This is a genomic window from Aquabacterium sp. (genome assembly GCF_030652515.1).
GTDB lineage: Bacteria > Pseudomonadota > Gammaproteobacteria > Burkholderiales > Burkholderiaceae_C > Aquabacterium.
The window spans coordinates 1-56,596 of the sequence record NZ_JAUSAR010000179.1 but is presented as its reverse complement, the minus strand read 5'-3'; the positions used below and the strand labels follow the sequence as shown (position 1 = coordinate 56,596).

General features: G+C 61.5%; 56 protein-coding genes (1 of these 56 cut by a window edge). 32 read left to right on the top strand and 24 right to left on the bottom strand.

Going from position 1 to position 56,596, the window contains the following annotated elements; genetic code table 11:
• On the top strand, window positions 1-843 hold the 3' end of the coding sequence (locus Q7V20_RS20570) for an ATP-binding protein (RefSeq protein WP_304795431.1). It extends 1,266 nt beyond the left edge of the window; the window shows 843 of its 2,109 coding nt (coding positions 1,267-2,109); its start codon lies beyond the left edge, outside the window; it ends in the stop codon at window positions 841-843.
• A 73-nt stretch (window positions 844-916) separates the two neighbouring features.
• Window positions 917-2,539: a carboxylesterase/lipase family protein gene (locus Q7V20_RS20565; protein WP_304795429.1), complete on the top strand. Its 1,623-nt coding sequence runs from the start codon at window positions 917-919 to the stop codon at window positions 2,537-2,539.
• A 74-nt stretch (window positions 2,540-2,613) separates the two neighbouring features.
• Here Q7V20_RS20565 and aceA read toward each other — a convergent pair whose 3' ends face one another.
• Window positions 2,614-3,930: an isocitrate lyase gene (aceA, locus tag Q7V20_RS20560; RefSeq protein ID WP_304795427.1), complete on the bottom strand. Its 1,317-nt coding sequence runs from the start codon at window positions 3,928-3,930 to the stop codon at window positions 2,614-2,616.
• 204 nt (window positions 3,931-4,134) lie between these two features.
• On the opposite strand from aceA, the gene Q7V20_RS20555 reads away from it, so the two are divergent.
• Window positions 4,135-5,433, top strand: a complete 1,299-nt coding sequence (locus Q7V20_RS20555; protein WP_370652526.1) for an aspartate aminotransferase family protein — start codon at window positions 4,135-4,137, stop codon at window positions 5,431-5,433.
• 76 nt (window positions 5,434-5,509) lie between these two features.
• On the opposite strand, the gene ppa is transcribed toward Q7V20_RS20555, so the two are convergent.
• On the bottom strand, window positions 5,510-6,046 hold the full coding sequence (gene ppa, locus Q7V20_RS20550) for an inorganic diphosphatase (RefSeq protein WP_304795423.1): 537 nt from the start codon (window positions 6,044-6,046) through the stop codon (window positions 5,510-5,512).
• Between the two features lie 232 nt (window positions 6,047-6,278).
• Between ppa and Q7V20_RS20545 the strand changes: the two genes are divergently transcribed.
• The 3 genes from Q7V20_RS20545 (at window position 6,279) to Q7V20_RS20535 (ending at window position 8,555) form a co-directional block, all read left to right on the top strand.
• On the top strand, window positions 6,279-6,833 hold the full coding sequence (locus Q7V20_RS20545) for a phasin family protein (RefSeq protein WP_230182297.1): 555 nt from the start codon (window positions 6,279-6,281) through the stop codon (window positions 6,831-6,833).
• Window positions 6,834-7,038: 205 nt separating this feature from the next.
• Complete coding sequence (aat, locus tag Q7V20_RS20540) at window positions 7,039-7,776, top strand: leucyl/phenylalanyl-tRNA--protein transferase (RefSeq protein WP_304795421.1); 738 nt, start codon at window positions 7,039-7,041, stop codon at window positions 7,774-7,776.
• The gene (locus Q7V20_RS20535) at window positions 7,773-8,555 is read left to right on the top strand and encodes an arginyltransferase (protein ID WP_304795419.1); all 783 of its coding nucleotides are present in this window, start codon (window positions 7,773-7,775) and stop codon (window positions 8,553-8,555) included. Before aat ends, Q7V20_RS20535 begins: the two co-directional genes overlap by 4 nt.
• Here the strand turns inward: Q7V20_RS20535 and Q7V20_RS20530 are convergent.
• Window positions 8,534-9,244: an SIMPL domain-containing protein gene (locus Q7V20_RS20530; RefSeq protein WP_304795417.1), complete on the bottom strand. Its 711-nt coding sequence runs from the start codon at window positions 9,242-9,244 to the stop codon at window positions 8,534-8,536. The two genes, Q7V20_RS20535 and Q7V20_RS20530, sit on opposite strands and share 22 nt — an antisense overlap.
• A 245-nt stretch (window positions 9,245-9,489) precedes the next feature.
• Here Q7V20_RS20530 and ompR point away from each other — a divergent pair, with 245 nt between their 5' ends.
• Both ompR and Q7V20_RS20520 read left to right on the top strand, forming a co-directional pair.
• Window positions 9,490-10,227, top strand: a complete 738-nt coding sequence (gene ompR, locus Q7V20_RS20525; RefSeq protein ID WP_230182293.1) for a two-component system response regulator OmpR — start codon at window positions 9,490-9,492, stop codon at window positions 10,225-10,227.
• A 9-nt stretch (window positions 10,228-10,236) separates the two neighbouring features.
• Window positions 10,237-11,565, top strand: a complete 1,329-nt coding sequence (locus Q7V20_RS20520; protein WP_304795415.1) for a sensor histidine kinase — start codon at window positions 10,237-10,239, stop codon at window positions 11,563-11,565.
• A 6-nt stretch (window positions 11,566-11,571) separates the two neighbouring features.
• On the opposite strand, the gene ispF is transcribed toward Q7V20_RS20520, so the two are convergent.
• Window positions 11,572-12,054 carry a 2-C-methyl-D-erythritol 2,4-cyclodiphosphate synthase gene (gene ispF, locus Q7V20_RS20515; protein WP_304795413.1) on the bottom strand — a complete coding sequence of 161 codons (483 nt, stop codon included), beginning with the start codon at window positions 12,052-12,054 and terminating at the stop codon, window positions 11,572-11,574.
• Window positions 12,055-12,306: 252 nt separating this feature from the next.
• Between ispF and Q7V20_RS20510 the strand changes: the two genes are divergently transcribed.
• From Q7V20_RS20510 to Q7V20_RS20495, 4 genes are all read left to right on the top strand, one after another.
• Window positions 12,307-13,509: an ammonium transporter gene (locus tag Q7V20_RS20510; RefSeq protein WP_304795411.1), complete on the top strand. Its 1,203-nt coding sequence runs from the start codon at window positions 12,307-12,309 to the stop codon at window positions 13,507-13,509.
• Window positions 13,510-13,591: 82 nt separating this feature from the next.
• Complete coding sequence (locus Q7V20_RS20505; RefSeq protein ID WP_304795409.1) at window positions 13,592-14,416, top strand: trypsin-like serine protease; 825 nt, start codon at window positions 13,592-13,594, stop codon at window positions 14,414-14,416.
• A 32-nt stretch (window positions 14,417-14,448) separates the two neighbouring features.
• Window positions 14,449-14,802, top strand: coding sequence for a type II toxin-antitoxin system Phd/YefM family antitoxin (locus Q7V20_RS20500; RefSeq protein WP_304795407.1), 354 nt, complete (start codon window positions 14,449-14,451; stop codon window positions 14,800-14,802).
• A gap of 78 nt (window positions 14,803-14,880) precedes the next feature.
• On the top strand, window positions 14,881-15,627 hold the full coding sequence (locus Q7V20_RS20495; RefSeq protein WP_304795405.1) for a zeta toxin family protein: 747 nt from the start codon (window positions 14,881-14,883) through the stop codon (window positions 15,625-15,627).
• On the opposite strand, the gene ispD is transcribed toward Q7V20_RS20495, so the two are convergent.
• Complete coding sequence (ispD, locus tag Q7V20_RS20490; protein ID WP_370652523.1) at window positions 15,566-16,354, bottom strand: 2-C-methyl-D-erythritol 4-phosphate cytidylyltransferase; 789 nt, start codon at window positions 16,352-16,354, stop codon at window positions 15,566-15,568. The two genes, Q7V20_RS20495 and ispD, sit on opposite strands and share 62 nt — an antisense overlap.
• A 75-nt stretch (window positions 16,355-16,429) precedes the next feature.
• Between ispD and mfd the strand changes: the two genes are divergently transcribed.
• The 3 genes from mfd (at window position 16,430) to serB (ending at window position 21,373) form a co-directional block, all read left to right on the top strand.
• Window positions 16,430-19,915 carry a transcription-repair coupling factor gene (gene mfd, locus Q7V20_RS20485; protein ID WP_304795441.1) on the top strand — a complete coding sequence of 1,162 codons (3,486 nt, stop codon included), beginning with the start codon at window positions 16,430-16,432 and terminating at the stop codon, window positions 19,913-19,915.
• A gap of 129 nt (window positions 19,916-20,044) precedes the next feature.
• Window positions 20,045-20,608: a PEP-CTERM sorting domain-containing protein gene (locus tag Q7V20_RS20480; RefSeq protein WP_304795404.1), complete on the top strand. Its 564-nt coding sequence runs from the start codon at window positions 20,045-20,047 to the stop codon at window positions 20,606-20,608.
• Window positions 20,609-20,671: 63 nt separating this feature from the next.
• On the top strand, window positions 20,672-21,373 hold the full coding sequence (gene serB / locus Q7V20_RS20475; protein ID WP_304795401.1) for a phosphoserine phosphatase SerB: 702 nt from the start codon (window positions 20,672-20,674) through the stop codon (window positions 21,371-21,373).
• Window positions 21,374-21,396: 23 nt separating this feature from the next.
• Here serB and Q7V20_RS20470 read toward each other — a convergent pair whose 3' ends face one another.
• From Q7V20_RS20470 to Q7V20_RS20455, 4 genes are all read right to left on the bottom strand, one after another.
• The gene (locus Q7V20_RS20470) at window positions 21,397-22,797 is read right to left on the bottom strand and encodes an aminotransferase class I/II-fold pyridoxal phosphate-dependent enzyme (protein WP_304795400.1); all 1,401 of its coding nucleotides are present in this window, start codon (window positions 22,795-22,797) and stop codon (window positions 21,397-21,399) included.
• A 95-nt stretch (window positions 22,798-22,892) separates the two neighbouring features.
• Window positions 22,893-23,390: a ribonuclease E activity regulator RraA gene (rraA, locus tag Q7V20_RS20465; protein ID WP_304795398.1), complete on the bottom strand. Its 498-nt coding sequence runs from the start codon at window positions 23,388-23,390 to the stop codon at window positions 22,893-22,895.
• 45 nt (window positions 23,391-23,435) lie between these two features.
• Entirely contained in the window at window positions 23,436-24,527 is a 1,092-nt protein-coding gene (locus Q7V20_RS20460) for a DUF748 domain-containing protein (RefSeq protein WP_304795396.1), read from the bottom strand.
• Window positions 24,528-24,531: 4 nt separating this feature from the next.
• On the bottom strand, window positions 24,532-25,521 hold the full coding sequence (locus Q7V20_RS20455; RefSeq protein WP_370652525.1) for an NAD(P)H-quinone oxidoreductase: 990 nt from the start codon (window positions 25,519-25,521) through the stop codon (window positions 24,532-24,534).
• 376 nt (window positions 25,522-25,897) lie between these two features.
• Here Q7V20_RS20455 and Q7V20_RS20450 point away from each other — a divergent pair, with 376 nt between their 5' ends.
• From Q7V20_RS20450 to Q7V20_RS20430, 5 genes are all read left to right on the top strand, one after another.
• On the top strand, window positions 25,898-26,251 hold the full coding sequence (locus tag Q7V20_RS20450) for a hypothetical protein (protein WP_304795392.1): 354 nt from the start codon (window positions 25,898-25,900) through the stop codon (window positions 26,249-26,251).
• A gap of 141 nt (window positions 26,252-26,392) precedes the next feature.
• The gene (locus Q7V20_RS20445; protein WP_304795391.1) at window positions 26,393-26,632 is read left to right on the top strand and encodes a hypothetical protein; all 240 of its coding nucleotides are present in this window, start codon (window positions 26,393-26,395) and stop codon (window positions 26,630-26,632) included.
• 78 nt (window positions 26,633-26,710) lie between these two features.
• Window positions 26,711-27,253: a GbsR/MarR family transcriptional regulator gene (locus tag Q7V20_RS20440; RefSeq protein WP_304795389.1), complete on the top strand. Its 543-nt coding sequence runs from the start codon at window positions 26,711-26,713 to the stop codon at window positions 27,251-27,253.
• A gap of 64 nt (window positions 27,254-27,317) precedes the next feature.
• A complete protein-coding gene (locus Q7V20_RS20435; protein WP_304795387.1) occupies window positions 27,318-27,791 on the top strand; it encodes a thiol-disulfide oxidoreductase DCC family protein in 474 nt (157 codons plus the stop codon).
• Window positions 27,792-27,826: 35 nt separating this feature from the next.
• On the top strand, window positions 27,827-29,230 hold the full coding sequence (locus tag Q7V20_RS20430) for an SDR family oxidoreductase (protein WP_304795385.1): 1,404 nt from the start codon (window positions 27,827-27,829) through the stop codon (window positions 29,228-29,230).
• On the opposite strand, the gene Q7V20_RS20425 is transcribed toward Q7V20_RS20430, so the two are convergent.
• The 3 genes from Q7V20_RS20425 to Q7V20_RS20415 all read right to left on the bottom strand — a co-directional run bounded on the left by Q7V20_RS20425 (window position 29,122) and on the right by Q7V20_RS20415 (window position 31,346).
• Window positions 29,122-29,895, bottom strand: coding sequence for an alpha/beta fold hydrolase (locus tag Q7V20_RS20425; RefSeq protein WP_304795383.1), 774 nt, complete (start codon window positions 29,893-29,895; stop codon window positions 29,122-29,124). The two genes, Q7V20_RS20430 and Q7V20_RS20425, sit on opposite strands and share 109 nt — an antisense overlap.
• 74 nt (window positions 29,896-29,969) lie before the next feature.
• Window positions 29,970-30,446, bottom strand: a complete 477-nt coding sequence (locus tag Q7V20_RS20420) for a MarR family winged helix-turn-helix transcriptional regulator (RefSeq protein ID WP_304795381.1) — start codon at window positions 30,444-30,446, stop codon at window positions 29,970-29,972.
• A gap of 78 nt (window positions 30,447-30,524) precedes the next feature.
• Entirely contained in the window at window positions 30,525-31,346 is an 822-nt protein-coding gene (locus tag Q7V20_RS20415) for an NAD(P)H-dependent oxidoreductase (protein ID WP_370652521.1), read from the bottom strand.
• A gap of 91 nt (window positions 31,347-31,437) precedes the next feature.
• Here Q7V20_RS20415 and Q7V20_RS20410 point away from each other — a divergent pair, with 91 nt between their 5' ends.
• The 10 genes from Q7V20_RS20410 (at window position 31,438) to Q7V20_RS20365 (ending at window position 42,890) form a co-directional block, all read left to right on the top strand.
• On the top strand, window positions 31,438-31,899 hold the full coding sequence (locus tag Q7V20_RS20410) for a universal stress protein (protein WP_304795379.1): 462 nt from the start codon (window positions 31,438-31,440) through the stop codon (window positions 31,897-31,899).
• 29 nt (window positions 31,900-31,928) lie between these two features.
• Window positions 31,929-32,708 (top strand): polysaccharide deacetylase family protein, encoded by a 780-nt coding sequence (locus Q7V20_RS20405; protein WP_304795378.1) that lies wholly within the window; start codon window positions 31,929-31,931, stop codon window positions 32,706-32,708.
• Window positions 32,705-33,952, top strand: a complete 1,248-nt coding sequence (locus Q7V20_RS20400) for a putative glycoside hydrolase (protein ID WP_304795376.1) — start codon at window positions 32,705-32,707, stop codon at window positions 33,950-33,952. The genes Q7V20_RS20405 and Q7V20_RS20400 overlap by 4 nt, the downstream gene beginning before the upstream one ends.
• On the top strand, window positions 33,949-36,270 hold the full coding sequence (locus Q7V20_RS20395) for an exo-beta-N-acetylmuramidase NamZ domain-containing protein (protein ID WP_304795374.1): 2,322 nt from the start codon (window positions 33,949-33,951) through the stop codon (window positions 36,268-36,270). The genes Q7V20_RS20400 and Q7V20_RS20395 overlap by 4 nt, the downstream gene beginning before the upstream one ends.
• A 121-nt stretch (window positions 36,271-36,391) precedes the next feature.
• Window positions 36,392-37,210: a universal stress protein gene (locus Q7V20_RS20390; RefSeq protein WP_304795372.1), complete on the top strand. Its 819-nt coding sequence runs from the start codon at window positions 36,392-36,394 to the stop codon at window positions 37,208-37,210.
• A 13-nt stretch (window positions 37,211-37,223) separates the two neighbouring features.
• Window positions 37,224-38,627, top strand: a complete 1,404-nt coding sequence (locus tag Q7V20_RS20385) for a phenylacetate--CoA ligase family protein (protein ID WP_304795370.1) — start codon at window positions 37,224-37,226, stop codon at window positions 38,625-38,627.
• Between the two features lie 73 nt (window positions 38,628-38,700).
• Complete coding sequence (locus Q7V20_RS20380) at window positions 38,701-39,078, top strand: Hsp20/alpha crystallin family protein (protein WP_304795368.1); 378 nt, start codon at window positions 38,701-38,703, stop codon at window positions 39,076-39,078.
• 96 nt (window positions 39,079-39,174) lie between these two features.
• Window positions 39,175-41,385 carry a PAS domain S-box protein gene (locus Q7V20_RS20375; RefSeq protein WP_304795366.1) on the top strand — a complete coding sequence of 737 codons (2,211 nt, stop codon included), beginning with the start codon at window positions 39,175-39,177 and terminating at the stop codon, window positions 41,383-41,385.
• A complete protein-coding gene (locus Q7V20_RS20370) occupies window positions 41,382-41,996 on the top strand; it encodes a response regulator transcription factor (protein ID WP_304795364.1) in 615 nt (204 codons plus the stop codon). Before Q7V20_RS20375 ends, Q7V20_RS20370 begins: the two co-directional genes overlap by 4 nt.
• 102 nt (window positions 41,997-42,098) lie before the next feature.
• Complete coding sequence (locus Q7V20_RS20365; RefSeq protein ID WP_304795363.1) at window positions 42,099-42,890, top strand: hypothetical protein; 792 nt, start codon at window positions 42,099-42,101, stop codon at window positions 42,888-42,890.
• A gap of 160 nt (window positions 42,891-43,050) precedes the next feature.
• On the opposite strand, the gene Q7V20_RS20360 is transcribed toward Q7V20_RS20365, so the two are convergent.
• Window positions 43,051-43,338, bottom strand: coding sequence for a YqjD family protein (locus tag Q7V20_RS20360; RefSeq protein WP_304795361.1), 288 nt, complete (start codon window positions 43,336-43,338; stop codon window positions 43,051-43,053).
• Between the two features lie 339 nt (window positions 43,339-43,677).
• On the opposite strand from Q7V20_RS20360, the gene Q7V20_RS20355 reads away from it, so the two are divergent.
• Window positions 43,678-44,310 (top strand): hypothetical protein, encoded by a 633-nt coding sequence (locus Q7V20_RS20355; RefSeq protein WP_304795359.1) that lies wholly within the window; start codon window positions 43,678-43,680, stop codon window positions 44,308-44,310.
• Here Q7V20_RS20355 and Q7V20_RS20350 read toward each other — a convergent pair.
• The 9 genes from Q7V20_RS20350 to Q7V20_RS20310 all read right to left on the bottom strand — a co-directional run bounded on the left by Q7V20_RS20350 (window position 44,307) and on the right by Q7V20_RS20310 (window position 54,211).
• Window positions 44,307-45,899 (bottom strand): bifunctional aminoglycoside phosphotransferase/ATP-binding protein, encoded by a 1,593-nt coding sequence (locus Q7V20_RS20350; protein ID WP_304795437.1) that lies wholly within the window; start codon window positions 45,897-45,899, stop codon window positions 44,307-44,309. The two genes, Q7V20_RS20355 and Q7V20_RS20350, sit on opposite strands and share 4 nt — an antisense overlap.
• A gap of 18 nt (window positions 45,900-45,917) precedes the next feature.
• Window positions 45,918-47,105 (bottom strand): thiolase family protein, encoded by a 1,188-nt coding sequence (locus tag Q7V20_RS20345; RefSeq protein WP_304795357.1) that lies wholly within the window; start codon window positions 47,103-47,105, stop codon window positions 45,918-45,920.
• Between the two features lie 33 nt (window positions 47,106-47,138).
• Complete coding sequence (locus tag Q7V20_RS20340; protein ID WP_304795355.1) at window positions 47,139-47,552, bottom strand: hypothetical protein; 414 nt, start codon at window positions 47,550-47,552, stop codon at window positions 47,139-47,141.
• A gap of 105 nt (window positions 47,553-47,657) precedes the next feature.
• Complete coding sequence (locus Q7V20_RS20335; protein WP_304795353.1) at window positions 47,658-47,861, bottom strand: hypothetical protein; 204 nt, start codon at window positions 47,859-47,861, stop codon at window positions 47,658-47,660.
• A gap of 96 nt (window positions 47,862-47,957) precedes the next feature.
• A complete protein-coding gene (locus Q7V20_RS20330; protein WP_304795351.1) occupies window positions 47,958-49,445 on the bottom strand; it encodes a CHAD domain-containing protein in 1,488 nt (495 codons plus the stop codon).
• Between the two features lie 42 nt (window positions 49,446-49,487).
• A complete protein-coding gene (locus Q7V20_RS20325) occupies window positions 49,488-49,739 on the bottom strand; it encodes a TraR/DksA C4-type zinc finger protein (RefSeq protein ID WP_304795349.1) in 252 nt (83 codons plus the stop codon).
• Window positions 49,740-49,854: 115 nt separating this feature from the next.
• A complete protein-coding gene (locus Q7V20_RS20320; RefSeq protein WP_304795347.1) occupies window positions 49,855-51,063 on the bottom strand; it encodes an efflux RND transporter periplasmic adaptor subunit in 1,209 nt (402 codons plus the stop codon).
• Between the two features lie 3 nt (window positions 51,064-51,066).
• A complete protein-coding gene (locus Q7V20_RS20315) occupies window positions 51,067-53,442 on the bottom strand; it encodes an ABC transporter permease (RefSeq protein ID WP_304795345.1) in 2,376 nt (791 codons plus the stop codon).
• Window positions 53,443-53,476: 34 nt separating this feature from the next.
• Complete coding sequence (locus tag Q7V20_RS20310; protein ID WP_304795344.1) at window positions 53,477-54,211, bottom strand: ABC transporter ATP-binding protein; 735 nt, start codon at window positions 54,209-54,211, stop codon at window positions 53,477-53,479.
• A gap of 430 nt (window positions 54,212-54,641) precedes the next feature.
• Between Q7V20_RS20310 and Q7V20_RS20305 the strand changes: the two genes are divergently transcribed.
• Entirely contained in the window at window positions 54,642-54,998 is a 357-nt protein-coding gene (locus Q7V20_RS20305; RefSeq protein WP_304795342.1) for a carboxymuconolactone decarboxylase family protein, read from the top strand.
• A gap of 313 nt (window positions 54,999-55,311) precedes the next feature.
• Here the strand turns inward: Q7V20_RS20305 and Q7V20_RS20300 are convergent, their stop codons facing one another.
• Complete coding sequence (locus tag Q7V20_RS20300; RefSeq protein ID WP_304795340.1) at window positions 55,312-56,175, bottom strand: universal stress protein; 864 nt, start codon at window positions 56,173-56,175, stop codon at window positions 55,312-55,314.
• A gap of 24 nt (window positions 56,176-56,199) precedes the next feature.
• Window positions 56,200-56,596: STAS domain-containing protein (locus tag Q7V20_RS20295; protein WP_304795338.1), on the bottom strand; the 397-nt coding region annotated here is incomplete at its 5' end.

Below are 56,596 nucleotides of genomic sequence, written 5' to 3'. Positions count from 1 at the left end.
ATCCTGGAGCTCAGCGGCATTCCGCCGCAAGACCAGGCTGACGATCCCGCCTTGCAGCAACTGCAGCCATGGATCGCTCGACAAGCCCCCCTCAGATCGGGTGACAGGGTGCTGCACGCGCGAATGGCCGTCGTGCGCAGCACGCTGGCCAACCCCGGCATCTGCATCAATGCCTTGCAGATCAGAAACTTCCTGATGTGGATGACCGAACCGGCCGTGGCCCTGTTCGCCATCACCAACGTGGATCCCGACCATTGGCGCCCCATGATGAGCCACCTCGACTTCCAGCTGATTCATGGGCCAGGCTTCGAGATGGATGGACAGCGCCACGGCACCTTTGCACACGACTGGCGCGCCGTGCCCCAGGCCGAGTGGCTGGACCGCATGGGCTCCGGCACTTCATCGTCGGGCAAGACAGAAGGTGATGCCGCCAGAACAGCACCCAGCCACCAGACGCTGCCTGAGCAAGCCTTCAAGGCCGCCGTGCATGACGCCCTTCGGCAATGGCAAGACCCGAGCCTGCTAGGCCGCAATCCGCTGCTGTCCAGCCGACTCGTTCAATCCGGCCGACGGCCCCCTGAAGACGCCAAAGACACCTTGCGCCGACTGATCCGGAGCACGGCCGACACTTTGTCGGAGCACCCCAGGCAGATGCGCTTCATGCGAACCATCGAGTTGACTTACTGGCGCCCGGCCGGATCTCAGGAACTGGCGGCCGAGCGCCTGGGCCTGCCCTTTGGCACCTACCGTTACCAACTCAGGATGGCGATCGACAGGCTGGGTAGCGCACTTTGGCTCAGGGAAAACGACGACGCATCGCCCGCCTCAACCACACCGGATTGAACAGCGTTTCGACTGTCAATTCGACAGCCCCCTTGGGCATCCTCGCTGTGTTCATCAACAGGAGGAGACCTCAATGTTCATCTTCAAAAGACGCTGCCACCAGCCACACCTGATCCTGGCCTGGTCACTGGCCACGCTGACCAGCGCTGCGGTTCACGCAGCCCCACAAGCCAGCACCATCAGCGGCATCGTTCAAGGCCACACCGCCGAAGGCGTGAGCCAGTTTCTGGGCATTCCCTACGCCGCCCCACCCACCGGCCCTTTGCGCTGGAAGGCGCCGCTAGCACCCGCAGCATGGCAGGGTGTGCGCCAAGCTACCGCCGTGGGGCCAGCCTGCCCGCAACTGCCGGGCGACTACTCTCGCACGGCCACCCAGGCCCGCAGTGAAGACTGCCTGAACCTGAATGTCTACGCGCCCGAAGCGCCTCGTGCCACGCCACGGCCCGTGCTGGTGTGGCTCCACCCTGGCTCGCTGACCATGGGTTCGGGCAGCGACTACGACAGCAAGGCGCTGGCTCGCCAGGCCGATGCCATCGTCGTGACCATCAACTATCGCCTGGGCGCCTTGGGCTTTTTGAGCACCACGGAGTTGCAACAGGAGGCCCCGGCGGGCAACTACGCCTTGCAAGATCAGCAGCAGGCACTGCGCTGGGTGCAGTCCAACATCGCGGCGTTTGGCGGTGACGCCCATCGCGTGACATTGGCTGGCAACTCGGCCGGCGCTGCCAGCAGTTGCGCTCATTTGCTGTCACCGCCGTCTGCTGGATTGTTCCACCGGGTCATCATGCAAAGCGGCCCCTGCATCCGCTTGGGCAACAAGACCCTGGAGCAGGCCCGCACGCAAGGTGACGAATTTGCTGCCAAAGTGAACTGCCCGAGTGGTGTTGGCCAACTGGCCTGCCTGCGCTCACGCAGTGCATCAGATCTGGTGGCCGCTGCAGGCGATGGCCTGGACGCGCTGCAAAGCGCCAACCCCTGGTCACCGGTGATTGATGGCGTGATCATTCCCCGGAACATGACGGACATGGCCCGCGATGGAGACATCCACAAAGTACCTGTTCTCATGGGCACCACCTCCCAGGAAGGCCGGTTCTTCGTGGCCTACGCCTTCCATGAAAAGCGTGGTCGGACCATGACGGCCGATGACTACAAATCCGCCGCTGAGGTGATGACCGGCAGTGCGTTTTCAGGCAGCACCTCACGCGCCCTGTACACCGCCGCCAGCTACGGCAGCCACGACCTGGCCATGTCCGCCTTGATGACCGACGCGGGCTTTTCATGCCCCATGCTGACGGATGCCAAGCGCCTGTCCCGGCACACCCCGGTGCATGTCTACGAGTTCACCGACACCCGCGCACCAGCGCCGCCAGATGCCTTTGCTTTCGACTGGCAGGCATTCCACACCAGCGAATTGGCCTACCTGTTTGGCGCCCCGGTGTTTGCCACCAACTTGAGCGGCACACCTACCGTGGAACAGCAGGCCTTGGCAGGCAACATCATCAAGTACTGGGCAGCGTTCATCGCGAACGGCGACCCCAATCAAAGTGGCCTGCCCAAGTGGAACAAGTTCAATGAACTGGGCATGTCCATCATGAACCTGGCCCCCGGTCAGGTGGGCCAGCAGGGATGGGGTGCGTTCACCATGGCCCACCGTTGCCTGACCTGGTCGCTGCTGTTTTCGCTGAGCGGCCAATGAAAAAAGCGGCACCCGAGGGTGCCGCTTTTCATGCCTGACTGAGTCATGACAACGGGCCTGGCGGCCCGCGCCGATCAGTGGAACTGTTCTTCTTCGGTCGAGCCGGTCAGGGCCTTCACGGAAGACGAACCACCTTGGATCACGGTGGTCACGTCGTCGAAGTAGCCAGCGCCCACTTCTTGCTGGTGCGACACGAAGGTGTAGCCCTTTTCGCGAGCAGCGAATTCTGGCTCTTGAACCATTTCGGTGTAGTGCTTCATGCCTTCGCCGTTGGCGTAGGAGTGAGCGAACTGGAACGTGTTGTACCAGTTGATGTGAATACCAGCCAGCGTGATGAACTGGTACTTGTAGCCCAGGGCCGACAGGTCCTCTTGGAACGAAGCGATTTGCTTGTCGTTGAGGTTCTTCTTCCAGTTGAACGAAGGCGAGCAGTTGTACGACAGCAGCTTGCCAGGGCAGGCAGCGTGCACAGCTTGCGCGAATTCACGGGCGAAGCCGATGTCAGGCACGCCGGTTTCGCACCACACCAGGTCAGCGTAGGGAGCGTAAGCCACGCCACGGCTGATGGCTTGTTCCAGACCGTTCTTGACGCGGTAGAAGCCTTCTTGAGTGCGTTCGCCAGTGACGAACGGCTTGTCGTTGTCGTCGCAGTCGCTGGTCAGCAGGTTGGCTGCTTCAGCATCGGTGCGAGCCAGAACGATGGTGGACACGCCCATCACGTCAGCAGCGAAACGAGCAGCGATCAGCTTCTCAACGGCTTCACGCGTGGGAACCAGCACCTTGCCGCCCATGTGGCCGCACTTCTTCACGGCAGCCAATTGGTCTTCGAAGTGAACACCAGCAGCGCCCGAAGCGATCATGTTCTTCATCAGTTCGAAAGCGTTCAGAACGCCACCGAAACCGGCTTCAGCGTCAGCGACGATCGGCAGGAAGTAGTCAACAAAACCCTTGTCGCCTGGGTTGATGCCACGGCCCCATTGGATTTCGTCAGCGCGCTTGAACGTGTTGTTGATGCGGCGAACCATGGTGGGCACCGAGTCGTACGCGTACAGCGATTGGTCGGGGTACATGGTTTCCGACGTGTTGCCGTCGGCGGCAACTTGCCAGCCCGACAGGTACACGGCCTCCAGGCCAGCCTTGGCTTGTTGCATGGCTTGGCCGGCGGTGATGGCGCCGAAAGCGTTGACGTAGCCCTTCTTGGCGCCGCCGTTGACCTTGTCCCACAGCTTTTCAGCGCCGTTCTTGGCCAGCGTGTACTCAGGCTGCAGGCTGCCGCGCAGACGCACGACGTCAGCGGCGGAGTAACCGCGCGTGACAAGCTTCCAACGGGGGTTTTCGGCCCAGTCTTTTTCCAGGGCGGCGATCTGTTGTTCGCGGGTGAGTTTCGTCATGACATCTCCGGGGGAGGTTGGTGGGTACGAGGAAAACCCGCGATTCTACAGAGTTCAGCGGAAATTTCAAAGACTTATGTCTTATATAAGACTCAATTTTTTAGACCCTGCGCCATCTTGTCAATTTTTGAGCGTAAAAATGCCCGCACGAACCCAATGCTGTAGGGTGCCTGAAAACACATGGAGCACAACGTGAACCCAAACATGGACGCCTTCTGGATGCCATTCACGGCAAACCGGGAATTCAAACAGTCACCGCGCATGTTGGCCAAGGCCAAGGGCATGCACTACTGGACCCCGGAGGGGCGCGAGATCCTGGATGGCACCTCAGGCCTGTGGTGCGTCAATGCCGGCCATGCCCGGCCCCGCATCGTCGAGGCCATTGCCCACCAAGCGGCGGAAATGGACTACGCCCCCCCCTTCCAGATGGGCCATCCTCTGGCGTTTTCATTGGCAGAACGGCTGGTCAAACTGACGCCCGAAGGCCTCAACAAGGTGTTCTTCACCAATTCGGGCTCGGAAGCCGTGGACACGGCCCTGAAGATCGCCATCGCCTACCACCGCCTGCGCGGCGAAGGCCACCGCACGCGACTGATCGGCCGGGAGCGGGGCTATCACGGTGTCAACTTTGCCGGCACCGCCGTGGGCGGCCTGGGGCCCAACCGCAAACTGTTCGGCAACCTGGTCACCGGCGTTGATCACCTGCGCCACACCCATGACCTGGCCCGCAACGCCTTCACCAAAGGCCAACCTGAGCACGGCTTTGAGCTGGCCGACGACCTGGAACGCCTGGTGACCCTGCACGACGCGTCCACCATCGCTGCCGTCATCGTGGAGCCCATGGCCGGATCGACCGGCGTGCTGCTGCCTCCCAAAGGCTACCTGCAGCGCCTGCGCGACATCTGCGACAAGCACGGCATCCTGCTGATTTTTGACGAGGTGATTTCGGGCTTTGGGCGGCTGGGCTCACCCTTCGCGGCGCAGCACTATGGCGTGACTCCTGACTTGTTGACCGCTGCCAAGGGCATCACCAATGGCGTGATCCCGATGGGCGCGGTGTTCGCCAAGCAAGGCATCCACGACACCTTCATGCAGGGCCCGCCCGCCGCGATCGAGTTGCCACATGGCTACACCTACTCAGCCCACCCCATGGCCTGCGCCGCCGCCCACGGCACGCTGGACACCTATGAAGAAGAAGGCCTGCTGACGCGCGGCGCGCAATTGGAGGGCAAGTTTGAAGCGGCCTTTCACGCTCTCAAAGGCCTGCCCCACGTGGTGGACATCCGCAACACGGGGGCGGTTGTCGCGGTTGAGTTCGCCCCCAGGGCCGGTGCCGCGCCCGGGCGCCGGGCGTTTGAAGCCTTTCTGGGTTGCTGGGAAGAAGGCGTGCTGGTGCGCGCGGCGGGCGACAACATCGCCATCTCGCCACCGCTGATCATCAACGATGGCCAGATTGACCAGATTGCCTCGACCTTGGCCAAGGTGATCAAGCGCCTGGATTAAACAGACATCGCCCAGAAAAAAACCGCCAAGCCTGCAAAGGCTTTGGCGGTTTTTTCATGCAGGCTTGATTGAAAAATCAGGCGTGCTTCTTGGTGTAGTTGGCGATGCCCTGGGTGACTTCCGCCTTCGCATCGTCAATGCCAGCCCAGCCAATGACCTTCACCCACTTGCCGGGCTCCAGGTCCTTGTAGTGCTCGAAGAAATGCTGGATCTGCTTGAGCAATTGCTCGGGCAGGTCGTCTGTCGACTTGATCTTGGAATACATGGGCAAGATCTTTTCGGTGGGAACGGCCACGAGCTTGGAGTCGCCACCAGCTTCGTCATCCATCTTCAGGATGCCGAGGGGACGGCAAGCCACGACCACGCCCGGAGGCAGCGGGAAAGGCGTCACAACCAGCACGTCAACCGGATCGCCGTCATCGGCGAGGGTTTGGGGCACATAGCCGTAATTGCACGGGTAGTGCATCGCGGTGCCCATGAATCGGTCGACAAAAACCGCACCAGTTTCGTGGTCGACTTCGTACTTGACGGGGTCGGAATTGGCCGAGATTTCGATGATGACGTTGAACGCATCGGGTGCCTTGGCACCGGGAGGGACTAGCAGCAGGCTCATGATTAATCGATCAGGAGTGTGAGGATTCGAGGACGCCAAGTGTAGGCCAAGCCGCGCGCCACCCTGCCAGAAGCTCAAAAAACCGAGCTTTTACCCATCTTTTGCTGCACCGCACAAAAAACCACTTGCAATGTGTTTGCAGATCCATATACTTGGAGGCATGTTGCAGCGCAACAAAGCATTTTGGCACCTGGCGCAGCGACTTAACCCATCAATCTTACGGAGATATGACATGCTGACCGCTGAACAACTCATGGCCAACCACAAAGCCAACATTGCCACGCTGCTGGATCTGGGCCAAAAGGCTTTTGAAGGCGTGGAAAAGTTGGTCGAGCTGAACCTGCAAGTGGCCAAGGCCACGCTGGATGAAGTGTCTGAGCACACCAAGGCTGTCCTGTCGGTGAAAGACGCCCAAGAGCTGCTGGCCCTGAACACCAGCCTGCTGCAACCGTCTGCCGAAAAGGCCGCCGCTTACAGCCGTCACCTGTATGACATCGCCTCCAGCACCAGCGCTGAAGTGAGCAAGGTTGCCGAAGGCCAAATGTCCGAAGCCCAGAAAAAGTTCATGTCCGTGGTGGACAACGCTGTGAAGAACGCACCCGCCGGCACTGAAAACGCCGTGGTGTTGGTGAAGTCGGCCGTGGCCGCCGCCAACAACGCATTTGATTCGGTGCACAAGGCTGCCAAGCAAGCCGCCGACGTGGCCGAAGCCAACTTCCAAGCCATCTCCAACACGGCCGTCAAGGCCACCCAAGCTGCCACGGCCAAGCCCCGCAAGGCTGCCTGATCAGTCGCAAGGTGCAGCCCGAAAGCCAATGCCTTGACTTTGGCTTTCGGCACCCGATTTGAGAGAGGCCGTTGCACCACAACGGCGCTCACTGAAAGGTTGTCTCCTCGGTACCTCCTGAAATTCGTTCAAGGTACCCTTAAGCCCGGTGGTTCGCCATCGGGCTTTTTTTCGCCTGTTGATGGATTGCGTATGCTCGGGGACCATGATCACTTGGCTTAACGCGCTCGACCCGTTTCCCCATACCGTCCACGCCTGGAGCGCCGACACCGACGCGCCGGGCCTCTTGGCCGCCGGTGGCGATTTGAGCGTGGCTCGACTGACCGATGCCTACCGCCACGGCATCTTTCCCTGGTTCAGCGAAGGTCAACCCATCCTCTGGTGGACACCCGACCCGCGCATGGTGCTGCCGGTGGGCGAGTTCAAACTGACCCGGTCCTTGCGCAAAACCATTGCCAAGTTTCTGCGCACACCGGGTTGCGAAATCCGCATCGACAGTGCTTTTGACCAGGTCATCGAAGCTTGCGCCAATGCGCCACGCCACGGCCAGAACGGAACGTGGATCGTGCCCGACATGCAGGCCGCCTACAAGCGCTGGCATGCCGCCGGGCAGGTGCATTCTTTCGAAACCTGGGTGGATGGCCAACTGGTGGGCGGTCTGTACGGTATCGGCCTGGGGCAGATGTTCTACGGCGAATCCATGTTCACCCGGCAGCCCGACGCCTCCAAGATCGCGCTGGCCGCGCTGGTTTGCTTTTGCCGTGCCCACGGCATCACTGCCATCGATTGCCAGCAACGCACCAGCCACCTGGCGTCACTGGGCGGACGCACCTGGCCCCGCGCTGAATTTGAAGCCCATCTGAGGGGGGTCGTCGACCTCAAGGGGCCTCCAGTTTGGGCCTATGATGATTCATTCTGGTCCCACCTGGATTTGGCAGCGTGACGCACCTCAAAGACCTCCCCCTGGCCTCCTTGCAGTTTTATGCCACGGCGCCCTACCCCTGCAGCTACCTGGATGGCAAGGTGGCACGGTCGCAGGTCGCCACGCCCAGCCACCTGATCAACGCCGACGTGTATTCAGGCTTGGTGGCAAGCGGTTTTCGGCGCAGCGGCATGTTCACCTACCGCCCTTATTGCGATGGCTGCCAGGCCTGTGTGCCTTTGCGGATCCCGGTGGAGCGCTTTGTGGCCAGCCGCAGCCAGTTGCGGGCCTGGAAGTCGCATCAAGGCCTGGAGGCGCGCGTGCTGCGCCTGTGCTTCACACCCGAGCATTACCAGCTCTACCTGCGTTACCAGGCCGGCCGCCACAAAGGAGGTGGCATGGACCACGACTCGGTCGACCAGTACACCCAGTTCCTGCTGCAAAGCCGGGTCAATTCTCGGTTGGTGGAGTTTCGCGAACCGCCCAAAGAAGGCCAGGCGCAGGGCGCACTCAAGATGGTGTCGATCCTGGACATCCTCAACGATGGCCTGTCAGCGGTCTACACCTTCTACGAGCCCGAAGCCAACACCAGCTACGGCACCTACAGCGTGCTGTGGCAGATCGACCAGGCGCAGCAGTTGAACCTGCCGCACGTCTACCTGGGCTACTGGATCGAGCAGAGCCGCAAGATGGCCTACAAGACGCACTTTCGGCCACACCAGACGCTCAAGGGTGGCCAGTGGCGCGATGAACCCGCGCCCGAGGCCACGCCCGCCCATCACTTGCTCAAGACGACCTGACCCGACACGGTCACAGTGAGCACGCCCTTGCCCGGCTCGACCGGCAAGGCAGCTTCGGCCACATCGGCCCCTTTGGCGCGCATGGACATCATCATCGGGCGGCCTTGAAAGCCAGGCTCGCCAGTCTGGACATTGACCTCACCCAGCGAATAACCCGTGAAGCCAAAGTTCTTGGCCAACTCGCTTGCCCGGCTGCGGAAACGGTTGATGGCATCGGCGGTGAGGGCCGACTCGTGCTGTTCGCGCAAGGCCCGCGACAGGCCGTAGCTCACGTTCACCACATTGAGTTGATTCAGCTTGCCGGCGGTTTGCGAGATGCGCGTGGTGTCGGTGCCTTCCAGCACCAGTTGCGCCGTGCCCTGCCAGCCATTGATGCGGCCGTTGTTGCCGTAGCGTGGGTTGATCGCGAAGTAACCGGTTCGCACCTCCATGGCACCGGCCTGGGCGGAGCGCTTGGCTTCGGTCAAGGCCGCGTCCAAAGCTTGCTTGAGCCCGCTTTGCACCTCGGCAGCCTGAGCGCCCTCACGGTTGGCCTGCAAGGTGACGGCCAGCAGATCCTGCGTGACCTCCTGGGTGGCCGTGGTCTGGAAACTGACCACGTTGGCACGCAAGGGTTCTGCGTGCGCCAGGGAAACACAGGCGGCCAATGCCACCGAACTCAACAACATGGGGACCGAATAACGAGACATGAGGGCTCCTAGCAACATGGTTTTTTTGAATCAGACAACGGACCAGGGTCCGCGGCAAGGGGTCATGCAATCTAACGCGGCAGGGCCCGCCTGCGCTGACCCAGGGCTTTCAAGAACCTGTCAAGACCCCACTTGACGCCCTAGCCCCAAGAGCGCAAGATTTGTAACAAGGGGTCAGAGCACCGGTTTTTGCCCATGCAAAGTGCGCACAATCCCGGCTTGTTACAAATTCCGAGGAGAGACGGATGACCACCACAGCGAACACCCAGCGCCCAGATCGAATTCTGGTGGTGGACGACGACGCCCGCATCCGCGACCTGCTGCGCCGCTACCTGAGCCAGGAGGGTTTCGAAGTCCTGCTGGCCGAAGACGCCAAGGCGCTCAATCGCCTGCTGACCCGCGAAACTGTCGACCTGATCGTGCTGGACCTGATGCTGCCTGGCGAAGATGGCCTGTCCATCTGCCGCCGCCTGCGCGCTGCCAACGACAGCACCCCCATCATCATGCTGACCGCCAAGGTCGAGGACGTGGACCGCATCGTGGGCCTGGAAGTGGGCGCTGACGACTACATGCCCAAGCCGTTCAACCCGCGCGAATTGCTGGCCCGCATCCATGCCGTGCTGCGCCGCCGCCCTGCCCCCGAGGCGCCCGGCGCCCCGGCCAAGGAAGCGCAAACGGTGCAGTTCGGCCCTTTCGAGTTCGATCTGGCCTTGCGCCGCTTGAGCAAGGAAGGCGAGCCCCTGGCCCTGACCACCGGCGAGTTCTCGATGCTCAAGGCGCTGGTGCGCCATCCCCGTCAACCCCTGTCGCGCGACAAGCTGGCGCAGCTGGCCCGTGGCCGCGAATTCGAGCCCTTCGACCGCAGCCTGGACGTGCAGATCTCGCGCCTGCGCAAGATGATCGAGCCCGATCCCTCACAGCCCCGCTACATCCAGACGGTCTGGGGCGTGGGTTATGTGTTCGTGCCGGACGGTGGGGCTTGATGGTGGCGCATGCGTAGAAATCGTTTCGCCCTCAGTCTGTTCTGGCGGACGTTCATCCTCCTGGCCCTGCTGCTGACCTTGGGCATCGTGGCCTGGGTTCAAACCTTCAAGGCCCTGGAGTTCGAGCCGCGCACGGTGCAAGCCGCACAGCAAGTGGCCAGTCTGGTCAACCTGTCTCGCGCAGCCTTGCGCTACGCCGACAGCATCAACCGGGTCACGCTGATCAAGACCATGTCCGAGCAGGAGTCGATCATGCTCAAGGCGCGGGAACCATCGGATCAGTTCGAGCCATTTGAGGTCAACCGCTTCACCAATGCGATCGGCAAGGAGTTGCGCTCACGACTGGGGCCCACCACGGTGGTGGCCAGCAGCGTGAACCGCGTGCCTGGCCTGTGGGTGGGCTTCCAGATCGAGCGGGACAACTACTGGTTGCAAGCCGACACCTCTCGCATCGAGCCGATGACGGGGCGCACCTGGTTCATCTGGGTGGGCATTGCCTTCATCGCCACGATTTTGGGCTCGGCCACGATTGCCCGGCTGATCAACCAGCCACTGAAAGAACTGTCGTTCGCCGCCAGCCGCATCCGCGAGGGTGAATACGATTCGGTGCTCGATGAATCCATGATCACGCGCGAGATCCGCGAGGTGAACCAGGGCTTCAACCGCATGGCGCGTGAACTGGCCAAGGTGGACGAAGACCGCGCGGTGATGCTGGCCGGCATTTCGCACGACCTGCGCACACCGCTGGCCCGCATCCGCCTGGAAGCCGAGATGAGCGTGGTCGATGAAGAGGCCAAGCGCAACATCGCGGCCGACATCGACCAGCTGGACGCCATCATCGACAAGTTCATGGACTACGCACGCCCCGGCGATGTCACGCTGGTGCCGGTGCATGTGTCGTCGGTGGTGGACAAGGCGATCAGTCAGTTCCGCGACACCAAACGTATCCGCATCGGTGCCAAGCTGCCCATCGACACCAAGGTGATGGCGGACGAGACCGAGCTGGGCCGCGTGCTGACCAACCTGTTCGAGAATGCTCGCCGCTATGGGCGCAACACCTACACGGGCGTGGCCAATGTGGAGGTCAGCTACACGCGTTCAGGCTCGTGGGTGCTGTTGACCGTGCGTGACCACGGGCCGGGCGTGGCCGCAGAAAAGCTGGCGCAGTTGACGACGCCATTTTTCCGGGGCGATGCCGCGCGCACGGCGGCCACAGGGGCTGGCTTGGGCCTGGCCATTGTGGAAAAGGCGCTTCAGCGCATGGGCGGCCAACTGGACCTGGGCAATGCGCCCGGCGGTGGTCTGGTGGCCCACATCAGGCTGAAGCGGGCGCCTTGATGTGACTCAAGCCTTCTTCAGCAGAAGGCAGACGGCCCGGGCCTCGATGGCCCGGCCTTCGCCCACCGGGCCCATTTTTTCAGCGGTTTTGGCTTTGACGTTGACCGCATCAACACTCACACCCAGTGCTGCCGCGATCCGCTCGCGCATGGCCGGGATGTGCGGCGCCATCTTGGGCGCCTGGGCCACGATGGTGCTGTCCACATTGCCCACCACCCAACCAGCCTGAGCCACCCGGCGAACGGCCTCCTCCAACAACACGATTGAATCGGCGCCCTTGAATGCGGGGTCGGTGTCGGGGAAGTGCCGGCCAATGTCGCCCAGGCCTGCGGCGCCCAACACGGCGTCGGTGATGGCGTGCAGCAGCGCATCGGCGTCCGAATGGCCCAGCAAGCCATGGGTGTGCTCGATGGTGACGCCACCCAGGATCAGGGGCCGCCCGGTCACCAGCGCGTGCGTGTCCCAACCTTCTCCAACTCGAATCGTCATCTCAGTCCTCTTGGCAAGCCCTTGGATGTCAGGCGGGCTCTATTTTGAGCCCAAGGAAGACTGAAAAATTGCACCGAATTGGTTCCATTAACGCCCCATGTTTGGGCGGCCATGACGCACAACATCGGAACATACGCACACCAGATTGGCCCGTTTTTTGCTTTTATTGGTGCATTACTCGATTCAATCGCCGCACTCAATCCCAAATTGGTGCGGTTTTCTTCTTTCACTCACATCGATTTTGGGCATGTCATGGAATCATTGAAACAAGGCACGGATGCACTGTTCATCCTGCTGGGCGCGGTCATGGTGCTGGCCATGCACGCCGGATTCGCGTTTCTGGAGTTGGGCACCGTGCGCGGCAAGAACCAGGTCAACGCCCTGGTCAAGATCCTGGTGGACTTTTGCGTGTCCACCATCGCGTATTTCTTCGTGGGCTACACCGTGGCTTACGGCGTTGATTTTTACAGCGGCGCCGACGTGCTGGCCCAGAAGAACGGCTATGAGCTGGTCAAGTTCTTCTTCCTGTTGACCTTTGCCGCGGCCATCCCCGCCATCATTTCGGGTGGCATCGCCGAGCGGGCCAAGTTCCACCCGCAGATGCTGGCCACGGCCGTGATCGTGGGCTTGCTGTATCCCTTGTGCGAAGGCGCGGTCTGGGCCAACAAGTTCGGCTTCCAGACCTGGCTTGAAAGCGTCACGGGCGGGCCCATGCACGACTTTGCCGGCTCGGTGGTGGTGCATGCCTTTGGTGGCTGGATCGCCTTGCCCGCCGTGCTGATCCTGGGCGCCCGGCGCAACCGCTACCGCAAGGATGGCGGAATGTCGGCCCACCCGCCCTCCAGCATCCCTTTCCTGGCCTTGGGCTCGTGGATCCTGGCGGTGGGCTGGTTTGGCTTCAATGTGATGAGCGCGCAGACCATCGACAAGATCTCGGGCCTGGTGGCGGTGAACTCGCTGATGGCCCTGGTGGGCGGCACCCTGGTGGCGGCCTTGCTGGGCAAGAACGATCCCGGCTTCGTCTACAACGGCCCCTTGGCTGGGCTGGTGGCCGTGTGCGCCGGGTCGGACGTCATGCACCCTGCGGGCGCCCTGGCCGTGGGGGCGATTGCTGGCGCCATCTTCGTGTTCATGTTCACCCTCACGCAGAACAAATGGAAGATCGACGACGTGCTGGGCGTGTGGCCATTGCACGGGCTGTGCGGCGCGTGGGGAGGCATTGCGGCGGGCATCTTCGGGCAGAAAGCCTTGGGCGGGATCGGCGGTGTTCACCTGGGCGCGCAGGTGCTGGGCACGGTGCTGGTGGTGGGCTTTGCCTTGGTGTCCAGCCTGATCGTGTACGGCGTGCTGAACAAAGTGATGGGTTTGAGGCTGTCGCAGGAAGAAGAATTCGACGGCGCTGACTTGTCGATCCACCGAATCAAGGCCAGCCCGGAGCAAGAGGTCTCCTGGTAGCCCTGTGAGACACGGGATAACGCGCTTCAACCAAAGGCCTGGCTTGAGGAAAATGCGCAGCAATCCCCATCAGAAAGACGCCATGAATCACCGCCGGTCATCCTCCTTCAGCCTCTTGTCATGCGCCTTCACCGTGGCGTTTTGGTGTGCGTCGCCAGCCCATGCCATCGTCAACGGCACCAGCACCAGCAGCTTCAGCGCGGTGGGCGAGCTGGGCAACGCCTCCGGTGTGCTCATCGCCGACAACTGGGTGCTCACCGCCGCCCACGTGGCCAATGCACTGACGGTGGGCACGAGCAGTTTCGCCTCGCTGGGCGGTGCATCGCTGATCGATGCGGTCTACACCTTCTCCAGCGCGGCGTTTCCCAGCAACGACATTGCCTTGGTGCACCTGTCTACGGCGTTGGACACGGCCACACCCATCCTCAATGACCAGGTGATCAAGAACAACCAGGCGGCCTCGCTGGGCACGCTGACCATGGCCACGGCACAGAATCAGGTACCCAACGGGTTCGCCACCACCCTGGCCTCTGGCGCCATCACCACCCACACAGAGGACAACGTCACCTCCACCGTGAACTGGATCATCACCAATGGCCAGGCCTACCTGCAGGGCGGGGACAGCGGCAGCTCGCTCTTCCAAGGGGCGGTGAGTGACAGTGCAGGGTCACTGCTCCTGGGCATTGCCTCGGCCGCCCTGCTCAACGAGACCACCGGGGCATCGGAAGGCTCGGCGTTCGTCCAGGTGGCCAATTACAAAAGCTGGATCAACGGCACCATGGCCAGCTCGGGCCAGCAAGCTGTTTGGGCTTCAAGCGTGCCCGAACCGTCGACCCTGGCGCTGTATGCTTTGGGCGGATTGGCCATTTTGGCCTTCAGGACTGGACATTCTGGACGAAATGGCTAAAATAGACATATCGATCGCATGAGGCGTCCAACATGACCGCACTGACCTTGCGCAACCACCGTGGCGAACAGGTGGAAGTCCCCGAGTTTTCAGCCACCGAGGCTAAAAACAGCTTTGGGCTGGTGCTCGACACGGCTTCCAGCCAAGGCATGGTGGCCATCACCAAGCGTGACCGCCCCACTGCCATCGTGCTGTCGATGGACGCCTACCAGGCCTTGCTGGATGGCCAACACCAGCCGCTGGACAGCCTGACGCAAGAATTCGATCACCTTTTGCAGCGCATGCAAACTTCTGCGTCGCGCGATGCCTTGATGGATGCCTTTGACGCGCCCCCCGATGAACTGGGCCAGGCCGCAGTGGCTTATGCCACTTCGACGCGCCTTTGATGCATCCTGGTTGATGCACCCTCAGCACACGGAACACACCGTGCCGCTGCCTTATAAAAAATTCAGAGAGACTTTGCCGTGGCATCAACTGCCCACGTCCCCCGCATTTTTGTCCTGGCGGGCACCAACGGTGCCGGCAAGAGCAGCATTGGTGGCGCGAACATTCGCCGCCGTGGGGGCCACTATTTCAACCCCGACGAAGCCGCCGCGGCCATTCGCCGTGCGCAGCCACACCTGAGCGCCACGCAAGCCAACAGTGCCGCGTGGCACGAGGGCAAGCGCCTGCTGCAGCAAGCCGTCGCGCAAAAGCTGGACTACAACTTCGAGACCACCCTCGGCGGGCGCAGCTTCACACGCTTGCTGGAAGAAGCCGCCTTGCAGGGCTTTGAAGTGCGACTGTGGTACGTGGGCCTGCTCAGTGCCGACCACCACATTGCCCGCGTCAAGGCCCGGGTGGCCAAAGGTGGACACGACATCCCCGAGGTGGACATCCGCCGTCGCTTTGACCAAAGCCGCTTGCAGTTGATCCAGTTGTTGCCCCACCTGACCGAGCTTCGGGTGTACGACAACACGGTGGAGGCAGATCCTCAGGCTGGTTTGGCGCCGCAGCCCCGACTGGTGCTGCATTGGCAAGGGGCTCAGCGTGGTTTGGGTGAACCAGGGCGCGTGGCGGTCCCTTTGCAGGCAGCCGCCCTGGCGAACACACCCGATTGGGCGAAGCCCATCGTGGCCGCAGCCTTCAAGGAAGCGGCCAACCCCTCCATCAGCGTGCCGGCCGTGTCGCCAAAAGGCGTTCGGCCAGCGCGAAATCGCCCGGCCAAGTGAGCTTGAAGTTCTCGAACGCGCCCAGCACCAGGCGCGGCGAGTGGCCCAAGGCCTCAATGGCGCTGGCTTCGTCGGTGATGGCCCTGGCGGTCTGAGGGTCGCTCAAAGCCGCGATCAAGGCGGGGCGCAACAGCCCCAGGCGGAACATTTGCGGCGTTTGGGCTGACCACTTGGCGGCGCGGTCCACCGTGCCTTGAATACGTGGCTCGCCGCCTGAGCCCATGAGCGAGGCCTTCAACGTGTCGGCCACCGGCAGGGCCAGCAAGCCGCCCAATTCGTCGTCCTGGCACTCATCGATCAAACGGTTGACCCACTCGGGCTGGATCAGGCAGCGGGCCGCGTCGTGAACCAGCACCCAGTCGTGGGGCTGGGCGCCACGGGCCAGCAGTTCCTCTAGGCCATTGGCCACGCTTTCAGCGCGAGACACGCCGCCCACGCGGGCCACCCAGGCACGGTCGCCGTCAAACCCGGGCACATGCCGCTCGAACACGGCATCGTCTGGTGACAGCACCACCAAGGTCGCGTCCAGACGCGTCACCGCCGCCAAAGCCGCCAGGGTGTGCGCCACCACGGACTGGCCTGCCACGGGGTGGTACTGCTTGGGGCCACCGACCCCTGCCCGCTCCCCCACGCCCGCACAAGGCACCAGCGCAAAACAGCGCGGCTGAAAGTCGTGGGCAGAAAAGGTCAAAGGCGTGGGGCTGGGCATGGCTGGATTGTCGCCCACCTACAATCAAGCTTGTTTCAGATCAACGCCCGGCCGCAGTCCGCCGCCGGGCGCTTTGTCATTTTCGCGCCGCCCATGTTGCCCTCGCTCAAGCTCCCCTCCATCGCCATTGGCAAACGCTACACCGTGCCCCGCCCACTGGGCTCTGCCGATGCGCTGTTGATCGCCCAGTTTGCCCAGGCCCGCAAGGCGGAAGGCCACGTGACCGCGCTGATCGCCGCCGACCCGGCCGACACGCAGCGCCTGATGGACGAGATGGCGTTCTTCGCGCCCGACCTGCGCTGCGCCATCTTTCCCGACTGGGAAACGCTGCCCTACGACACCTTCTCGCCCCACCAGGATCTGATCTCGGAACGGCTGGCCACCCTGTGGCGGGTGCAACAAGGTGTCAAAGCCGACACCGGCGTGGACGTGGTCCTGCTGCCCGCCACCACCGCCCTGACGCGTCTGGCCCCGCCCTCTTTCCTGGCGGCCTACACCTTCCACTTCAAGCAAAAGCAAAAGCTCAACGAGGCCGCGCTCAAATCGCAGTTGACCCTGGCGGGCTACACCCACGTCAGCCAGGTCGTCTCGCCCGGTGAATACGCGGTGCGCGGTGGCCTGATCGACCTGTTCCCCATGGGCTCGCTGGTACCTTACCGCGTTGACCTGTTCGGCGACGAGATCGACTCGATCCGCACCTTCGACCCCGACAGCCAGCGCAGCCTCTACCCCGTGCCCGAAGTGCGCCTGCTGCCCGGCCGCGAGTTCCCGATGGACGAGGACGCACGAGCGGCTTTCCGCAAACGCTGGCGTGAAAAGATCGAAGGTGATCCCACCCGGGCCCGCCTGTACAAAGACATCGGCAACGGCATGGTGCCTGGTGGCATCGAGTTCTACCTGCCGCTGTTCTTCGACCAGACGGCCAGCATCTTCGAGCACCTGGGTGAAAAGGCCGTGCTGGTGTTGCATGGCGAGCTGGACGAGACCTTGCGCAAGTTCTGGGTCGAGACCCGCGAGCGCCATCGCTTTCTGCAGCACGACCCCGAGCGTCCCTTGCTTCCACCCGAAGAGCTGTACCTCAAGACCGAGGACTTCTTCACCCTGGCGGGTGCCCACGCGCAGCTGTCCATCCGCGGCAACGATCCGGTTGACTGGGCCCGCCCCCTGCCCGACTTGTCCACCGAACGCAATGCGCAAGAGCCTTTGCGCAAGCTGCAGGCCCACCTGAAAAACGCCACGCAACGCGTGCTGGTCATCGCCGAAAGCAATGGCCGCCGCGAGAGCCTGCTGGAGTTGCTGCGCGACCACCAGATCGACCTGCCCAGTGTTGACTCACTGAAGGCCTTCGAGGCCAGTGACAACCGCATGGCCATGGCCGTGGCGCCCTTTGCCGGCGGCTTCATCTGGCAAGACCTCAGCGGTGACGGAGCACCGACAGGCGCCGGCCTCCAGTTCATCACCGAGACCGAGCTGTTCGACGCCGCGCCCACCACGCGCCGCCGTCGCAAGCAAGAGCAGACCACCGACGTCGACTCGCTCATCAAGGACCTGTCCGAGCTGAACGTGGGTGACCCGGTCGTGCATGCCAACCATGGCATCGGGCGCTATCAAGGCCTGATCAACCTGGACCTGGGCACCGGCCCGTCGGAGTTTTTGCATCTGACCTATGCCGACGCGGCCACCCTGTACGTGCCGGTCTCACAACTGCAACTGATCAGCCGCTACACCGGCGTCAGCGCCGATGAGGCCCCCCTGCACCGCTTGGGTTCGGGCCAATGGGAAAAGGCCAAGCGCAAGGCCGCCGAGCAGGTGCGCGACACCGCCGCAGAGTTGCTCAACCTGTACGCCCGCCGCGCCGCCCGCGAAGGCTTTGCCTTCCGCTTCAGCGCGCAAGACTACGAGGCCTTCGCCGCCAGCTTCGGCTTTGAAGAAACCGCCGACCAGCGCGCCGCCATCCACGCCGTCATCCAGGACATGATCAGCCCCCGCCCCATGGACCGCCTGGTCTGCGGCGACGTGGGCTTCGGCAAGACCGAAGTGGCCTTGCGTGCCGCTTTCGTGGCCGTGACCGGCGGCAAGCAGGTGGCCATCCTCGCGCCAACCACGCTGTTGGCCGAACAGCACTACCAGAACATCTCCGACCGCTTCTCGCAGTGGCCCGTGCGCGTGGCCGAGATGTCGCGCTTCCGCTCCGCCAAGGAGATCAAGGCCGCGATGCAAGGCCTGGAAGACGGCACCATCGATATCGTCATTGGCACCCACAAGCTGCTCAGCGAGTCGGTCAAGTTCAAGCGCCTGGGCCTGCTGGTGATCGACGAAGAACACCGCTTCGGTGTTCGCCACAAAGAGGCCATCAAGGCCATGCGCGCTGACATTGACGTGCTCACGCTCACCGCCACGCCCATCCCGCGCACCTTGGGCATGGCCATGGAAGGCCTGCGCGATTTGAGCGTGATCGCCACAGCACCACAGCGCCGCCTGGCCATCAAAACTTTTGTGCGCAGCGAGTCCAGCGGTGTGATCCGCGAGGCCGTGCTGCGCGAGCTCAAGCGCGGTGGCCAAGTCTACTTCCTGCACAACGAAGTCGACACCATCGAGAACCGCCGCGACAAACTCAGCGAGCTGATCCCCGAGGCCCGCATCGCCATCGCCCACGGCCAGATGCCCGAGCGCGAACTGGAACACGTGATGCGCGACTTCGTGGCTCAGCGCTACAACGTGCTGCTGTGCTCCACCATCATCGAGACGGGCATCGACGTGCCCACCGCCAACACCATCATCATGAGCCGCGCCGACAAATTCGGCCTGGCGCAGTTGCACCAGTTGCGCGGCCGCGTGGGCCGATCTCACCATCAGGCCTATGCCTACTTGCTGGTGCCCGATGTCGAGGGGCTGACCAAGCAGGCCTCGCAGCGGCTGGAGGCGATTCAAAGCATGGAAGAGCTGGGCTCCGGCTTCTACCTGGCCATGCACGACCTGGAGATCCGCGGCGCTGGCGAGGTGCTGGGCGACAACCAGAGCGGCAACATGATGGAGGTGGGCTTCCAGCTCTACAACGAGATGCTGGGCGAAGCCGTGCGCTCACTCAAGGCGGGCAAAGAGCCCGACCTGCTGTCGCCACTGGGCCTGTTCGGCGGCGGCACCGACATCAACCTGCACGCCCCCGCCCTGCTGCCCGACAGCTATTGCGGCGACGTGCATGTGCGCCTGAGCCTGTACAAGCGCGTGGCCACGGCCGACTCCATCGACAAGATCGAAGCCATGATGGAAGAGATCATCGACCGCTTCGGCAAGCTGCCCGCGCAAGCGCAAACGCTGTTCGACACGCACCGCCTGCGCGTGCAGGCCAAGCCCTATGGCGTGCAGAAGGTCGATGCCACGCCGGGCCTGATCAACATCACCTTCCGCGCCAATGCCCCGGTCGAGCCGATGCGCATCATCGAGCTGGTGCAGAAGAACCGGCACATCAAGCTGGCGGGCAACGACAAATTACGTGTCGAAAAGTCATTGAGTGACCCCAAGGACCGGGCGCAATACGTGCGCGATTTGTTGAAATCGCTGGGGCAGCCCATCAAGTAGGGCCCTTCACCCCTAGTTTGAATACTGGCGCCTCCTGTTCTGGATGGCTAGGATGAAAAAGTTGTACCTTGCTCAGGCAGCAGGTGTGGTCTGAGTTTGTCCGTTGGCTTCTTCTAACAGGAGGTGAATGTGAATCAACTGACCTTGTCCAAGCTGTTACCAGCCGCGCTGCTCGTGGGCAGTGTGCTGGTCTCCACGGCACACGCCGCCACCAAACCGGTGAACTTCAATGTGCTGAACGTGGCCGCCGTGCTGCCCACGCCCTTCGCCGCCGGTGACAACCTCCGGCTCAACACCCTGGTGACCGATGAAGTTGGCCCACTCAACCAGTCGATCACCTTCACCGTGGGCCCCGGCATCGGCAGCTTCACGGGCGAAGCCGCCTGGGAAATCTCGACCGCGCTTGGAACCGCCCCCCGCCTGATCGGCGTGAACCTGGATCTGTTCGACGCCAGCAACACGCTCATCGCCAGTGATGCCTTTGCCGGGGTGCTGGGCGGCTTTGCCCACTCAACGCTGGCCGGGGCGATCGGACCGGGCACTTACAAGCTGGTGGCCACCGGCACCGGCGTGCGCGACTCCTCGCTCGATGTCACCCTGAGTTTCATCACCGCCGTGCCTGAGCCCCAGGCCTACTTGCTGATGCTCGCGGGGTTGGGCGTGGCAGGCATCGCGGCACAACGTCGCCGCTGAGAGGGAGGGTGTGCGGCGGGCAGAGGCGATAATCCCGCCAGCCGCACACCCTCCGTCAAATCCATGAGCCTCGCCCCCGAACACGCCCCTGGCCTCGTCCTCCAGCACTTCACCCCGCCTTTGAAGCTCACCGACTTCAAGGCCATTGCCTTTGACATGGACTCCACGCTGATCAGCATCGAGTGCATTGACGAGATCGCCGACGCCGTGGGCAAGAAAGCCGAAGTCGCGGCCATCACCGAGGCCGCCATGCGCGGCGAGATCACCGACTTCAAGGACAGCCTGACGCGCCGCGTGGCGCTGCTGAAAGGCGTGCCCGCCGAAGCCCTGCAAGCCGTCTACGACCAGCGCCTGAAGATCAACCCCGGCGCGCCCGAGTTGATCAACGCCGCCAAGGCCGCAGGCCTGCAGACACTGTTGGTGTCAGGTGGCTTCACTTTCTTTGCCGACCGCGTCAAGGCGCGCCTGGGCATGCACGAAGCCCACTCCAACCTGCTGGAGATCGAAGGCGGCCTGCTCACCGGCCGCGTGCTGGGCGACATCGTGGATGGCGAAGCCAAGAAGCAGCACCTGCTGGCCCTGTGCACCCGCCTTCAATGCGACCCCAAGCTGTCCATTGCCGTGGGTGATGGTGCCAACGACTTGCCCATGATGAGCGTGTCAGGCCTCAGCGTGGCTTACCACGCCAAGCCCAAGGTCCGCGAGCAGGCCATGATTGCCATCAACACTGGCGGGCTGGACCGTGTGCTGGAAGTGCTGATCTAGGCGCCAGCACCCGGTCAGGGCCATCACCCCTGACTGGAAGCAAACGGCGTGGCCTCAGGGGGCGGGGCCACAGGCAGGCCGCCATCGTTCTCGGAGTGCAGCTTGACCAGCATGGCATCGGCTTCCAGCATGGCCAGCGACAGCACCGACACGAATGTGTCGATGTCGGTGGGCGAGTGATCGGCCATGACCTGCAGCCGCAAGCGTGCGGCATCACGCGGCACGGCCGGGTATTCCACGGCGTTGGCAATCGCGCCGCCCGCCAGCAAGAACCGGGAGACCATGCGGCATTGCGATGTGCTGCCCATCAGCACCGGCACCACGGCACTGGGCACCCCCATCACCTCACACCCCAAGGCCGTCAGCTTGGACCGCAAGGCCACCGTGTTGGCATGCAGTCGCCGACGCCGCTCGACGCCCTCTTCCGAACGGACAATCTCCAGCGCCTTGAGCACCACCCGCGCCTGCACCGGTGACATTGCATTCGAGAAGGTGTGCGGCCCGCAACCAAAGCGGATCGCCAGTTTCAGGCCCGGCTCATTGCTGGCCACAAAGCCCCCGTTGGACGCGAAGGTTTTGGAGAAGGTCCCCAGCACCACGTCGATCTTGCCCAGCATGCCTTGCTCTTGGATGGCACCCAGGCCTTCGGGGCCCATGCTGCCCAGGTCATGCGCCACGTCCACCAGCAAAGTGGCCTGATATCGGTGTGCCAATTCCTGGTGCGCCTTCAGGTCAGGCACATCGGAGTCCATGGAAAACAACGACTCGGTGACCACCAGGATGCCCGCGGACGGGTAGCTCTCGCGCACGGCCATCAGTTGGCGCTCCAAGGCCTGGACCGACAGGTGGTCAAAGGTGTGGACATGCTTGGTGGCCGCCCGCGCGCCATCTTGAAGACAGGCGTGGGCCAGGCGGTCGATCACCACATGATCGCGATCACGCACCAAGGCGCGGATGGCGCCATAGCCCGCCGCCCAACCGGTGGGGAACAGCGAGCAATCCTTCAAGTGCAGCCAGTCGGCCAACTCGCATTCAAGCTGCACCGAGGCTTCGCTGTTGCCCATCAAGGCGGCGCTGCCCCCCACGTGCACACCCAGTTGATCAATGGCCTGCACAGCGGCTTGGCGGATCAAGGGGTGGCCGGACAAGGACAGGTAATCCTGGCTGCCAAAGTTGACGCCTTCGGCCAATGGGCGACCACGCCGGTCCTTGGCCTGCGCCCAAGGCAAGACCGCGCCCACGATTTGTTTGGAGAAGGTGTCCAGGCCGTATTCGTCGAGGATGTCCCAGCCCATGGGCAGGATGCTCAAGCGGCCCAGCAAAGACTCTGGCGCTGCAGCGGTTTGACGGTTGGCGACCGTCTTGTCCATGAAGCTGATGTAGTCAGCCAGCGTTCCCTGCAATGCCAGATTCAGTTTGTCCATCCCCCTAATCTATTAGCAATTTCGGAAAAATATCACCATGCGGCATACCCCAGATGAGGGGTAGCGCAAACGGATAACGGCCCTCATCCACTTCATCAGGCCTTGGCCTGGGGCATGACCACGATGCCGTCTTCATCGGCATACAGCCAGTCACCAGGGCGCACCCACACGCCTTGAATCTGCACCGGCACATCAGCTTGGCCCTCCTTGCGCTTCTCGGTGGGCCAAGGCATCAATGCCAGCGCACGGATGCCCACGTCACACTCGGCGAGTTCCGCCGAATCACGCACACAACCATCGACGATCACACCGGCCCAACCGTTTTTGGCCGCCGCCTTGCCCAGGTTGCCGCCCACCAAGGCGCGGCGCAGCGATGCACCGCCATCGACCACCAGCACGCGGCCCAGGCCGGGCGAGTCCACCGCGGCCTTGACCAGGGTGTTGTCCTCGAAGCACTTGACCGTGCTGACCGGGCCGCTGAACTTCAGGCGTTTGCCATAGTCCTTGAACACGGGCGGCAAAACGCGGAAAGCGCCATCGGTGTCGTTCTTGTGGTCGTCGCAAAGATCGCAGGTGGCAAAGTTCGTCGTCATGGCTTCTCCTTGGGTCAACAGCTCAGGTCATTGAAAACCCGATTGTCAACGACCAAACAGGCCTTTGATCACACTGCCCACGCCTTCGACCATGCCGGTCAGGCTGACGCCCAAGGATTCGGCCAAGCCCGCAGCAGCCCGCACAGCCAGTTGCTCGTTGAGCGAAAACTGCGGATCGTCGAGCCGACCATCCAGGGAGAACTTCAGCTCGATGCGGCCCTTCTCGCTCATGGCGGCAATGACCGCCCGGCGCGGCACCCCTGCAAAGGTGCTGAACAAACCGCCACCGCTGTTCAGCTCCAGCCCCGTCAAGGTGATGACACCGGGCGCGCGCAAATGGTTGCTCACCACCGTGGCGTCAAAGCTCAGGTCAAGCGTGCCGGCACGCACGCCCCCTTCGTTCAGCTTCACCAGGTAAGGCTGCAAGGCGATCAGATCGACACCGGCCAGTTGACCTTTGAGCTGCGCATCGTGCGTGGCTGGTGTGAACTCACCCACCACCTTGATGCGGCCATCACGCTGCGAACCTTTGACCACGCCCTGCAGATCGATGTGCATGGCCTGGTCCAAGGCGGGCACTGACAAGTGATCCAGTTCGATGGCCAACTGGTCGATGTGGACCAGGTGGGCAGGTTTGCGAACGCTGGCGTCATAAAACGCCAACTGAGCACCTGCCATCGACACCTGGCCGATGTCAATGTGCGGCGCAGCTCCTTCTTTGCCTGGATGATCGGTGGGCGGCTGATCTCCGGGGGAACCAGCATGCTCGAACAAGGCAGGCAGCACCCGCAGCTTGCCATCGACCGTGCGCAACACGGACAGGTAGGCACCATCCACGGTCACGCTGCGCACGCGCCAGGCATTGCCGAACAAGCTGAGCATGTCGGGCACCACGGTGACTTTGGCCGCGCGCATTTCATCTTCGGCCGGCCAGCCTTTGCCACTGGCCCGAACACGCAGGTCTCGCAACTCCACGCTGGCCCAGCCGACCTTCAAAGCACCAACGCTGGCACCGGGGCCCAGGGCTTTTTCAATGTTGCCGTGCAAGCGGTGCACCGTCACCTGGAACGCCACCAGCGCCAGCAATGCCACCCCGACCGGCACCGCGCCAGCCCACATCCAGAATCGATTTTTCATGCGTTCACGCAGCGCCCACTTGCAACACGATCTTGCCGATGTGGTCGCTGCTTTCCATCAAGCGGTGTGCATCAACCGCCTTGGCCAAGGGGAACACGGCATGCACGAGCGGCGCGCATCGGCCAGCCTCCAGAACCGGCCAGACCTTGGCTTTCAATTCAGCCGCGATGCCCGCCTTCTCCTTGGTGGTCCTTGGCCGCATGGCCGACCCGGTGACGCTCAGGCGTTTGGCCATGATCTGCGCCAGGTTGAACTCCTTGACCGTCGTGCCGCCCAGAAAGGCCAGCAGCAGCAAGCGCCCGTCCTTGGCCAGAGTGGCCAGGTTGCGGCTGAAGTAAACGGCCCCGATGATGTCCAGGATCACATCCACACCACGCCCTTGGGTGTGCTCCAGTATGACTTTCTGGAAATCTTGTTCCCGGTGGTTGATGACCAGCTCGGCGCCCAGCTTCAAGCAGGCCTCGCGCTTCGACTCGCTGCCCACCGTCACAAAAGGATGCGCACCAAACTCGCGGGCCAGCTGCGTCGCAGTGGTGCCAATGCCGCTGCCGCCGCCGTGCAGCAGCACGGTCTCACCGGCCTTCAAATGACCCATTTGAAACAGGTTGGCCCACACGGTGAAAAAGGTTTCGGGCAAAGCCGCCGCCTTGATGGCGTCGTAACCCTTGGGCCAGGGCAAGGCCTGCGTGGCTGGCACGGTGACGTGCGTGGCGTAGCCCCCACCGTTGGTCAGGGCGCACACCTTGTCGCCCACCTTGAAGCCCGTGTCGGCACTGCCCACGGCCAGCACCTCGCCCGCCACCTCCAGCCCCAGGTGCTGGTTGGCGCCTGGCGGCACCGGATAGTGCCCACTGCGCTGCAGAACATCAGGCCGATTGACGCCTGCCGCTTCAACGTGAATGAGCAACTCGCCATGGTTCGGCTCGGGCACCCGGGCCGTGGCCAAGTGCAGCACCTCCGGCCCGCCGGGCGCGGAAAAGGCGATGTGGTTCATCTGACTGGGGATGGGCATGTCAATCTACCTGCGAAGGTCCGGATCTTTTTTCAGTAAGAATTGCGCGGTCAAGACCAACCATTCCACGGCCCGCTCCAGAAAGGACCGCGCGGCTGGCTTGATGAACTGAGTTTGCACCGTTTCCATGGCTGAGCCTTTCGGGCAATTGGGGTGAGGTTAATTCAATGGCAATACACGTGCCAGGGTCCCCCTTCAGCGGGAGTGTCAAACCTCATGGCCATCGATAAGATCCGCACACTTTTCGCGATGCCATTTGTAGGACACGACTCACACAACAAAGTGGTCCCAACCGGCTGGTTTGGCATGGCGCCCCACCCACTATCTTGAAACTCACCAAGACAGCCAGGAGCGCAACATGAAGCCTCACAAACCGGCGAACTCCAGCACAGGCATGCTGGCTTACCTCAGCGGCATTGGCCGGGCCATCTTCCATCATCAAGACCAAGGTGCCCACCAAACAGGCGACCAGTACTGGGCCGTCATGCACATCGACACCAACGGCGTCTTGCAAAACACCACCGTGCGCGTGATCTCGGTTCATCCCGGCTTGCGCAGCGTCACCGTGCGCCGCGAGGCCGATGAGCAAGACATCATTCTGCGCATCAGCCGGATCGTAGAGGCCATCGACATCCGCAGTGGGCGCCGGGTTGACCTGGCGAAATGGTTGGACAACCACCCATCGCCTGGCCGAGGCGAACCAGGCATTTAGGCCCAATGTGTCAGTTCTATCCGACACTTTATTTGACTGTGATCTGACAACGCGCGACAAGGGCAAGGCCTACATTGAAATTGTGTCGGACCCATCTTTGACAGCCCCCGGACGGTGTTCCAAAGCTGTGGAAAGGAAACCATGAAAGCCTTGCGCCAAACCCCAACCGCGCCTTTGAACCACCTGACCGCCGTGCACCTGCTGGGTCGCATCCTTGAACGCGTGGACCAATCCACGACAGGCCCCACTCACCATGCTCGCTATCAAGCCGCCATGCAACGCTTGAGCAAAGCCCTGGACCGGGTTGAGCAAACCTTTGTGGTGCGGCAGGTGCTGGAGGCCTATCAGGCCCCTGTGCGCAACATCTTGCTGGTGAAGTAAGCCGCTTTCTTGCCTCGCTGCGGCGAGCACTTTATTTCTGTATTGACAGAAACAAAAGAAGTACGCGACAATGCAGACATGAACCTGTCACCCACCCTTTCACGGTTCGTCCTGCACTGGGGCGAAATGGGCACACGCTGGGGCGTGAACCGCACGGTCTCGCAAATCCATGCCCTGCTTTACATCAGCGGCCGCCCCCTGCACGCCGAAGAGATCGTGGACACCCTGGGTGTGGCCCGGTCCAACGTCAGCAACAGCCTGCGCGAGTTGCAAAGCTGGAAGCTGGCACGGCTGGTGCATGTGCCCGGCGACCGGCGCGATCACTTCGAAACTTCCACCGACATCTGGGAACTGTTCCGCACCATCGTGCATGAGCGTGAACAGCGCGAACTGGCCCCCACCATGACCGTGCTGCGCGAGCTCCTGTCTGATCCGGCCTTGAGCAAGGAGCCCGCCGAGGTTCGCCTGCGCATCCGGGCCACCCTGGAGTTCCTGGAAATCCTGACCGCCTGGAGCGACGAAATGCTGCGCCTGGATGTGGCCACCTTGACCAAGGTGCTCAAACTGGGTGCCCGCATCAAGAAATTGCTGGGCCGCGAATCTGAAACCACCAAATCCTGACATTTTTTTGACCAATTATTTCTCTCAAGACAGAAATTAAAGAAGCCACTGACTGGAGATTGCCATGTCCACCACCGCCTACCCCCTCACCCTGCTGTACGACGCTTCCTGCCCCGTCTGCCGCCTGGAAATGGACGAGCTGCGCCACCGAAGCGTGGCTGGTCAACTGCTCTTCGTGAACATCAGCGCACCCGACTTCAACCTGGCCGACCATTGGCCCGCTTCGTCAAGCGCACTTCCGCCCACCATGCTGGACATGAACGCAGCCTTGCATGGCATCGGCGCTGATGGCGAGCTCTACACCGGTGTCGAGACCATTCGCCTGGCCTATGCGGCCGTGGGACTGGGCTGGTTGTGGGCGCCCACCGCTTGGCCTGTGCTGAGGCCAATCACCGACATGGGCTACCGCTGGTTTGCCCGCCACCGCTACAGCATCTCCGAGCGCCTGGCACCACTGGTCAACGTGATCGCACAGCGGCGCGCACAGGCCCGACAAAGACGAATGCAGCGCTGCCATGACGACCATTGCGAGATGTAGTCGGCATCGATGAAGGAAGAAGGGAGAGCAACATCATGAGCAGAAGAATCTTGATCCTGGGCGCTTCGGGCTGCATTGGCGGGGCCATTGCTTCAACCCTGCGGGCACATGGCCACACCGTGGTCGAGGGCCGCAGGACCGTGACAGCGGGCAGCAGCCATCTGTACTTCGACTTCGCCGAAGACGTCAGCCCGCAAGCCTGGGCCGAGCGCCTCACATCGGCCGGCGGCTTTGACGTGGTGATCAACGCGGTCGGCATCCTGATGCAGGACGCCCGCAACCGCTTCGAGCGCATCCATGCGCAAGGGCCCGCCGCCTTGTTCCGAGGCGCTGCCTTGGCTGGCGTGCAGCGCGTCATCCAGATCTCAGCGCTGGGCGTGGGCTCACAGCCGCACCACTTGCAAACGCCTTATGCGCTGACCAAGCTGCAGGCCGACGAGGCCTTGCTGGACATGGTTCACCAAGGCTTGCTGGACGGTGTGGTGGTGCGGCCCTCGCTGGTCTACGGCCCTGGCAGCCAAAGCGCCGCCTTGTTTCAGCAGCTGGCTCGCATGCCGGTCGTGGGCCTGCCTGGGTTGGGCCACCAACGGGTGCAACCCATCCATGTGCTGGAGCTGGCCGACGCCGTGGCGCGCATGGCGCAGCATGCATCGCCCTTGGGTTCAGTCGATGACGCCGTGCATGAACTGGCCGGCCCACAAGTGCTGAGCTACCGCGACATGCTTCAACACTATCGGCGGGCGCAAGGCCTGGGCGACCCGGTGTGGGTGCCGGTGCCCATGCCCTTCATGCGGCTGGGCGCGCACCTGGCCCAATGGCTGGACCAGCAAGCCTTCAGCCCCGACACGCTGACCATGCTGGAACATGGCAACACCACCACCGCCAATGCCGCACGTTTCTGGCTGGGCCGCGAGCCCACCGCCATGGAGCAGGCGCTGATCTTGCCCACCTGGGTCGCGCTGCCAAGCTGGATGCGCCATGGCCTGCAAGCCACGCTGGCCTTCATGTGGATCTACACGGCCCTGATCACCGCGATATGGCCGCAGGCTTCGCATGTGCTGGATCTGCTGGCCCGCTGTGGGTTCACTAGCGAGTGGGGCTGGCGCATGATGGCGCTGTCCTGCACACTCAACACGGCCATGGGCCTGGCCTTGTTGCGCAGAAGCCCCGGCGCGTGGACTTACGCTCTACAAGCAGGAGCGATCATGGGCTACACCGCCACCGCCGCGTGGAACATGCCCGAGTTGACCATCGACCACTGCGGCCCCTTGGTCAAGAACGTGCCGGTGCTGGCTGCCGTGATGCTGTTGTGGCTCAGCGTGCCGGTGCGTCACACGGTGCCGTCCAGGATCAGCCGGGCCACCCCCAACGGATCAACCCACATCGGCACATGCCCCCACTTGGCGGGCCGAACCCAGGTGGCACCGGGGGGCAACTGATCGCGGTGCTGGGCACTGCTTGTCAGCAACCAGTCTCGTGTACCGAAGGCCACCGTCAGTGGGCAGGCGATGGACTGCCCCCCTTCAAAAGCCCCTGCGTTGTCGATCGTGGCATCAAAGCCCGGCGCAAAGGCGAACTCGATCGCTGCGCGGAATGCGTCGCTGGCGGGCATGCGCCTGCTGCCGAAAGAGATGGGCACCGACAGCAACAGCTCACGCAACAGCGCCGACTTCATGGCCAGCTTCACCCCGCCCGGCGACAACCGGGTAGAGGCGCGCATGAACCCGAAAAAATGGGGGACCCACGATGCCGGATGGTCTTTCCACAGACCCGCCGGGGAGATGGCCACCACCGACCGTACCTTGCCCTGCTTGGCCAACTCCAGCGCCATCCAACCACCCATGGAGTTGCCGGCCACATCAAAGGGCTCGCGGATGCCTTTGGCCTCCAGCGAATCGAGCAAACCCCTCACCAGGTTGGGCACCGTGGGCGGCACGCCATCAGGCAGTGGCGGGGTCTTGCCAAATCCGGCGGTGTCGAATGCCAGCACGCGCCGCTCCTTGGCCAGCAAATCCATGACGGGAGACCAGGCAAAGCTGGACATGCCGATGCCATGCAGCAAGACCAGCGGGCGCCCTTGACCTCGTTCTTCAAAGTGCCACATGGGGCAATCGTTTGCGTTCAATCCAGCCATGCACGACCCAGCTCCGTCAAATTGTTATCAATCATAACAATTAGTCAGGGACAAGCCAATTTGTCGAGGAGCGTCAGCAATTGCTGGCGCTCCTCGGCCGTCAATCGGTGGGCAGCACGCTGGTCTTGTTCAAGCACGGCTTGCTCGATGCGGCGCAGGTCTTTGCGGCCCAGGGCCGTCAATGCCAAGCCATAAGCCCGCCGGTCGCCAGGCACTTCCAGGCGCTCAACATAGCCCATGTCGCTCAAGGTATCGACCAAGGCCACCACCCCTGAGCGGGCAATGCCCAGCACCTGCGCCAGCTCCGTGAGCTTCAGGCCCTTGTTGTGGTGAATGATCACCATGGCCGAGAAGCGGGGTGGCGTGATGTTCCAGGCCTCAAGCGCGGGCAAAAAATCGTTGTAGATCGCGATTTGCGCGCGGCGCACGCCATAGCCGACCAGCGAATCGAGCACGCCGTAATCAATGCCCACTACATGCGGATTGAAGGAGCCTTCAGAAGATGGGATCTGACGCGTCATAAACCTTCCAAGCAAAGCAAAACGGACCCGAGGACCCGTTTTATCGCCCGCTTCAACTTCGTCGCATGATCACTTCAATCACGCTGCCTTGGCACCCAGAGTTGCGAGCTTCCGAAGCCAGCATACGCGATGCTCCTCGGACATTCCTTCAACGGCCCCGATCAAGGTCTCGTGCACGGGGTTGATGCCGACGAAACCCAGGATATTGCGCTCCATGGCCTTGATGCTGTGAGCACGGTAGTACCAGCGGTATACCAAAGCCGGCATGCCCATGGTGACGACAATGCGCGCAGAACGCCCACCCAGCAGCTTGGCAGGAAGAACATTCCCCTTGCCGCTCGTGAACGCGAATCCGGGCCTTGCCACCTGCTCCAAAAAGCCTTTCAGAAGCGCCGGCATGCCCCCAAGCCACAAAGGAAAAAACAGCGCAATGTGCTGTGCCCACAGAATATCTTTTTGCGCCGACACCAGGGACTCGGGAACTTCCCCGTCCTCCCAGTCACTTCGACTGCGCAGCAACGGAAAATCAATCGAGGCCAAGCACAGGTAGCGGACTTCATGACCATGCTCGCTCGCCGCCTTGGCGTAGGCGTTTGACAAGGCATGCCCAAAATGGCTTTGGCACTGGTCCGGATGCCCTTGGATGACCAGGATGCGCTTAGGTTTCATGTCGAACGCCTGCTGACCAGAAGACCCATTCTCAAATCTGCCGATTGCCACGCATTGATCAAACTCAAGGAAACGCTTCAAATGCGACTTCATGTATCCGCCGCAGACCACCCGCCCGCCTTTGCGCACAGCCTGCAACGCCAAAGGCACCAGCTCGCCAACAGGGGCGAAGATGACTCTTGATTGGCTGATTGGCTGGCCAGGGTCAAAGCACCCCTGCTTCTGCTCCATTGAGACCTTGCGCCTGCCTTGATCGAGGTCAATGGATTGGACCAGGCAGGCGCATAGGCTGGAAGCACTCAAATGCCCTGACGGACACACCATGTACCAACGCATTCTTGTCCCCTTCGATGCCAGCCCCACTTCAAGGAAGGGCCTGGAAGAAGCCATCAGGCTTGCCAGGCTGAGCGGCGGCGCCCTGCGACTGCTGCATGTCGTTGAAGTGACGAAGTACGCCACCGGCTTCGAAACCTGCGCCACTTACATCAATGAGGTCATCCCCGTGATGAAACAAGAAGGGCATGCCATCCTTGAGCAAGGCAAGCGGATGGCCGAAGGATCGGGCCTCTCGGCCGAGACAGTGCTGCTTGAGAGCATGGGAAGCCGCCTCGCTGATCTGATCATCAACGAAGCCACGACGTGGCAAGCCGACATCATTGTCTTGGGAACTCATGGCCGCCGCGGCATGGATCGGCTTCTTTTGGGCAGTGATGCAGAGCAAGTAATTCGCCTATCGCCCGTGCCCGTTCTGCTGGTACGGGGGAACGAGGCGTCTCGGCCGTGACATGGCTCATCAGCAGAAGGCGTGCAGTGATGAGCATCGCCTCCGCCAGCCTCACACCGCTGACGAGCGCTTGGGCATCAAACGGGGCGTCCGCTGTGCAGCGTTTGCCGATACTGGTCTATCACCGTTTTGCCGACACCGTATCGGACAGCATGACGGTCAGGACGTCATTGTTCAAGGCACACCTCCGCTTGATTGAGCGTTTGAACTGCCATGTCATTCCTCTGCAGGACTGGGTGGACTTCCGCTGCGGCAAGGGGAACGCAATTCCCGAGCGATCCGTCGTCCTGACGGCCGATGATGGCCACCGGTCTCAATTCGAAGTGATGGCGCCCATCCTGGCCCCGTATGGTTGGAAGATGACACTGTTCATCTACCCATCGGCGATATCCAATGCCAAGTATGCGATGACTTGGGCGCATGTCCATGAAATGACCCGATCCAGGCAATATGCGCTGGGATCGCACACCTATTGGCATCCGAACCTGATCCGAGAGCGAGGCAACATGGGTCTCGACGACTACCGTCGGTTCGTGACCAAGCAACTGACACGTTCCAAGGACGAGTTGCAGCAACGTTGCGGCCAACCCGTTTCGCTCTTGGCGTGGCCCTTTGGCCTCTGCGATGATGACTTGATGGCGCTGGCCGCCGACTGTGGCTACCAAGCAGCTTTTGCCCTGGGCAACCGGACGGCCACGGTCAATGACGCGCTTCATGCCGAACCGCGCTATCTGATGGTGGACGACTTCTCTGAGCAACGTCTCGAAGCTCTTCTCACCTCGATTTTCCATGTCAAGGCGCCAGCTTGAAAGCGCTGTTCAGACTGTTGGCGGTGTTAGGTCTCTGGATGTGGAGCCTTCCCGCTCTAACCGTCGAGATCGTGGTCATCGACCAGTCGACGGGAAAGCCACTGAAGAAAGCCGTTCTGGTCGCCAATGAGATCCTGATCCCCGCCACGCCCGGCGGCACGTTCAGTGTCGCGGACATTCAACCTTTGCGAGTTTCCGCCCGGGCGCATGGCTATCAGCGTACGCAGGTGGATGTGCAGCTCGGCGTTGATGAAGTCTTGATTTCACTCGCGCCGATTCGTCCAAAAGCCATCTACCTCTCCACCTACGGCATCGGTAGCCAGGCGCTGAGGGAAGAGGCCCTGAAGCTGATTGACCGAACTGAACTGAATGCATTGGTCATTGACGTGAAGGGAGATCGGGGACAAACACTCTTTCACACACAAGCCGCCAATGCCAATGAGACGGCGCGAAAGACCCTCGGCCGAGGAACCGACACACGCAGCTTGATCCAGGCTTTGAAGTCCAAAGGCATCTACCTGATCGGAAGAGTCGTCGTCTTCAAGGATGACCCTTTGTCCGAACTTCATCCAGAATGGTCCGTGAAAGACTCCTCCGGCAAGCGCTGGAGGGACAAGGAAGGGCTAGGGTGGATCGATCCATTCCAGACAGCGGCCTGGAGTCATAGCCTGGGTTCGGCCGAGGAAGCGGCCGACATGGGCTTCGACGAAATCCAGTTCGACTACCTTCGTTTCCCGGATGCCAGAGGGCTGAAGTTCTCGCAGTCCAATACGGCCGCTGCGCGTGTGAATGCGATCAATGCATTTCTGGACCAGGCAAGGCAGCGGCTTCAGCATCGCAACGTGTTCATTTCGGCGGATGTGTTTGGCTACGTGCTGTGGAACACGAATGACACTGACATCGGCCAGCAGTTGGAAACCATCATCGAACGTGTCGATTACCTTTCACCCATGCTGTATCCCTCAGGCTTCACCTGGGGAATTCCCGGCCATCCCGACGCGGCCGCGGCTCCCTTTGACGTGGTGAACCACAGCCTGCGCCGCGCCTTGGAGCGCACTGGGGTCGATGGGGTCAGGCTCCGTCCGTGGCTTCAGGCCTTTCGCGACTACGCATTCGACAAGCGCGCCTTCGGTGCCACGCAGATCAGGCAACAGATCCAGGCGGCGGAATCGCTGGGAACCGATGGCTGGATGCTTTGGAATGCCCGCAATCGCTACAGCAGCGATGGCCTGTCAGCGCCATGAAGCGGCATTCTCTGGCCTGGTTGACGTTCTTGGTGCTGTCCTTGGCCAACAAGCCTTGGGCCCATGCCATGGGGGAGGATCGCCCAGAATGGGCCGTTCTGGACGCCCAGATTCGAGCCCAGATCGCCGCCCGGCAGCTGCCAGGTGCCGTGCTCATTTTCGGCGATGCCCACCGCATCTGGATACGCCACGCCTGGGGTGCGCGAACACTCGCCCCCAAGCGCAAACCCATGACGGTGGACACGGTTTTTGACATGGCCTCTTTGACCAAGGTCGTGGCCACCACCACGTCGATTCTCCAACTGGCAGAACAAGGTCGCCTGCAATTGGACGCGCCCGCAGCGCTTTATTGGCCCGATTTTGGATTGAACGGAAAGGCGTGCATCACGGTCCGGCAACTGCTTTCACACAGTTCAGGACTGCGCGGCGGCTTGGACCTGAAAGACCAATGGCAGGGCCATGTGGAAGGGCTGCGTCGAGCAGTCAATGAAACACCAGTGACCTTGCCGGGCACGCAGACCACCTACAGCGACATCAACTTCATCGTCCTTGGCGAACTGGTGCGTCGGGTTTCCGGGCTCCCATTGGATGTCTATGTGCAACGCCATGTCCTGAGTCCCTTGCGCATGAACGACACGGGATTCACACCACCCAGGATGAAAGTTAAGCGGATCGCACCCACCGAGGCCAGTGAGGGAAGAATGCTTCAGGGAATCGTCCACGATCCCACCGCCCGCCGCATGGGAGGCGTGGCGGGCCACGCCGGCCTCTTCGGAACTGCAGATGATCTGGCGCGCTTCGCCCAGGCCATCCTTCGGCACGATCAGGTCCTCAAGCCATCGTCGGTCGCCTCGATGCAAGCGCCTCAAGGCCCGGTCGCATCGAGGGAAGGCCGGGGGCTGGGGTGGCAGCTTCTGGCACCCATGGTGGCGAACCGGGACGACCTTCCGCCCTTGGGCATGATCGGCCACACAGGGTACACCGGCACCGGCATCTGGATCGACCTGGTCCAGGGGCGATTCATTGTGCTGTTGAGCAGCCGGGTTCATCCCGATGGGAAAGGCGACGTTCGTCCGCTGAGAAGGCAAGTGCTGGCCCTGCTGTCGAGTCTGAGTGCCCCGATGTTCATGGGCGACATGGTCACCAAGGAAGCTCCTCGTGTATCGACCGGGATGGACGTCCTTCGCGCCCAGGGCTATGCCCCCTTGGCTGGACGCCGCATCGGGCTGATCACGCACCTGGCGGCCATCGACTCCCAAGGATGGCGCACCTTGGACCGGTTGCGCTGGGCGCCGAACCTGACGCTCGTCAAGGTCTTCAGCCCAGAGCATGGATTGAATGCCGACATGGAAGGCCAGGTGGCCTCCAGCGTTGAACCATTGAGTGGCCTGCCCCTTGTCAGCCTCTATGGAACAAGCACGCGCCCAGACGCCCGGTCCTTGAAAGACATCGACACCTTGGTCGTAGACCTGCAGGATGTCGGCACCCGCTACTTCACCTATGCATCCACCCTTGGGTTGGCCATGGAGGCCGCCGCGGAACACCACTTGCGGGTGGTCGTTCTTGACAGACCGAATCCCATTCGCGCGGACAGGGTGGCTGGCCCGGTGATGGATGAAGACCGGAGGTCCTTCACCGGCTTCGCGAGCTTGCCCGTTCAACATGGCATGACCATGGGCGAATTGGCGCTGCTGTACCAGCAGGACATCCTTGAGCGCCGCCACCTTCCACTGCACCTCCAGGTGATAGCGATGTCGGGCTATGAGCGCAGCATGTCCTTCGAGCAGACCGGCCTGGATTGGGTTCCGCCGTCCCCGAACCTTCGCACGCCCACTGCTGCCCGGCTCTACCCGGGCGTCGCATGGATCGAAGGCAGCAACGTCAGCGTTGGCCGTGGCACCGACCGCCCGTTCGAGTTGGTCGGCGCCCCTTGGATCAGGGCATCGGAACTGGCTGAGTCCCTGAATCGAACGGGCCTCAAAGGAGTGGCCTTCAAGCCCATCGATTTCACGCCTGACTCGGGCCCTTACAGCGGCCGGGTGTGTCATGGGATTGAAGTCTCAGTCACTGATCGGGATCAATTGGATGCGCCACTGCTGGGGGCGGCCCTCATTCAAACCCTGCACGAGCAATGGCCGGTCTCGTTTGCCATCGACAAAACGGAAGCGATCCTTGCTTCGCGGTCCACGTCGGAAGCCTTGAGACATGGCCTCTCGGCAAAGGACGTCGCGGGCCGCTGGCAGCACGAACTGACGAGATTCACGGAACGCCGAAAGCGCTATCTGCTGTACCCAGATGACCGGCCAGAAAAGCAATGAAGAACCTGACGGGGGATGTCAAACCACCGATGCACAAACCTCAGTTCTTGATTCAACGCAAGCCGTGCGGATGCAAATCACCTAACGTCAGCAACTGTCCGCAATCTTCCTGGAGATGATCATGCGCTCACTTCGCAACCTGCTGCTGCACGTCGATGGCTCGGAACACGCCCTTGAAAGGCTGAAGTTCGCTCAAGCCATTGCCCAACCTTGTTCTGCCCGGATCACCGCGCTGTATGCGGTCACCCCGTGGCTCATGCTCTACCCGGGTCCGCTGGAGGGCATGAGTCCCGCCTACACCGTGTTGTCGGAAGAGGATGCCGAAAAACGAAACCGGGCCAAGGCTGCATTCCAAGCCGCCGCCACAGGCATGGGTAATGTCGATTGGCTCGAAGGCGCGTTGACCTCTCCCTATGAGTTTGGCAACAACGCCCTCTATGCCGACCTCATGGTGCTGGGCCAGAAAATCAGATCAAACCGCGATGTGCCCGATGACTTCATACCCTCCGTCATCATGGACAGTGGCAAGCCAGCGATCATCGTGCCGACAGGCGTTGCGCACATGCCAGTGCCTTTGAACTCCGTGCTGATCGCCTGGAACGCCAGTCGTGAATCTGCCAGGGCATTGTGCGCTGCCTGGCCTTTGCTCACCGAGGCCTCCGAGGTGCACGTGGCCATCTTTGGCGACCCCACAGGCGGCCCGACCGACAGCATCAAGCTGGAGCACTACCTTCGGCAACACGATGTGAAACCTAGGTTTCACCTGTCCCATGCCACCAAGGATCCAGGGGCATCGCTGCTTTCATTGGCGGCGGAACTGGGGGTGGACCTGCTGGTGATGGGGTGCTATGGCCACAGTCGCGCACGCGAGTGGGTACTTGGTGGCGCGACAAGGACGGTGCTCAGGGAGATGAGTCTGCCCGTGTTGATGGCCCATTAGGCGTGCCGCCAGCATGCATGCATTTGATCCCTGGACGGGCGGCATCGCGACATGGGAGGCCATGGCGGCAACCGTGTCCAGCCACGCGACGCTGAAACGGCTCCAATCCCAGCGGCTGACGTCACTTCTGACATCAGCGAAAGGGTCCGCTCTTTATCGGCGCATTCTGGACGGGCGGCCCGCAGGCTCCCTTCATCTTGAAGATCTGCCAATCATGAACAAGGCCTACCTGATGGCCAACTTCCATGACTGGGTTTGTGACCCTCGACTGGAGTTGGCCGCCTTGCGCCAGTTCATTCAGGATCCAAGTCTCATCGGTTCGGCCTATCAGGGTCGATTCTTGGTCTGGGAGAGCTCGGGAAGCCATGGCGCACCCGGTGTCTTCGTGCAGGATGCCGCGGCGATGGCCGTGTACGACGCGCTCGAGGCGACTCGTCGTCGCGTTCCAAACCTTCCATTGCATCTGCTCGATCCATGGGGCGTGCTCGACAGGATCGCTTTTGTGGGCGCCACCAATGGACACTTTGCCAGCACCGTTTCAGTGGAGCGGCTGCGGCGTTTGAACCCCTTCTTGTCCAGAGCGCTACAAGGCATCTCCTTCCTTCAGCCACTTCCCGCACTGGCGCGGGAGTTGGTGAGCTTCAATCCCCGGGTGATCACCACTTATCCAAGCGTGGCCATCATGCTGGCCGAGGAGAAAATGCGCGGGAAGCTGGACATCAACCCACGAGAGATATGGACCGGCGGAGAAACGCTGACCGACGCCATGCGCACAGCGATATCCCAGGCCTTCAACGCCGAAGTCATCAACAGCTATGGTGCATCGGAGTTCATGTCCCTGGCCTTCGAATGCGCACACCAAAGGCTTCATCTCAACAGTGACTGGGCCATCCTGGAACCCGTCGATGAGATGAATCGACCCGTGCCGATCGGCCAGGTGGGGAGCACCACCTTGTTGACCAACCTGGCCAATCACGTTCAACCCATCATCCGCTACGACCTGGGAGACCGTGTCTCCATTGCATCCATGCCATGTGAATGCGGTTCGGTGCTGCCGGTGATCGAGGTACAGGGGCGTAGCGGGGATCTGTTGCACTTGGGAGATCGTCACGGCCAAGCCGCCGTCTCAGCGCTGGCCCTGAGCACGGTGGTTGAGAGCATCGAAGAGCTGGTCGATTTCCAGTTGATCCAAACCGCCCCGAATGAGTTGGAACTGAACACCGAACTTGGCGGGCCCATGGTCGATGAGGCCTTGAGGCGCGCGAAATCTGCCCTGGATCACTATCTCACGAGCCAGAATCTGGGGCGCACCCAAGTTAGCTGCAATGCGGCGCGCCCCAGCGTTCGTGGGCGCAATGGCAAGACTCATCGAGTCATCGGCATTCCGAACCATGACTTGCTTCAATGGCTTGCTTGATTTCGCGCAAATGATGCAGCCAAGAAATTCATAGACTGCCCCTGGTGGTCGGACCGACGATTTCATTCCTAAGGTGTTCCATCGGCTCTTCCAGGCGCCAACGTTCGCCACGCCATTTGCTGTTAACGAGATTCGCATCGATGTTCGTGAGAACGACAAGCAATACCTCGTCTCGGCAGAGATGCCAGGCATCAAGAAGGACGACATTCGCGTCAGCATCAACGGCAACCTTGTTTCCATTTCAGCCGAAGTCAACAAGAACGAGGAGAAGGAAGGAAAGGGCAACAAGCTTCTGGTCAAGGAAACTTTTCACGGCAGCATTTCGAGGAGCTTTTCGCTGGCTCACGAGGTGGACAGAAAAGGCGTGGAGGCCAAGCTGAAGGATGGCGTTTTGCTGCTGACCTTGCCTAAACTCGACGCCGACGCCGGACACCAGATCCTCATCCAGTGAGCTGAGGCATTCTTGACTCAGATCAAGGCTGTGGATTGAGGGGTCGCTAAGGTCCTGACCATCGCGCGTGAGCGCTAGCTTTGATGGTAGGTGGCCATGGGCGATCCGGACTATGAGACCCTGATACAGGCAGTGGTCGATGCCATGATGGTGGTCGACCACACTGGCGGGATTATCAGCGTCAATGCCGCTGCAGGTCGACTCTTTCGGTGCACGGAGAGTGAACTGCTCGGCCTGCGGGTTGAGGACTTGATTCCGCCCCGCCTGCGCTCCCGCCACCGGGACCTTCGCAGCCAGTACCAAGCCTTCCCCACCCCGCGCCAGATGGGTCGCGGGCTCGAAACCCCGGGCTATCGCCGCGATGGAAGTGAATTTGCCGCGGAGGTCAGCTTGTCACCCATTGCGGGCAAGCGCATGCTGGCCTGCATCGTCGATATCACCGAACGGAGACGAACCGGGGAAGCGTTGCGCAAGTTCTCCCGCGTGGTTGAACAGACGGCCAGCGCCATCGTGATCACAGACCTACAGGGTCTCATCGAGTATGTGAACCCCAGTTTTGAAAAAACCACTGGCTACAGCGCGGCGGAAGTGATGGGCCAACCTCCCAACTTTCTCAAATCGGGACACACCTCGAAAGAAGAGTACCAACTGCTTTGGCAGACCATCAACAAAGGTGAAGTCTGGCATGGGGAGTTCCACAATCGACGCAAAGATGGCTCCCTTTTTTGGGAGAAGACGATCATTTCGCCCATCCGCGATGAAGAGGGGGTGATCACCCATTTCGCGGCGATCAAGGATGACATCACCGCCTCGAAGAGGGCCGATGATTCGTTGCGGCGCAGAGAAGCCCAGCTTCGTCTTTTCATCGAGCACTCGCCGGTGGCGCTGGCCATGTTCGATTCCAACATGAATTACCTGGCCGTGAGCAATCGGTGGCTACTCGACTATGGACTGGAAGGAAAGGACATCGTTGGGCTCAATCATTACGAGGTTTTCCCAGAAATCAGCGACGCTTGGAAAGCCATCCATCAACGATGCCTGTCAGGCCAGGTTGAGCGCATGGAGGAAGACCGATTTGATCGTGTCAACGGCATGACCCAATGGCTGCGCTGGGAAGCCCGCCCGTGGATCGACGTCGATGGCGGCATTGGCGGCATTGTCATCTTCACCGAAGATATCTCCGATCGCATTCGAGACCGTGAGTCCATTGCTCAAAGCGAACAGCGGTTCCGGGAAGCTTTCGAGCAAGCGGCGGTGGGCATGGGGCACGTCGCGCTCGACGGGCACTGGCTCCGGGTGAATCAGAAACTCTGCGACATTGTCGGTTACAGCCGAGAACAACTGACCAGAAGAACATTCCAGTCCATCACCCATCCAGATGACCTGGCGCTCGATCTTGCGCGGGTACAGGCGCTTCTGGACAGTGAGATCGAGCAGTACGCCTTGGACAAGCGCTGTATACGCCAGGATGGCGTGGCCGTGTGGATTCGCCTCACCGTTTCTCTGGCAAGAAAAATCGATGGCCAAGCAAATTACTTCATTGCCGTTGTGGAAGACATCGATGACCGCAAGCGGGCTGAAAACGCCTTGCGCCGATTGCGCGGCGAGTTCGAGCAGGTCATGGCTCTGCAAGTCGCCACGCAAACGGCAGCCGCGATTGCTCATGACCTGAATCAACCGTTGAACGCGGTAGCCTCCTACACCGCAGCGGCCCTGCGCCTGCTCCATGCCGACAACCCGAAGGCCGAACTCATGCGGCACGCGCTTGAAAGCGCGGCCAAGCAAACCCAGCGCGCTGGCGACGTGATGCGCGAGTTGATGCAGTTCCTGTACAAAGGCGCACCGCAGATCGAGGCTTTTGACATCAATGCAGTCGTGGAAGAGGCCATTGCCAGCGTGCAGGCCAGAAACGAGCCAGGCATCAAGTTCAACACCTTGCTTGAACCTGGCTTGAAGCCTGCCCTGGCCTCTCGCATGCAAGTCGAGAGAGTTCTTGTCAACCTGCTGTCCAACTCCGTCGAGGCCATGCAAGGCGCTGGTGTTGATCTCAAAGCCATCACCATTGGTGTTTCAACCACGTCGCTGCGCAGCATGGCGGTGGTCACCGTGCAGGACAGCGGCCCAGGCCTCAATGCCGCGATTGCCCGAGAGGCGTTCGAGCCGTTCTTCACCACCAAGGACAATGGCCTCGGCATGGGCTTGGCTGTGAGCCGTGCCTTGATCGCGGCCAACGGAGGCCAACTCTGGCATGAGGACGCCGGGCAGGCCGGAGCCACGTTTCGGTTCACTCTGCCGCTCGCTTCATGAAAGCGCCAACCGTCTTCATTGTTGACGACGACGACGCGGTCAGGGATGGCCTTGGCTTCTTGCTGGAGACCGCAGGCTATCGGGTTCAGAGCTTTTCCAGCGCCGAAGGCTATCTTCAGACGCTTGACCCCGCGCATCCAGGTTGCTTGCTGCTTGACCTCAGATTGCCGGGCATGCAAGGTGCCCAGCTGCAGGCTGAGCTGAATCAGCGTGGAGCTGGCATCCCGATCATCTTCCTCTCCGCCCATGGCGACATACCGACCACCGTTCGCACCATCCAGGCCGGGGCGCTGGACTTCCTGACCAAGCCGATCGAGGGTGGAAAACTGCTGGAGCGCGTGGCTCGCGCCATGGAGGTTGACACAGAGCAAAGGTGCCAGGAGGAAGAGTTGCGGGCCAAGCGGCAGGTGTTTGCGCGTTTGAGCGAGAGGGAACGCGATGTGCTGGCATTGGCCATCAATGGCGTGCCCAACAAGGAGATCGCACGCACCTTGGGCATCAGCCATCGAACAGTCGAGGTGCACAGATCGCGCATCTTGCTCAAGACGAACACTGCGACGGTGCTTGAGTTGGCCGCGCTGGCCAAGGACTGCGGCCACACCAAGGTCTGACAAAGCGGCATGCCTACGTGCCAGCACCTACGTGGGTGAACGACTGCCAAATAATTCACAAAAAACGCCAAATCGCATCTGACAGAAAAACTTGGATGCGCCATGACCAACCCAACCACTGACAGCAGAAGCACCCGCGCCCGCCTCAATGCTCCGCAGTATGGCCTGGCGCTGCTCAAGCACGGTTACCCAGAGGCCAAAATTGCACAAGGCCGCGAGGCCCAAGCCACAAAACTGAGGGGACAGTGCGCAGCCATCCTGCAAGCTCCCGTCAATGCAAACCGTGTCATCACCCAGCAGATCAGCATTCGCGATCTGCTGATGGCCCTGGGACTCGGGTCCTGCGACATCTCGTGTGACGCTTCGATCACTTTGCCGTGCAATGAAATGCAGTTGGACGCTGGTGCCCTACTTTATGAGCCGGGCAAACATAGTGAGCAGGCATTCGTCATCCTGAGCGGCGTGCTCGCGCGCCAGCAAGCATCCGATGTCAAATCGGGTGCAAGGTGTGGCCCTTCGTCAATCGCGCTTCAGGCCATGGCCCCATCAACCACATTGATCAACGATCTACTCATGCGAACGGCTGGCGCCGCACTCCTCAGGGATTGGCGGGTTTCGTACCGCCTCCGTGATTTGCCAGCCTTTGCCCGGACCGTTGCGGGCCTGTCCTATCTGGCCAGTCTGGCTGAGTTCAAGCCCGCGATGATGGATTCCGATGGGGCCATTGCCTTGGTCATGCCAGTTTCAAACGTGGCCACGTGGCTTGCCTTGGACAGGGAGGTGCTGAAGACCCAACTCAAACGCCTCGAACGTTATGGCGTGGTGTCCACCTTTGAAGAGGCCATTCGGTGGCTCGACCCCATCAAGCTCGAAGCACTCTGGGCATTGGACTGAGCCAGGGCGGTCATCGCTTGCAGTTTCCTTCCATGAGCCATTAGTCAGGGACATCCCATGTCAACCGCATTCTCCATGCTTGCCCCATGAGTCAAGCCTGCTGCCACCGTCCCTGATGCCGGTGGGCCACTATCTTGCTCAGTCAAAGCCTTCAAACCCATCAGCGACGCGCCAACATGAAGCCCGCCGCCAAGCCAATCAAGCCGAAGATGCCAGCCGTCGCATAAGGGTGATCATGGACTTGTTCATGGGTTGCCCGTGCGGCCCGCTTGATGTTGTCGCCCAGGCTGTCTTCAACTTCCTCCAGCTGGCGGCGCATGAGGTGCAACTGTTCCTGCATTTTTTCACGTGCCGCGTCCAACTTGGCATCTCCGGTGTTGGCGGCTGTTTTCACCATGTCTTCGGCTTCGTCAACCATGCGACGCAGGCCTTTCGACATTTGGTTCATCACATGAGTCGCATCGATATGAGAGTTCATCATTTCGCATCCTCAGATTGGAGGTCCGGTCAATGTGCCGACCTGGAGAAGATGCTAGGCATTGATGCACAAGCAGCACTTGACGATGATCAATCGGCGCGAACAAGAAAGCACATGAACGTGCCCACACTGCGTGACTCAAGCTGAGTTGACATTGCGCAAGCGCCACACCATCCAGCGATGGATTTCTTGCCATTTTGCGCGCATTCTTCGGTAGTGGCGGCATTGCAAGAGCCCTTGAAATGGCTTGGATTTGGATTTTCAAGAGGCTTGATGCACTAGCCACACTGACCTGAGGGAGGTTTTCCAATGAATCATTCACGCGTCACAGTCTCTGGCAATGTAGTGACCGTCTGTCGGCCCAAGGACAATATTCTCGTCATAGCCTACGCCGATCAACAGGCCAGCCTGCAAGCAGCTCGGATACTGTGCGATCGACAAGGGTGGGCAATGGCCAAGGTGCATGCAGCGGCGCCCTCCTCCAGCTGGGGCGCAAGCTTATGGGATCTGATGGCCTCTAACGCCAGCAAGTTCAAGCCCATTGTTTATTCAGGCCCTGCGGCTGATGGGTTCGACGCGGTCGTACTGGTCGCTCCCGCATCGACCTACCGTGCGGGTGGGCCGATGTGCAGGCTTCTTTCAAGCCTTCAAGACTTCAGGGCCGATATCATTCTGCTCACGCTCCAGAGCGAGGTCATCTGCCACGAAGGGGCTGAAAGAGTGGCCCATTGGACAGGCCGGTATCCGGTACTAGGGATGTGGCTTCGCCCCATCGAGCTTGAGTTCATCGGAACGGAGGCTCGGATTCAGGCATTCGGCAGCGCGATCAAGGCCATGCGCCCGATGAATCGCAAGTTGCTCTCCAAGGTCGGCGGGCCATCGCGATCCAATCCCCAGGTCCAAGGTATTGCACCTGAATGGACCCGCCTTCGGACATCCTAGGGCTGATGCAAATCCCTGCATTCAAGGACGAACCATCTCACATGAATTGCCTGACAGATTGCCGCGATACCCGCTGAACTGATCTGCCGTTCGGTACAGACTGTCAGTGCGCACTCAAGCTCATCTGGGCGCAAGTGTTCGGCAGACGCGATCTGGTGCCAGATCACGGACTCTGTCGCTTCCGATGCATCCTTTGCCGCCTCGCCGCGCGCGCGTGTTCTTCGGCAAAGAGTATCCAGTTCGGCCTCGCAATGCACGATGGTGAAGCCGCATTGCGTCCGCTGAGCAAGCGCTCTGAAACAATCGCGATCCGCCTGCAGCAGGAAGGTAGCGTCGGCCACGAAAGACCAACCTCCTTGCAGCGCCCACTCTGCGCAGTCGGCCAGTCGCTTCAAGGTTCGCTCGTTGGCATGCGCTGAATAGATGTCAAGATGGCTGGCCTTTGAATCAGCAAGTTCGGTGAGGCCGAAGAGGCGTTTGCGCTCCACATCTGAACGAGCGCGCACCGCTGGCAAGCTGACGGCGATGTCAGCCGAGAGTTTCGATTTACCCGATCCGGACAGACCATGCATGAGCACGAGGCAAGGCTGGCTCGCAACCCCCCTCTCCATGGAAGCCGTGATGAATGAAAGATAGGCATCGCCAGACGACAGGCCAGCGTTCAGCCCCCGCATTCTGACCACCAATAGGCGGACAAGCGCCCGATGAACTTCGTACAGACGCAGGAGTCTGACGCCTTCATGGTCCCCCGTGTGCTGCAGGTAGCCATCCAGAAGAGCAAACTCCAACTCCTGGCACCCGTGAACCTTCAGATCCATCGTCAGGAACGCCAGGTCGCTCATGACGTCCGCCCTGCGCAATCCATCGTCGAATTCCAGGCCATCGAACAACAGCCATCCTTCGTTCGTGCGGGCGATGTTGCCGAGGTGGAGATCGCCGTGGCAGTCCCTGACCATGCCGCCCAATGCCCTTGCTTCAATCCACGGCGAACTGCGGGCCAACTCAGCCTTCACCCAGGCCCTGATGCCGTCCAAACGCCGGGCATCGGCATCGTCCAGTGGAGAGCGCTGCAGCTGATCCAGGAGGTTTGACAAGGCGGCGCCCACGCCCTTGGCGCACGATGCCGGGCTCGACATGTCAGCGATGGGGGCTGCTTCATGGACATCCGAGATGGTCTTTGCCAGGGATGCCATGTCATCTCTTTTAATCCGAGACGCGGCCACCAGATCCTTCAGCAACGATCCCTCGGGAAGCCGCCTCATGAGCACGGCGAAATCGACCACCTGCCCGGGGCCATCCCACCCCGGAAGCACATCATTGCCATGGACTTCGACCACCCCGAGGTAGAAATTCGGTGCCCACCTGCGATTCAGCGTCACCTCCTTCTGGCAATCCTCTCGACGGGCGGCCAGTGTGCTGAAATCCACGAATGGCAGTTTGATGTTTTTTCTGAGCTTGTAGGCGAATTCATCGTCAACCAGCACCCACGAGATGTGCGTTTCATGCAGTTCCACAGCATGCCCGGCCTTGCGCTCCAAAAGACGCCGCAACCCCAGCACGTGGTCTGGAACTTGCCCCAGGCGGTCCATGGCTGTCACGAGCGACGATCAGGCCATGGCCTCCAGCGCCAGTGCTATGCCTTGGCCTCCGCCAATGCACAGAGCCACCACACCGCGCCGAAGCCCTTCCCGCTGCATGGCATGCAGCAGCCGGGTCACCAGCACTGCCCCGGTAGCACCAATGGGATGCCCGTGCGCGATGGCACCGCCCTCCACATTGACGATCTCTGCCGGAAGTTCGAGCTCCTTGATGCAGGCCAACGTGACCGCGGCAAACGCCTCGTTGATCTCGTAGCGGTCCACATCCTCCGGACGCCAGCCAGCACGGGCCAAGGCCAGCCGGATGGCCGCCACCGGCCCCAGTCCGAACAAGCCTGGCTCCAGGGCAGTCACACCATGCCCTGCCAGGCGTGCCATTGGCCTGAGCGCTGCCTGCTCTGCCCACCCTTTCTCCGCAACGATCATCGCGGCGGCGCCAGAGTTCAGACCAGGCGCATTCCCCGCCGTGATCGTGCCACCATCCTTGAAGGCCGGTTTGAGCCTCGACAGCATCTCCAGGCTCAAGTCGGCCCGGTTGTGCTCATCCTTCTGGAAAACCACCTCGGTTTTCTTGCCCGGAATGCGCAAAGGCACGATCTCGGTGTCGAACTTCCCAAGCGATTGCGCAGTGGAGAAGCGTTGCTGTGAACGCAGGGCCCACTGGTCCTGCGCTTCCCTGGTGATGTGGTGCAATGCCGCGACCTCTTCGGTATGCCATCCTGAATGCCGACCACTGAAGGCATCGTGCAAACCATCGTGAAGCATGCTGTCCAGCAGCGGTACATCGCCCATGCGCGCGCCCCACCTTCCCTGCGGCAGCAGGTAGGGCGCCCTGTCCATGTTCTCCATGCCACCAGCGATGAAGGCCTTGCCGACCCCCGCCCAGATTTCCATGGCCGAGCTCAGGATGGCCTGTGCGCCAGATCCGCACACACGGTTGACGGTCATCGCCGGGACGTTGGCCGACAGGCCTGCGGAGATGCCCGCCTGGCGTGCCGGATTCATCTTGCCGCCCGCTTGAATCACTTGCCCCATGATCAGCCCGTCGATCTGCCGACCACCCAGATCCAGCTTGTCCAGGCAGTGTTTGACCACGAGTGCACCAAGATCAGGCGCGGGCATGTCCTTGAGGGTTCCGCCAAAAGTCCCGATGGCGGTTCGAACTGCCTGACATAGGACCACATTGATCGAACTCATGATTTCTCCAGTTCAAAACAGAGATGAAAGGGGTCACTCAGCACTTCGGCCGTACAACTGCGCGGGCTTGCGAACAACCTCTGGACAGGCATGGCAAGCCCGCACGTTGTGTTGAACAAACCAGCGGCAGGTCTGGCGGATGCCGCAGCGAGGCAAGCCATGTGATGGCAAGGCAAGGGGCTGCCGCACATCTGCCACGACCTTGTCGACCAGACTGCATCGGCCTTGCCCCCACTGGATGCAATCTGCAGCACTGCAGGGCCCTGCCACCCTCAAGCGGTTCTCGACTTCGATGTGCTTTGCTTGGAAAGACATCACCAGATCCCGCGTCAGAGGAATGCTGGGGGAGACGTAGGCGATCTGCCCACTTGCCTGCACCACGCCAATGATCGCCGCGCCAGGCTCAGGAGGCGCGTTCGGACAGGTCAGTTGCTTTGCGCCCTCCATGGTGCCTCCTCGTCAATGACCGAGCTTCACGCCTTTGGCCAGCTCGGCCACCTCGGCAGCCGTGGCTGCGAAGATCAGCCGTCCGCCGTTGATCGGACCGCGCCCTCATCCGAACGCGCCCCACACCTTGCCTTTCGCCAGCACTTGCGCGGGAGCCGGAGCCGTACCGCCTGGCACCGCACCGACCTGGAATGCGGAACCCAGCAGAGCGTGACTGACAGCCGCCGCAATGGCGTTCGACACCGTGGCTTTTTGCTCGTCGTTCAGATCAACACCCGATACGACGTACTCGAATTTGCTTGTGGACATGGGGGAACCTTTACTCGATGAAAAAATTGGCCGCGAAAGTGCCGCCGTGTTTTCATTGTTTGAAATCCGCCGCCCCACGCCTTGATGTGAATCAACTCAAGGCCAGAACCGGGCGACCTTTTCGATCTCGTGGAGAGCCGTCTGACAGGCCTGCGTTGCCTGATCCCGACCAGCGGAAAGCCAGCCGACAGCGAACCATGCATGCGCATCTGCCTTCGTGTGTGTGCGCCAAGCGGTCAACGCCGTGATGCGGTCGTTGTATGCGCCCAGAGCATCTTGCGCGGGGCGCAGGGCTTCGAGGTAGCGATCAACCTTGCCACGCTTGAAAAGCGGCCTGGCGAACTCGCTCAGATAGCGCAAACGCTTCAATCGCTTTCGAACCCGATGCTGCTGAGCTTCGGGCAGCGATGCAAAGCGCTTCCCGTCGGACAAGACCTTGTGGTGCAATGCTTCAAGACGCCGTTTCAGCAACTTGCGCAAGGTTTGGGCCTGAACGGATGGCGTGGTTGACGAACAGATGCTGAAGCACAGCAAGTCAATCAGCACGGATTGGAAATCCGGCGTGCGAACGGCATCGCGAGATAACGGTGCGTTTGGATTGAACGCAGGTGTGCCCAAGAGCTCGGGAGCGCCTGCATCCGCCATCTTCCGTTGGAGGTCGCCGAGCAAATCCTGATCCCGCTGAGCACCCAGCTTGCGAAACACCCGCGCCAACGCAACCTGCCAAGCTGGATTCACGCCACTGTGCGAAGAACCGACTTCTGTCAGCAAGGTCCGCAGCCGCCGGATCCCAACCCGCAATTGGTGAATCCGCTCCGCCTCACGTGGCTGATCGACGAACTCGGGTGCGTTGAGCAGGATGTGCTCGAGGCCATGCCTGACCATGGCTCGAAACTGTTGATCGGCATCCCCAGCCGCATCAAACTTGACGGGGCCGGCCAATGAAGCGCTCAGTGGCCCTGATGAACCGATCAGGTTCAATCCTCTCAACGCCGGGTCGGTCATGCCAAGACACATGCCGTGGTCATGCACGAGGCGCTGGGCCAGCGCAAACATGCGCTGAAGTCCGTCTCTCGAATCCAGCTTCATGACGACTTCACAACATGGCCACGCACTGCCTTGAGCGCGGATGGTGCCCAGGTCCAGCTGAAGCCGAAGGCGGCCCTGCCCTGCCTCCATGTCGAGCATTCGGCGCTCGAACCTCAGCACGAACTGTTGGATCAGGGTTGGTACTGGCTCACCTGCACGCCAGTTCAGGGCCCTCCTCAATGCACGAGCAGAGAGCTTTGACCGGTGCCTGTCAAGGTGTACAAAGGGGACATCCTTCCCTTTGTGCTCCGGCAGATCCACCATATCGATGGGCACTTTGCTTGACCCACCATCAGACAAGCACAATGTCTGGCGCCAGACGCCATCCTCGAAGGACATGGCCAGCAGCACACCCCCAGCGGCCAGTTGCCCGGTCGGTGTGTCGAAGTAGTGTTCCCGGTGCAATGTCTTGGGCACGCTCTCCAATGCCAGCGCCTGCAGCAGTCTGGCTTTGCTGACGGCACCACCCGCAAGTTTGAGCTCCATCTTGAACATGGCCCTGCCTCGTGTCGGCTCCTTCTCGCCTGGTCTGAAAATCTACTTGGATCGCTCGTGCGCAGCCTGGCATGCGGCGCATCGAGGAGCAGCCGGTTGCACCAGCAACCGTTGAAGTCCGATCTCTGCTCCGCAATCCAGGCAATCGCCACACATGCCAGCATCCAGGTGATTCAAAGCGGCTTCGACCAAGCCAATCTCTGCAATGTCGCGCCGCTCTTGCGCCTCGTCGATCTCGCCAATCTGGAGCCGCAGGGCTTCATCTTGACGATCCCGAACCTCGCTCGGCTCCACGGAGGCCGCCGTGAAGCATCATTTTTTGCCGGACAGAGGCCATCGGACTTGATCAATGTCAGTTCAAAGTCACTTGCAGTTTGGCCATGGCAAAGCCCCCTTCCCCGCCGCGCCTCTAGACCCGACGTGCCACCACGCGTACCCCGTCGCGCACCGTTGCCGGGGGGTAGACGATCACGGTGGCGCCTGCAGGCAAGCCGCCTTTGACCAATGCCTCACGGCCATTGCCGTCGCCAATCTTGACCCGCGTCAGCCGCGCCCGGCCGCCATCCTTGACGAAGACTGCCATGTCACCCTGATCGCCCGGCAAGGGGAACACCGCGGCCAGAGGCACCTTGATCGCCCTGTCCAGGGCCACGGTCACCAGCCTCACGGTCACCCTGAAGCCGTCGCCCAAGCCCTGCCACCGAACATCGGGGCCGCTCAGGTCGATCAGCACACGCACGCGCTGCTCCTCGACGCCCAGCGCCGACACCTTGGTGAAAGCCGAGGGTTCCACCAGCCTCACTCGACCTTGCAACGCGCCCTCACCTCCCCAACGGTCAATGTGGACAAGGCCGCCAGGCCGCAGGCGGATGGCATCGGTGGTGAGGCATTCGGCCACGATCTCAAGCGATCGGGTATCGCCCATCTCCAGCAGCGGAGCGCCGAGCGACACCATGGCTTCACTCGACTGGATCACCTTGAGAACCCGGCCCTCGATCGGTGCCCGCACGATGAATGGCCTGCTGCCACTGGCCGTTTCCGCCTCCCGCACCCTCATGAGCGCCGCGCGCGCCTGTTCCGATTCATGCTGCGCAACCTTCAGGTCCAGCTCGGCCGTTCTGCGGTCCTCTTGCGCCGCCTGGGCGGCCAATCGGTCGGTGTTCAGTTTGGCCGGCGGTATGAAGCCCTGCATGCCCAGTTGCTCGCTGCGAAGCACTTCGTCATCCGCCTTCCTGGTCAAAACGATCGCCAGGGCAATGCGCGCCTTCGCGCGTTGAACCTGGGCTTGTGCGGCATCCAGCCTCGCCCTGTGCTCGGCCCGGGTGCGGTCGTCCAGCATGGCGGGTAGTCCGGGGCTGAGTATCGCCAAGGTATCACCGATGTGGACATGGTCGCCTTCCTTCAGCGGGATGCGGGCAAGCCGCCCCGCCACGGGGGCCGAGACGGTGTAGCGGTCGCGCAGCCTTGTACGGGCATCCTCTTCTACGCTGGCTTCGAACGGCCCGACCTTCACCGTGTCGACCTCCACTTCGACCGGCCTGGGCGCAAATGCCCAGACCATGGCACCGCCCACCAGCGCCGCCGCCAGGGCGCCATATGCCCAGGTCTTCGTTTTCATGAATCAATCCCTCGTCTTCAAGGCGGACACCATGTCCAGCCTGTCGATTCGCCGCCGCACGACCCATGCGCTCACTGCGCCTGCCACCAGCACGCACAGGCACGACCAGGCGTAGGTCGCCGGCGAAATCACCACCGGAAACTGGAACTGGTCCGACCTCAGCAGCCGTGTCACCACTTGGGTGAGCCCCCATCCCAGGCCCATGCCCAGAGGCAATGCCAGGGCCGTGACGATGGCCAGCTCACCGAGCAGCAGGGCCGCCACTTCGCCCCGCGTGAAGCCCAGAACCCTCAGGCTGGCCATCTCCCAGGCCCTTTCCGACAAGGCGATGCGCGCGTTGTTGTAGACCACGCCCACGGCGATCACACTCGCAAAGACGGTGAGAACGCTGCTCATGATGCGCACGTTGCGGGCACTGATCTCTTCCATGTTGCGCAGCATCGTGCCTTTGCTCCAGGCCCCGGCCACGCGGGGCAAGGCCTTGCTCGCCTCCAGCACTTCGGCCTCCCGGCCGGGTTCGAGCGACAGGACATACCCCGTGGCAATGTCGCCTTCCCCCAGCAGCCGGTTGAGGGCATCGCGGTCCATGTAGGCGTTCAAGCCCATCATCTCGCGCACCGTCGCGCCGACAGGCAGCAACACTGTGCCGGCGCGGCCCTCGATCACTTCCACCTGGACCGGGTCCCCGACCCTCAGCCCGAGTTTTTCCGCCAATCTGTCCGTCAGCACCAGCCCACGGCCCTCCAGCAGGGTCTGGCGCAGGTCCATGTCGATGACGCGGTAGAGTTCCGGCCTGGCCGCGTAGCCGCGGATCATTCCGCGTTCACGGCGATGTCCATTGACGAAGTTGACCGACACGAAGCGGGTGGATTCCACCGACCGGACACCTGGCAACCTTGCAAGCTCAAGCCGCACCGCGTTGTCCAGCGGCTCAGCGGACCAGACCGTCACGTCCCCTCGCAAGCTCAAAGTGAACTGAGCGTCCACCACATGGGCGATCGCATCACGCAGGAAGTTTCCCATCACGATGATGGCCACGGCCACGGCCACGCCGCCCATGGAAAGCGCCGTCCGCCAGGGCCGACGTTCCATGTTGCGAACGATCATCTTCACCGATGGCGACATCCCGCGCAGGCCGATCGCCTCCATCAAGGTGCGACGGTAGTGTCCCGGCGCAGGCGGTCGCATGGCTTCGGCTGGTGCCAGCCTGACGATGGACAGGATGGCGTTCATCGCCCCCGCGACCGCGGTTACCACGGCCACCGCCGTACTGATCATGACCAGCGACGGTGCCAGCCGGTGCTCGAAACGGGCGAAATGAAAGAGCTCTGAGTAAAGGTGGGTGAATCCCTCGCCCAGCCTGTCTCCCACCCCCAGACCAAGAACGAGCCCCGCCAGCACGATGAGCAGCACCATTTTGAGGTAATGCGCAGCGATCGATGCATTGCCATAGCCAAGCGCCTTCAACGCGGCGATCTGCTCGCGTTGGGTGGCCACCAGGCGCGAGACCACCACGTTGAACAGGAAGGCGGCCACGCCCAAAAAGATGATGGGCAGCACCGTGCCCAACACACGCTGTTCATTGATCTCGTTGTCCAGCATGGCATGCGAGGTCTGATTGACCCGCCCGATGACCTCCCGGGCACCGTAGCGCGCCAGCACCTGCCTGGCCGCTTCGATGGTCACCGGCAACGACGCGTCTGGTGCCAGCTTGAGCGCCACGCGCGTGAATGCCCCATCCATGCCATAAGCACCCGCCAGGATGTCCTGGTCCATCCAGAAGATGCCATAGCCGCGCACATCCGGCATCCCCCACAGGCCGGCGAAGATGAACTCGGGCGACACGGCATGGCCCACCACCACCAACCTTCTGCGCCGGCCATTGAGCGTGGCGAAGAACTCGTCGCCAGGCTCAAGGCGGCGTGCCTGGGCAAAGCCTTGGGACACCAGCACCTCGATGTCGCCATGCGGCTGCGCCCCCACGCCAAGATGGGTCAATGCCCTGCCATGGGTCACCGTGATGCGGTTCATGCGCTGGGGATTGCGCAGGTCCATGCCAATCATCTGACCGATGACCGGATCACTCACCAGGGGCAACTCCACCCTCACGATTTCCTCAAGCGTGGTCTGAACGTCGGCAACACCTTGCACCTTGCGAAGCGATTCCTCGACCGCGCGGGGCGCACGCTTCACACTGGCGAAAACATCGGCGAACCGCCCCTCCGCGTAAAATTGATCCCGGGCCATCGCCAGCGAATCGACCGCCGACAGGCTGGTGACGAAACCCGCGATGCCGCTGGCCACCACCAGGGCGATCGTGATGCCCTGTGCCCACATGCGGCGCAGATCGCGCAGCAGCTTGCGGTCCAGCGCCTTCACGGTGATCCCCCGGCCAAGCACAAGCGAGACGGGCTCACCATGTCAACTCCGATGGCGAGACCTTGTGCGCATTGGTCTCGATTCGCTGGACGCGCCCGTCTCCCAGGTAGACCACGCGATCGGCCATCTTGGCAATGGCCGCGTTGTGGGTGATGACGATGGACGTGGTGCCGAATGCACGGTTGACATGCTCCAGAACCTCCAGAACCAGCTTGCCGGTCTGATAGTCCAGCGCCCCCGTCGGCTCGTCGCACAAGAGAACATCCGGCCGTTTGACGATGGCCCGGGCGATCGCAACCCGCTGCTGCTCCCCTCCAGACAACTGGGAGGGAAAATGGTCCCGCCTGGGGCTCAGGCCCACGCGATCGACCGCCTCATCGACGGGCATGGGGTCTGTCACGATGTCCGTCACCAGCGCAACGTTCTCCCGCACTGTCAGGCTGGGAATCAGGTTGTAGAACTGGAAAACAAAGCCGATGTGGCGCCTGCGGTAAGCCGTCAGTTCATTCTCGCTTGCCCGGCTCAGATCCTGGCCACCAAACCAGACTTCGCCCCGCGTTGGCACATCAAGCCCCCCAAGTATGTTGAGGAGCGTCGACTTTCCGCTGCCTGAAGGACCAAGCAGAACAATGAATTCACCCCGGAATATGGTGAGGTCCACATCGGTCAATGCTTTGACCTCCACCGCCCCTTCGCCGTAGGTTCTGCACAAGCCTTTGATGGCAAAGATTTTTTCGCCCGTCAACGGGTCTGCACAGATCCGATTCATGAAGGAACCCCTTGCCCGGCCATCAGGCTGGCTGCGTGGCTCGCGCCTCAGGCCTGATGATGGCCATCTTCGGCTTATGCATCTTCTCTCCTCGGTTCACGCACATGACCCCATCGTGCATGTGCCGCCAGGCCGACGGCTTGCGCGATGTCAAACTTCGATCTTCGTGCACTTCACGACGCCCACCCATGAGAAAGCTCGAGATCACATGGTGAAGTCAGGCGCCAAAGGCACCTCTTGACGCTTCCAGGCTCGTGCACATTTTCTTCAACGGCCGGTACCTTGACATTGATCAAGCTCGGTCGGAAGAAACCCACCATCATGTTTCCATCCCAGGAGAAAGGGTATGCCCGGCTTACCTGCCTTTCGGCCTGAGCACTTGTCCAGCGAAGACCGTCAACGTCAAATGTTAAGCGCTTGAAGAAATTCCATGACTGATCGAACTGAAAAATTCCGTGAGTTGACCCAATCTATTTCTGCTGGCCTTGCCACGTTAAGGGCGAACACACCCGAGGTCATGAAGAGCTTCAATGACCTTGGTCGTCACGCCACCGCAGACGGGACGCTCGACAGGAAGACCAAGGAGTTGATCGCACTTGCACTCAGCGTCGCATCCAGGTGCGACCCCTGCATCGGCTTTCACATGCAGACGCTGGTCAAGCTTGGGGTGACCCGCAAAGAGATTGACGAGACACTGGGCGTCACCACCTACATGGGCGGAGGGCCTTCATTGATGTATGCAGCCAACGCCATTGCCGCCTTTGAGGAATTTCACCCCTTGGCTTGAACAGCGGCACCCCTCCGGGCTGTCAAAGCACGCTAAAACGCAAAAAGCCCCGTGGTGACGGGGCTTTCGCGTGGTAACTGGGGTCTTTATGGGACGCTATGAAACCTGATTCTGGCGAGGGCGACATACGAACCTCATTGCCACGCCTAGCGTAGCGGGCGATTCGGCATTTTCGTACCCCCATACGCGCCCCCAAGCACTGGGGATGTCGTGAGACGACTTGAGCCGGCAAGAGACATCCACCACGTTCAGCCCTGCGCCCCAACTCGAATCCCATGACATCGTCCATATTGCTGACCAGACCGGGAGGCGATCAGCGCCAGACCAGCACCGGGACCGGACTGTAACGCAGCATGGTGGTCGTGGTGCTGCCCACGATCAGGTTGCGGATGCGTGAGTGCCCGTATGCGCCCATCACCACCAACTGCAACTGGTGCGTGGCGACATAGCGCGACAACGATTCTTCCACCTCGCCGCTCTCGATGGCTGTTTGCACTGTCCATCCGGCCTGAGACAGGACTTGACCGGCCCGGCTAACCTCGTTGCGCATGCCAGCCGAGTCGGCGCCGACGTGCACAAGGTGGCACGACAAACCCTTGAGTAATGGGCTGCTGGCCAAAGCCTCGACCATCTTGCTGGCCGTCGCGCTGCCGTCGTAAGCCACAGCAAAGCTGCCAGGCGCCACGAAGGTCGCCTGTGGGACCACAAGCACGGGTCGCTTGACAGTCCGAATCACACGCTCGACATGATGGTCCAGGTGGCGCTTGGCAGTCCACGCCTTGTACTCATGCGTACCTAACACGATCAGGCGGGTGCCCGCCTCCAGATCCATGAGTGTGTCCACCAACTCCCCGTGGCGCTGACGGACATCCACCGTCAAAGCCCCTTGCGTGGCCGCGAGCGCACGCACGCGCGCCCCTTCCAACAGTTGACGACCCTGCTCCTGTGCCAGGACGCTGCGCCGCTCATCGAGTTGACTCAACTCTTGCAACAAGTCTTCCTGCGCACCCAGCCCGATCTGGCCACTGAAATCCAGTTGCTGGGCTTTCTCTGGGTGGCGGTCCAGGACGTGCAAAAAGGTCAAGGGTGCCCTCAGGACGGAAGCCACCCATGCAGCCCCATCGCAGACAGCCATAGGGCTACCCTGTGAATCGACACAAGCCAATATGGTGTTCATGTTCAGTCTCCTGTTCGTTGCGGCTCAATGCCCGAGAGGCAATTCGGCCCCGGCTTTGTCGTGAAGACCGAAACGGTCCACCATCGTGGCGCTGGCCTCGTTGAGACCCATGACCTCGACCTGTGCACCTTCTCGGCGGAACTTGAGCACCACTTTGTCCAGCGCACTCACCGCAGTGATGTCCCAGAAATGCGCAACGCTCACATCAATGCGAACCTGCTTGACCACTTCCTTGAAGTCAAAGCTGTTCACAAAGCTCTCGGCGGACGCGAAGAACACTTGGCCTGTGACGGTGTAGACCCGCGTTTGTCCATCGTCTTGCTGGCTGGAGGCCACGCGCATCATCCGCCCCACCTTGTTTGCAAAGAAGATGCCACTGAGCAGCACGCCTACAAACACGCCCTTGGCCAGGTCATGCGTG

Coding starts and splice junctions, on each gene's coding strand:
- Q7V20_RS20565 (WP_304795429.1), top strand. CDS start 917: ATGTTCATCTTCAAAAGACGCTGCCACCAGCCACACCTGATCCTGGCC.
- aceA (WP_304795427.1), bottom strand. CDS start 3,930: ATGACGAAACTCACCCGCGAACAACAGATCGCCGCCCTGGAAAAAGAC.
- Q7V20_RS20555 (WP_370652526.1), top strand. CDS start 4,135: ATGGACGCCTTCTGGATGCCATTCACGGCAAACCGGGAATTCAAACAG.
- ppa (WP_304795423.1), bottom strand. CDS start 6,046: ATGAGCCTGCTGCTAGTCCCTCCCGGTGCCAAGGCACCCGATGCGTTC.
- Q7V20_RS20545 (WP_230182297.1), top strand. CDS start 6,279: ATGCTGACCGCTGAACAACTCATGGCCAACCACAAAGCCAACATTGCC.
- aat (WP_304795421.1), top strand. CDS start 7,039: ATGATCACTTGGCTTAACGCGCTCGACCCGTTTCCCCATACCGTCCAC.
- Q7V20_RS20530 (WP_304795417.1), bottom strand. CDS start 9,244: ATGTCTCGTTATTCGGTCCCCATGTTGTTGAGTTCGGTGGCATTGGCC.
- ompR (WP_230182293.1), top strand. CDS start 9,490: ATGACCACCACAGCGAACACCCAGCGCCCAGATCGAATTCTGGTGGTG.
- Q7V20_RS20520 (WP_304795415.1), top strand. CDS start 10,237: ATGCGTAGAAATCGTTTCGCCCTCAGTCTGTTCTGGCGGACGTTCATC.
- ispF (WP_304795413.1), bottom strand. CDS start 12,054: ATGACGATTCGAGTTGGAGAAGGTTGGGACACGCACGCGCTGGTGACC.
- Q7V20_RS20510 (WP_304795411.1), top strand. CDS start 12,307: ATGGAATCATTGAAACAAGGCACGGATGCACTGTTCATCCTGCTGGGC.
- Q7V20_RS20505 (WP_304795409.1), top strand. CDS start 13,592: ATGAATCACCGCCGGTCATCCTCCTTCAGCCTCTTGTCATGCGCCTTC.
- Q7V20_RS20500 (WP_304795407.1), top strand. CDS start 14,449: ATGACCGCACTGACCTTGCGCAACCACCGTGGCGAACAGGTGGAAGTC.
- mfd (WP_304795441.1), top strand. CDS start 16,430: ATGTTGCCCTCGCTCAAGCTCCCCTCCATCGCCATTGGCAAACGCTAC.
- serB (WP_304795401.1), top strand. CDS start 20,672: ATGAGCCTCGCCCCCGAACACGCCCCTGGCCTCGTCCTCCAGCACTTC.
- Q7V20_RS20470 (WP_304795400.1), bottom strand. CDS start 22,797: ATGGACAAACTGAATCTGGCATTGCAGGGAACGCTGGCTGACTACATC.
- rraA (WP_304795398.1), bottom strand. CDS start 23,390: ATGACGACGAACTTTGCCACCTGCGATCTTTGCGACGACCACAAGAAC.
- Q7V20_RS20460 (WP_304795396.1), bottom strand. CDS start 24,527: ATGAAAAATCGATTCTGGATGTGGGCTGGCGCGGTGCCGGTCGGGGTG.
- Q7V20_RS20455 (WP_370652525.1), bottom strand. CDS start 25,521: ATGAACCACATCGCCTTTTCCGCGCCCGGCGGGCCGGAGGTGCTGCAC.
- Q7V20_RS20450 (WP_304795392.1), top strand. CDS start 25,898: ATGAAGCCTCACAAACCGGCGAACTCCAGCACAGGCATGCTGGCTTAC.
- Q7V20_RS20445 (WP_304795391.1), top strand. CDS start 26,393: ATGAAAGCCTTGCGCCAAACCCCAACCGCGCCTTTGAACCACCTGACC.
- Q7V20_RS20440 (WP_304795389.1), top strand. CDS start 26,711: ATGAACCTGTCACCCACCCTTTCACGGTTCGTCCTGCACTGGGGCGAA.
- Q7V20_RS20435 (WP_304795387.1), top strand. CDS start 27,318: ATGTCCACCACCGCCTACCCCCTCACCCTGCTGTACGACGCTTCCTGC.
- Q7V20_RS20430 (WP_304795385.1), top strand. CDS start 27,827: ATGAGCAGAAGAATCTTGATCCTGGGCGCTTCGGGCTGCATTGGCGGG.
- Q7V20_RS20425 (WP_304795383.1), bottom strand. CDS start 29,895: ATGTGGCACTTTGAAGAACGAGGTCAAGGGCGCCCGCTGGTCTTGCTG.
- Q7V20_RS20420 (WP_304795381.1), bottom strand. CDS start 30,446: ATGACGCGTCAGATCCCATCTTCTGAAGGCTCCTTCAATCCGCATGTA.
- Q7V20_RS20415 (WP_370652521.1), bottom strand. CDS start 31,346: ATGGAGCAGAAGCAGGGGTGCTTTGACCCTGGCCAGCCAATCAGCCAA.
- Q7V20_RS20410 (WP_304795379.1), top strand. CDS start 31,438: ATGTACCAACGCATTCTTGTCCCCTTCGATGCCAGCCCCACTTCAAGG.
- Q7V20_RS20405 (WP_304795378.1), top strand. CDS start 31,929: ATGAGCATCGCCTCCGCCAGCCTCACACCGCTGACGAGCGCTTGGGCA.
- Q7V20_RS20395 (WP_304795374.1), top strand. CDS start 33,949: ATGAAGCGGCATTCTCTGGCCTGGTTGACGTTCTTGGTGCTGTCCTTG.
- Q7V20_RS20390 (WP_304795372.1), top strand. CDS start 36,392: ATGCGCTCACTTCGCAACCTGCTGCTGCACGTCGATGGCTCGGAACAC.
- Q7V20_RS20385 (WP_304795370.1), top strand. CDS start 37,224: ATGCATGCATTTGATCCCTGGACGGGCGGCATCGCGACATGGGAGGCC.
- Q7V20_RS20375 (WP_304795366.1), top strand. CDS start 39,175: ATGGGCGATCCGGACTATGAGACCCTGATACAGGCAGTGGTCGATGCC.
- Q7V20_RS20370 (WP_304795364.1), top strand. CDS start 41,382: ATGAAAGCGCCAACCGTCTTCATTGTTGACGACGACGACGCGGTCAGG.
- Q7V20_RS20365 (WP_304795363.1), top strand. CDS start 42,099: ATGACCAACCCAACCACTGACAGCAGAAGCACCCGCGCCCGCCTCAAT.
- Q7V20_RS20360 (WP_304795361.1), bottom strand. CDS start 43,338: ATGAACCAAATGTCGAAAGGCCTGCGTCGCATGGTTGACGAAGCCGAA.
- Q7V20_RS20355 (WP_304795359.1), top strand. CDS start 43,678: ATGAATCATTCACGCGTCACAGTCTCTGGCAATGTAGTGACCGTCTGT.
- Q7V20_RS20350 (WP_304795437.1), bottom strand. CDS start 45,899: ATGGACCGCCTGGGGCAAGTTCCAGACCACGTGCTGGGGTTGCGGCGT.
- Q7V20_RS20345 (WP_304795357.1), bottom strand. CDS start 47,105: ATGAGTTCGATCAATGTGGTCCTATGTCAGGCAGTTCGAACCGCCATC.
- Q7V20_RS20340 (WP_304795355.1), bottom strand. CDS start 47,552: ATGGAGGGCGCAAAGCAACTGACCTGTCCGAACGCGCCTCCTGAGCCT.
- Q7V20_RS20335 (WP_304795353.1), bottom strand. CDS start 47,861: ATGTCCACAAGCAAATTCGAGTACGTCGTATCGGGTGTTGATCTGAAC.
- Q7V20_RS20330 (WP_304795351.1), bottom strand. CDS start 49,445: ATGTTCAAGATGGAGCTCAAACTTGCGGGTGGTGCCGTCAGCAAAGCC.
- Q7V20_RS20320 (WP_304795347.1), bottom strand. CDS start 51,063: ATGAAAACGAAGACCTGGGCATATGGCGCCCTGGCGGCGGCGCTGGTG.
- Q7V20_RS20310 (WP_304795344.1), bottom strand. CDS start 54,211: ATGAATCGGATCTGTGCAGACCCGTTGACGGGCGAAAAAATCTTTGCC.
- Q7V20_RS20305 (WP_304795342.1), top strand. CDS start 54,642: ATGACTGATCGAACTGAAAAATTCCGTGAGTTGACCCAATCTATTTCT.
- Q7V20_RS20300 (WP_304795340.1), bottom strand. CDS start 56,175: ATGAACACCATATTGGCTTGTGTCGATTCACAGGGTAGCCCTATGGCT.